General features: G+C 62.6%; 55 protein-coding genes and 1 pseudogene (2 of these 56 running past the window's edge). 41 read left to right on the top strand and 15 right to left on the bottom strand.

What is annotated here, in order from left to right:
• From ACQ4WN_RS14230 to ACQ4WN_RS14155, 16 genes are all read left to right on the top strand, one after another.
• Positions 1-1275: the 3' portion of a sensor histidine kinase gene (locus tag ACQ4WN_RS14230; protein WP_436552123.1), read on the top strand. The gene continues 393 nt to the left of window position 1, outside the view; only the last 1275 of its 1668 coding nucleotides appear in the window; its start codon lies beyond the left edge, outside the window; the stop codon is at positions 1273-1275.
• Positions 1272-1967 (top strand): response regulator, encoded by a 696-nt coding sequence (locus ACQ4WN_RS14225; protein WP_436552122.1) that lies wholly within the window; start codon positions 1272-1274, stop codon positions 1965-1967. Before ACQ4WN_RS14230 ends, ACQ4WN_RS14225 begins: the two co-directional genes overlap by 4 nt.
• Before the next feature lie 252 nt (positions 1968-2219).
• The gene (locus ACQ4WN_RS14220; RefSeq protein ID WP_167468693.1) at positions 2220-2366 is read left to right on the top strand and encodes a hypothetical protein; all 147 of its coding nucleotides are present in this window, start codon (positions 2220-2222) and stop codon (positions 2364-2366) included.
• Between the two features lie 74 nt (positions 2367-2440).
• Complete coding sequence (locus tag ACQ4WN_RS14215; protein ID WP_436552121.1) at positions 2441-2614, top strand: Flp family type IVb pilin; 174 nt, start codon at positions 2441-2443, stop codon at positions 2612-2614.
• A 104-nt stretch (positions 2615-2718) separates the two neighbouring features.
• The gene (locus ACQ4WN_RS14210) at positions 2719-2892 is read left to right on the top strand and encodes a Flp family type IVb pilin (RefSeq protein ID WP_436552120.1); all 174 of its coding nucleotides are present in this window, start codon (positions 2719-2721) and stop codon (positions 2890-2892) included.
• Positions 2889-3968 (top strand): phosphatase PAP2 family protein, encoded by a 1080-nt coding sequence (locus tag ACQ4WN_RS14205; protein WP_436552119.1) that lies wholly within the window; start codon positions 2889-2891, stop codon positions 3966-3968. The genes ACQ4WN_RS14210 and ACQ4WN_RS14205 overlap by 4 nt, the downstream gene beginning before the upstream one ends.
• Positions 3965-4552 (top strand): prepilin peptidase, encoded by a 588-nt coding sequence (locus ACQ4WN_RS14200; protein ID WP_436552118.1) that lies wholly within the window; start codon positions 3965-3967, stop codon positions 4550-4552. The genes ACQ4WN_RS14205 and ACQ4WN_RS14200 overlap by 4 nt, the downstream gene beginning before the upstream one ends.
• A gap of 40 nt (positions 4553-4592) precedes the next feature.
• Complete coding sequence (locus tag ACQ4WN_RS14195; protein WP_436552117.1) at positions 4593-5213, top strand: methyltransferase family protein; 621 nt, start codon at positions 4593-4595, stop codon at positions 5211-5213.
• A 29-nt stretch (positions 5214-5242) separates the two neighbouring features.
• Positions 5243-6589, top strand: a complete 1347-nt coding sequence (locus ACQ4WN_RS14190; protein WP_436552116.1) for an ATP-binding protein — start codon at positions 5243-5245, stop codon at positions 6587-6589.
• Positions 6586-7419 (top strand): Flp pilus assembly protein CpaB, encoded by an 834-nt coding sequence (gene cpaB / locus ACQ4WN_RS14185; protein ID WP_436552115.1) that lies wholly within the window; start codon positions 6586-6588, stop codon positions 7417-7419. Before ACQ4WN_RS14190 ends, cpaB begins: the two co-directional genes overlap by 4 nt.
• A 48-nt stretch (positions 7420-7467) precedes the next feature.
• Positions 7468-9249, top strand: a complete 1782-nt coding sequence (locus ACQ4WN_RS14180; RefSeq protein ID WP_436552114.1) for a type II and III secretion system protein family protein — start codon at positions 7468-7470, stop codon at positions 9247-9249.
• Between the two features lie 10 nt (positions 9250-9259).
• Entirely contained in the window at positions 9260-9550 is a 291-nt protein-coding gene (locus ACQ4WN_RS14175) for a pilus assembly protein (protein WP_436552113.1), read from the top strand.
• A gap of 38 nt (positions 9551-9588) precedes the next feature.
• Complete coding sequence (locus ACQ4WN_RS14170; RefSeq protein ID WP_436552112.1) at positions 9589-10779, top strand: CpaE/TadZ family protein; 1191 nt, start codon at positions 9589-9591, stop codon at positions 10777-10779.
• A complete protein-coding gene (locus tag ACQ4WN_RS14165) occupies positions 10776-12161 on the top strand; it encodes a TadA family conjugal transfer-associated ATPase (RefSeq protein ID WP_436552111.1) in 1386 nt (461 codons plus the stop codon). The genes ACQ4WN_RS14170 and ACQ4WN_RS14165 overlap by 4 nt, the downstream gene beginning before the upstream one ends.
• Before the next feature lie 11 nt (positions 12162-12172).
• Positions 12173-13150 carry a type II secretion system F family protein gene (locus ACQ4WN_RS14160; protein WP_436552110.1) on the top strand — a complete coding sequence of 326 codons (978 nt, stop codon included), beginning with the start codon at positions 12173-12175 and terminating at the stop codon, positions 13148-13150.
• A 21-nt stretch (positions 13151-13171) separates the two neighbouring features.
• Positions 13172-14104, top strand: coding sequence for a type II secretion system F family protein (locus ACQ4WN_RS14155; RefSeq protein ID WP_436552109.1), 933 nt, complete (start codon positions 13172-13174; stop codon positions 14102-14104).
• 65 nt (positions 14105-14169) lie between these two features.
• Here the strand turns inward: ACQ4WN_RS14155 and ACQ4WN_RS14150 are convergent, their stop codons facing one another.
• The 8 genes from ACQ4WN_RS14150 to edd all read right to left on the bottom strand — a co-directional run bounded on the left by ACQ4WN_RS14150 (position 14170) and on the right by edd (position 22057).
• Positions 14170-15840: a hypothetical protein gene (locus ACQ4WN_RS14150; protein ID WP_436552108.1), complete on the bottom strand. Its 1671-nt coding sequence runs from the start codon at positions 15838-15840 to the stop codon at positions 14170-14172.
• Positions 15810-16100: a hypothetical protein gene (locus tag ACQ4WN_RS14145; RefSeq protein ID WP_436552107.1), complete on the bottom strand. Its 291-nt coding sequence runs from the start codon at positions 16098-16100 to the stop codon at positions 15810-15812. Before ACQ4WN_RS14145 ends, ACQ4WN_RS14150 begins: the two co-directional genes overlap by 31 nt.
• A gap of 116 nt (positions 16101-16216) precedes the next feature.
• Positions 16217-17599, bottom strand: a complete 1383-nt coding sequence (locus tag ACQ4WN_RS14140) for a vWA domain-containing protein (RefSeq protein ID WP_436552106.1) — start codon at positions 17597-17599, stop codon at positions 16217-16219.
• A 50-nt stretch (positions 17600-17649) separates the two neighbouring features.
• A complete protein-coding gene (locus ACQ4WN_RS14135) occupies positions 17650-18243 on the bottom strand; it encodes a TadE/TadG family type IV pilus assembly protein (protein WP_436552105.1) in 594 nt (197 codons plus the stop codon).
• Positions 18243-18731 carry a TadE/TadG family type IV pilus assembly protein gene (locus ACQ4WN_RS14130; RefSeq protein WP_436552104.1) on the bottom strand — a complete coding sequence of 163 codons (489 nt, stop codon included), beginning with the start codon at positions 18729-18731 and terminating at the stop codon, positions 18243-18245. The genes ACQ4WN_RS14135 and ACQ4WN_RS14130 overlap by 1 nt, the downstream gene beginning before the upstream one ends.
• A 204-nt stretch (positions 18732-18935) precedes the next feature.
• Positions 18936-19457, bottom strand: coding sequence for a Rhs element Vgr protein (locus tag ACQ4WN_RS14125; protein WP_436552103.1), 522 nt, complete (start codon positions 19455-19457; stop codon positions 18936-18938).
• 53 nt (positions 19458-19510) lie between these two features.
• Positions 19511-20140, bottom strand: a complete 630-nt coding sequence (gene eda, locus ACQ4WN_RS14120; RefSeq protein WP_071075891.1) for a bifunctional 4-hydroxy-2-oxoglutarate aldolase/2-dehydro-3-deoxy-phosphogluconate aldolase — start codon at positions 20138-20140, stop codon at positions 19511-19513.
• A gap of 3 nt (positions 20141-20143) precedes the next feature.
• Positions 20144-22057 (bottom strand): phosphogluconate dehydratase, encoded by a 1914-nt coding sequence (edd, locus tag ACQ4WN_RS14115; RefSeq protein ID WP_436552102.1) that lies wholly within the window; start codon positions 22055-22057, stop codon positions 20144-20146.
• Positions 22058-22393: 336 nt separating this feature from the next.
• Between edd and pgi the strand changes: the two genes are divergently transcribed.
• A complete protein-coding gene (gene pgi / locus ACQ4WN_RS14110) occupies positions 22394-24058 on the top strand; it encodes a glucose-6-phosphate isomerase (protein ID WP_436552101.1) in 1665 nt (554 codons plus the stop codon).
• Positions 24059-24196: 138 nt separating this feature from the next.
• Complete coding sequence (locus ACQ4WN_RS14105; RefSeq protein ID WP_436552100.1) at positions 24197-25093, top strand: SMP-30/gluconolactonase/LRE family protein; 897 nt, start codon at positions 24197-24199, stop codon at positions 25091-25093.
• Between the two features lie 4 nt (positions 25094-25097).
• Here ACQ4WN_RS14105 and ACQ4WN_RS14100 read toward each other — a convergent pair whose 3' ends face one another.
• Positions 25098-26504: a methyl-accepting chemotaxis protein gene (locus tag ACQ4WN_RS14100; RefSeq protein ID WP_436552099.1), complete on the bottom strand. Its 1407-nt coding sequence runs from the start codon at positions 26502-26504 to the stop codon at positions 25098-25100.
• Between the two features lie 321 nt (positions 26505-26825).
• Positions 26826-27779 carry a chemotaxis protein gene (locus tag ACQ4WN_RS14095; RefSeq protein WP_152258717.1) on the bottom strand — a complete coding sequence of 318 codons (954 nt, stop codon included), beginning with the start codon at positions 27777-27779 and terminating at the stop codon, positions 26826-26828.
• Positions 27780-28342: 563 nt separating this feature from the next.
• On the opposite strand from ACQ4WN_RS14095, the gene zwf reads away from it, so the two are divergent.
• From zwf to ACQ4WN_RS14070, 5 genes and pseudogenes are all read left to right on the top strand, one after another.
• A complete protein-coding gene (gene zwf / locus ACQ4WN_RS14090) occupies positions 28343-29815 on the top strand; it encodes a glucose-6-phosphate dehydrogenase (RefSeq protein WP_436552098.1) in 1473 nt (490 codons plus the stop codon).
• Between the two features lie 111 nt (positions 29816-29926).
• The gene (locus ACQ4WN_RS14085; RefSeq protein ID WP_034750862.1) at positions 29927-30781 is read left to right on the top strand and encodes an SIS domain-containing protein; all 855 of its coding nucleotides are present in this window, start codon (positions 29927-29929) and stop codon (positions 30779-30781) included.
• 154 nt (positions 30782-30935) lie between these two features.
• Positions 30936-31871 carry a transaldolase gene (gene tal / locus ACQ4WN_RS14080; RefSeq protein WP_436552097.1) on the top strand — a complete coding sequence of 312 codons (936 nt, stop codon included), beginning with the start codon at positions 30936-30938 and terminating at the stop codon, positions 31869-31871.
• A gap of 138 nt (positions 31872-32009) precedes the next feature.
• Positions 32010-33222: pseudogene (locus tag ACQ4WN_RS14075) on the top strand (methyl-accepting chemotaxis protein); the annotation flags it as partial.
• Between the two features lie 224 nt (positions 33223-33446).
• A complete protein-coding gene (locus tag ACQ4WN_RS14070; RefSeq protein ID WP_436552096.1) occupies positions 33447-34622 on the top strand; it encodes a tetratricopeptide repeat protein in 1176 nt (391 codons plus the stop codon).
• On the opposite strand, the gene hemW is transcribed toward ACQ4WN_RS14070, so the two are convergent.
• From hemW to rph, 3 genes are all read right to left on the bottom strand, one after another.
• A complete protein-coding gene (gene hemW / locus ACQ4WN_RS14065) occupies positions 34619-35893 on the bottom strand; it encodes a radical SAM family heme chaperone HemW (RefSeq protein ID WP_436552095.1) in 1275 nt (424 codons plus the stop codon). The genes ACQ4WN_RS14070 and hemW overlap by 4 nt on opposite strands.
• Entirely contained in the window at positions 35890-36483 is a 594-nt protein-coding gene (rdgB, locus tag ACQ4WN_RS14060; protein WP_436552094.1) for an RdgB/HAM1 family non-canonical purine NTP pyrophosphatase, read from the bottom strand. The genes hemW and rdgB overlap by 4 nt, the downstream gene beginning before the upstream one ends.
• 138 nt (positions 36484-36621) lie before the next feature.
• Complete coding sequence (rph, locus tag ACQ4WN_RS14055) at positions 36622-37350, bottom strand: ribonuclease PH (protein ID WP_152284699.1); 729 nt, start codon at positions 37348-37350, stop codon at positions 36622-36624.
• Between the two features lie 276 nt (positions 37351-37626).
• Between rph and ACQ4WN_RS14050 the strand changes: the two genes are divergently transcribed.
• From ACQ4WN_RS14050 to ACQ4WN_RS14035, 4 genes are all read left to right on the top strand, one after another.
• Entirely contained in the window at positions 37627-38517 is an 891-nt protein-coding gene (locus ACQ4WN_RS14050) for a YicC/YloC family endoribonuclease (RefSeq protein WP_436478266.1), read from the top strand.
• 136 nt (positions 38518-38653) lie between these two features.
• A complete protein-coding gene (gmk, locus tag ACQ4WN_RS14045; protein ID WP_077407781.1) occupies positions 38654-39292 on the top strand; it encodes a guanylate kinase in 639 nt (212 codons plus the stop codon).
• Between the two features lie 59 nt (positions 39293-39351).
• Positions 39352-39555 carry a DNA-directed RNA polymerase subunit omega gene (gene rpoZ / locus ACQ4WN_RS14040; RefSeq protein ID WP_010400723.1) on the top strand — a complete coding sequence of 68 codons (204 nt, stop codon included), beginning with the start codon at positions 39352-39354 and terminating at the stop codon, positions 39553-39555.
• A gap of 82 nt (positions 39556-39637) precedes the next feature.
• A complete protein-coding gene (locus ACQ4WN_RS14035) occupies positions 39638-41911 on the top strand; it encodes a RelA/SpoT family protein (RefSeq protein WP_436552093.1) in 2274 nt (757 codons plus the stop codon).
• Between the two features lie 57 nt (positions 41912-41968).
• On the opposite strand, the gene greB is transcribed toward ACQ4WN_RS14035, so the two are convergent.
• Positions 41969-42535, bottom strand: a complete 567-nt coding sequence (gene greB / locus ACQ4WN_RS14030; RefSeq protein ID WP_133989807.1) for a transcription elongation factor GreB — start codon at positions 42533-42535, stop codon at positions 41969-41971.
• Positions 42536-42650: 115 nt separating this feature from the next.
• Here greB and ACQ4WN_RS14025 point away from each other — a divergent pair, with 115 nt between their 5' ends.
• From ACQ4WN_RS14025 to ACQ4WN_RS13970, 12 genes are all read left to right on the top strand, one after another.
• The gene (locus tag ACQ4WN_RS14025; protein WP_436552092.1) at positions 42651-43238 is read left to right on the top strand and encodes a hypothetical protein; all 588 of its coding nucleotides are present in this window, start codon (positions 42651-42653) and stop codon (positions 43236-43238) included.
• A 17-nt stretch (positions 43239-43255) separates the two neighbouring features.
• A complete protein-coding gene (locus ACQ4WN_RS14020) occupies positions 43256-44758 on the top strand; it encodes a sensor histidine kinase (RefSeq protein WP_436552091.1) in 1503 nt (500 codons plus the stop codon).
• A 30-nt stretch (positions 44759-44788) separates the two neighbouring features.
• On the top strand, positions 44789-45436 hold the full coding sequence (locus ACQ4WN_RS14015; RefSeq protein ID WP_034753998.1) for a response regulator: 648 nt from the start codon (positions 44789-44791) through the stop codon (positions 45434-45436).
• Between the two features lie 201 nt (positions 45437-45637).
• Positions 45638-47209 carry a GGDEF domain-containing protein gene (locus ACQ4WN_RS14010; RefSeq protein ID WP_436552161.1) on the top strand — a complete coding sequence of 524 codons (1572 nt, stop codon included), beginning with the start codon at positions 45638-45640 and terminating at the stop codon, positions 47207-47209.
• Between the two features lie 339 nt (positions 47210-47548).
• Positions 47549-49051: a flagellin N-terminal helical domain-containing protein gene (locus ACQ4WN_RS14005; RefSeq protein WP_436552090.1), complete on the top strand. Its 1503-nt coding sequence runs from the start codon at positions 47549-47551 to the stop codon at positions 49049-49051.
• Between the two features lie 84 nt (positions 49052-49135).
• Complete coding sequence (locus tag ACQ4WN_RS14000) at positions 49136-49507, top strand: flagellar protein FlaG (protein ID WP_436552089.1); 372 nt, start codon at positions 49136-49138, stop codon at positions 49505-49507.
• Positions 49508-49738: 231 nt separating this feature from the next.
• Entirely contained in the window at positions 49739-52420 is a 2682-nt protein-coding gene (fliD, locus tag ACQ4WN_RS13995; protein WP_436552088.1) for a flagellar filament capping protein FliD, read from the top strand.
• A gap of 22 nt (positions 52421-52442) precedes the next feature.
• Positions 52443-52889: a flagellar export chaperone FliS gene (fliS, locus tag ACQ4WN_RS13990; RefSeq protein WP_436552087.1), complete on the top strand. Its 447-nt coding sequence runs from the start codon at positions 52443-52445 to the stop codon at positions 52887-52889.
• A 3-nt stretch (positions 52890-52892) separates the two neighbouring features.
• Positions 52893-53219, top strand: a complete 327-nt coding sequence (locus ACQ4WN_RS13985; RefSeq protein WP_436552086.1) for a flagellar protein FliT — start codon at positions 52893-52895, stop codon at positions 53217-53219.
• A 26-nt stretch (positions 53220-53245) separates the two neighbouring features.
• The gene (fliK, locus tag ACQ4WN_RS13980) at positions 53246-54427 is read left to right on the top strand and encodes a flagellar hook-length control protein FliK (protein WP_436552085.1); all 1182 of its coding nucleotides are present in this window, start codon (positions 53246-53248) and stop codon (positions 54425-54427) included.
• Positions 54420-54746: an EscU/YscU/HrcU family type III secretion system export apparatus switch protein gene (locus ACQ4WN_RS13975; protein WP_436552160.1), complete on the top strand. Its 327-nt coding sequence runs from the start codon at positions 54420-54422 to the stop codon at positions 54744-54746. Before fliK ends, ACQ4WN_RS13975 begins: the two co-directional genes overlap by 8 nt.
• Before the next feature lie 25 nt (positions 54747-54771).
• Positions 54772-55518 (top strand): flagellar brake protein, encoded by a 747-nt coding sequence (locus ACQ4WN_RS13970; protein ID WP_436552084.1) that lies wholly within the window; start codon positions 54772-54774, stop codon positions 55516-55518.
• A 111-nt stretch (positions 55519-55629) separates the two neighbouring features.
• On the opposite strand, the gene fliE is transcribed toward ACQ4WN_RS13970, so the two are convergent.
• Positions 55630-55932, bottom strand: coding sequence for a flagellar hook-basal body complex protein FliE (gene fliE / locus ACQ4WN_RS13965; protein WP_243136536.1), 303 nt, complete (start codon positions 55930-55932; stop codon positions 55630-55632).
• On the opposite strand from fliE, the gene ACQ4WN_RS13960 reads away from it, so the two are divergent.
• Both ACQ4WN_RS13960 and fliF read left to right on the top strand, forming a co-directional pair.
• Positions 55829-56173 carry a hypothetical protein gene (locus tag ACQ4WN_RS13960; RefSeq protein WP_436552163.1) on the top strand — a complete coding sequence of 115 codons (345 nt, stop codon included), beginning with the start codon at positions 55829-55831 and terminating at the stop codon, positions 56171-56173. The two genes, fliE and ACQ4WN_RS13960, sit on opposite strands and share 104 nt — an antisense overlap.
• Positions 56174-56259: 86 nt before the next feature.
• Positions 56260-57671: the 5' portion of a flagellar basal-body MS-ring/collar protein FliF gene (gene fliF, locus ACQ4WN_RS13955; RefSeq protein ID WP_436552083.1), read on the top strand. The gene runs 304 nt beyond the window's last position; only the first 1412 of its 1716 coding nucleotides appear in the window; it begins with the start codon at positions 56260-56262; its stop codon lies off the right edge, out of view.

Raw genomic sequence — 57671 nt, 5'->3', positions numbered from 1 at the left:
CTGTTCGCCGCCACCGCGCTGTTCGGCGAAACGGATGCGGAACTGTCGCGCCTGCTACTGCGCACCACCTTCTTGCTGGCACTCGGCTACATGATCGCTTACTGGGGCGGCTCGGCCATCACGCAGCGCAGCCACCTGGCCCTGCTGCGCGATGTCAGCCAGCTGTCTAACCCCCGCTTCGGCGTCGACCAGACCATCACCTCGGTGCTGGAAAAGACCCGCAGCTATTTCCATGCCCGCAGCTGCCTGCTGGCGATGCAGGACAAGGGGGTGCCGCACTGGTCACTGCGCAGTGCCGTGCATACGGACACGGAGTTGGTCACGACCAGCGCCATCCTCAGCGATGAGGCGGCCAGCCCCTTGCTGGCCTTTCCGCCCGAAAAGATCGTGCTCTACAACCGCCCCCTGTCCAGCTGGCTGCCGTGGACAGGCGGCGTACGTACGCTGGACGCGGACAGCGGGCGCTGGCTGCGGCATGACGAGACGGCCGGCGCCAGCCTGGCCGAGCTGCTCGAAGCGCACTCCTTCATCAGCGCGCCCTTGCCTTTGCGCAATGGAACGGGCCGCCTCTACATCGTTTCCACTTCCAGCCTGAGCAAGACCGACGCCCTTTTCCTCAGCCATATCGGCGCACAGGCGTTTCCCGTCATTGAAAACATCGAGCTGCTCGACCGCCTGGCGTCGCAGGCGGCTTCGCGCGAGCGCGAAAAGATCGCGCGCGACCTGCACGACACGGCCATCCAGCCATATATCGGCCTGCGCCACGGTCTGGCCGCCCTGCGCAACGAGGCCCTGCCCGGCAACCCCCTGCTGCCGGAACTGGAAAAACTGATCCTCATATCGGGCCAGGTGATCACGGACCTGCGCAGCTATGCGCGCACGTTCAAGAACGGCCAGGTGCAAAGCGAGCCGGAACTGCTGGTCGCGCTGCGGCGTCAGGCGGCGCAGATTCACGAATTCTATGGCATAGCCATCACCCTGCATATCAAAGGCGACCTGCATATCAACGACCGCCTGGCGGCCGAGGTGTTCCAGATCGTCAACGAGGGCATGAGCAATATCCGCAAGCATACGTCGGCGCGCCACGGCGCCGTCAAGCTGACCTGCGTGCAGGGCGCGCTGCACATCAGCATCGACAATGAATGCGCGGCCGCGCACGTGCCCGATTTCCTGCCCGACTCACTGGCCGAACGCGCCGCCGCGCTGGGTGGCAGCGCCAGGGTCACGCACCACACTTTGGGCAACACCTCCGTCCAGATCGAGATTCCGATATGAATGACCGCCCCCCCCCATCCAACACCGCCATCCGCGTCATGCTGGTAGATGACCACAAGACCATGCTGTGGGGCCTGGAACGGCTGATCGGCGGTGAACATTCCGGCATGCAGGTGGTCGCCACGGCGTGCGACAGCGCCAGCACGCTGGCGCAGGCGGCCTTCACCTGTCCCGACGTGATCGTGCTGGACCTGGACCTGGGTGGCGTCAGCTCGCTGGCCATCATTCCGCAGTTGCTCCAAAACGGCAGTACGCGCATCCTCGTGCTGACAGGCAGCCACGACCAGGCCGTCATGGAGCAAGCCATGCTCCATGGCGCGCGCGGCATCATCAGCAAGGATGCGCCACCGGAACTGGTGCTCAAAGCCATCGAAAAGGTCAGCCATGGCGAGCTATGGCTGGAGCAAGCCATGCTAGGGCGCATGATGACGCAGCTGACCCAGCCCGGTGGCGGCTCGGCGCAGGCCATCGCCGTCGCCAGCCTGACCCTCAAGGAAAGAAAGATCATTGCCGCCCTGGTGCACGGCAGCGGCACGCCGGCCAAGCTGCTGGCAGACCAATTGTTCATCTCCGAACACACTTTGCGCAACCACCTGACCTCGATCTACCGCAAGCTGGGCGTCTACAACCGCCTGGAACTGTACGCCTACGCGACCAAGCACCGCCTGGGCGAACTGCCTCCCGCCGCCTGACCTCTCCCGCCTGAGCGCCGGCCGCTCGCGCAATTTCCTGCCATTCCCGCGTCTCCCGGGCCCTGCCGCCGGCGGCTGGCCATGCCCTGCGCGTGGCGGCCTCGGGCAGGACAATTGTCACGAAAAAATCGAGCAATTCCTCCTGTCATAAACGGGAGATTCTTCTGATGTAGATCAACGCCTCGACTTCTATAGTGACTGTACCAGTGTCCATTCCGCCACCAGTCGCAGTCCACCCAGACGGAGTACAGCATGCGTTTTGACAAGTACCTCCCCTCGCGCCTGGCCACGTATCTGCAAGGCAAGGAAAAAGCGGCGTTTTACCGCTATGCGCTGACGGCAGCGCTGGTGGTGGTGGTCTGCATCATCGGACTGCTGGCATTGGGGCAAAGTCCATGATGCCGCCGTTCACGGCAACCATGTTGTTCAACTTTTGTCGTTCCCTGCAGTTCTCTTTTACTCTAGGAGTCATCATGAATTCCATCAAAAATTTCATCCGCGAAGAAGATGGCGTGACCGCAATTGAATATGGCCTGATCGCCGCCTTGATCGCCGTTGTCATCATCGCCTCGGTCACCATCGTCGGCACGCAACTGCGCACTACGTTCACGAAGATCGGTACGGCCCTGACCACTGCCAATAAGTAAGCGCGGTACTCCGGGCAAGGCAGCAGCCTTGTCCGGAATGCAGCAGCTGGCACGCCGCCTTGACCGCCCATCCGCATTGCCATCCATCGACTGCGAGGCCCATCGTGAATTCTCTGCTGTCCTGCCTGTACGAGGATACTGCCGTCACGGCGCTGGAATACGCGCTGCTGGCAGGACTGCTGGCCGTGGTCATCGTCGCTGCCGTGAGCCTCGCCGGCGACAGCCTGGCCCTGCTGTTTACCACCATCAAGGACCAGGTCATCCTGGCGCTGTCATGACTATCCCAGCGAGCCTGCGCGCATCCCTGCACAGCCACCGTGCGCTGTTGCTGCTGGTGCTGGCCTACACGGCCGTGGTCCTGCTGCTGGCCGGCAGCAAGCCGACACGCCACGAGATCGCCCCCCTGCTGGCCAGCTTTGCCCTGGCCGCGCTGACCGGCCCCGTCTTCCTGCTGTGCGCCTGGACAGGCTACGTGATGTGCATGCTGCGTCCCGCACGACTGTGCCATTTCCTCTACCAGGCACTGCGCCGCCACCTGCACCGCGAGCGCCTGCTGCATGCGCTGCCTGCGCTGCTGCTCGTGCCGCTGTTCGCTCTCAGCTTTACCACGTTCAAGGCCGCCATTCCCCGCCTGCATCCGTTTGACTGGGACGCCCGCCTGTCGGCCATCGACGTCGCCCTGCATGGCGGCACGGCCCCGTGGGCCTGGCTGCAGCCGCTGCTGGGCCATCCTTTGCTGACAGGCCTGCTCAACGTGGCCTACCATTTCTGGTTCCTGCTGTTTTACGCACTGCTGTACTGGCTCATCCTCGATATCCGCCGGCCCCTGCTGCGCATGCAGTTCTTGCTCAGCTTTACCATCGCCTGGATCGTCCTGGGTAGCGTGCTGGCCGTCCTGTTTTCCTCCGCCGGACCCTGCTATTACGGCCACTTCCATGCCAGCGATCCGTATGCGCCGCTGATGGCTTACCTGCAGGAAAGCAACCACCGCATTCCCGTCTGGGCCCTGAAGGTGCAGGACATGCTGTGGCAGGGCTACCAGAGCGGCGGCACCATTGGCGAACTGGGCATTTCTGCCATGCCCAGCATGCACGTGGCCACCTCCGTACTGATGACCCTGGTCGCCTGGCCCATCCGCCGCACCGCCGGCATCGCCCTGGCCGCCTTTAGCGTGCTGATTATGCTCGGATCGGTCCATCTGGGCTGGCATTACGCGCTGGACGGCTATGCGGGGGCCATCGGTGCCGTCGCCATCTGGCAAGCGGTGGGCGTGGCCCTGCGCAGGAGCGCCGTGCCCGCCAGTCGGCAAAAAGACCTGGTTGTTTGCCTCAACAAGGAAAGGCTGACGCCATGAACGCCCATCCTGTCATGCTGCTGTGCCTGGCCATTCTGGCCACCCTGCTCGCCGCCGCGCTATGGCACGACCTGCGCACGCGCCGCATCCCCAACCTGCTGGTGCTGTGGGGCACGCTGGCGGGGCTGATCCTGAACAGCTTCGTGCCGTCCGGCGCCGGCCTGTTCGACACCGCCTTCGGCGGCCTGGGATTGCTGCAAGCGCTGGCCGGCGCCGCTGCCGGACTGGCACTGCTGCTGCCCATGTACCTGCTGCGCGCCCTGGGCGCCGGCGACGTCAAGCTGATGGCCATGTGCGGCGCCTTCCTCGGTCCCGACGCCGTACTGGAAGCGGCCCTGCTGACCTTCCTGTGCGGCGGCGTACTGGCCCTGGCCGCCGCGCTGGCAGGCCGCCGCCTGCGCCTGGTGCTGCGCAACACCTACCACATGATGCTGGGCGCGCTGCTGCACAGCATTGCCGGCGGCGCCGCCACGCTCGCCGAACCGCCGCCCGCCACGGGCAAGCTGGCCTACGCCTTCGCCATTGCCAGCGGCACCGCGCTGCAGATGCTCCTGCAATACAACCATCTGTGGAGCTTGCGCTGAAACGCGCCGCTCCGACGACCAGCCACCACAGGACCCGACCATGGACACCCTCGCCACCCTCTGCCACTCGCGTCGCGCCAGCCTGCTCACCAGCATCGCCATGGCCGGACTGTGGGTATTCTTTGCCAGTGCGCACGTGGTGGGCTATTTACACAGCGACGACTGGAGCTATTTGCTGTTCTGCGCCGCCGAAACCCTCGCCGCCCTGTTCTTCGTCGTGCGCTCAGCCCCCGTCAGCGTTTCCACCGATGCGAGCGACTGGCTGCTGGCCATCGGGGCCACCTTTGCCCCCTTCCTGCTCTCGCCTGCCGACATGGCCATCTGGCCCGGCGCGCGTTACCTGCTGGCCATCGGCAGCCTGCTGCAGATCGCCGGCCTGCTATCACTGAACCGCAGCTTCGGCCTGGTGGCGGCGCAGCGCGAGATCAAGACGGGCGGCGTCTACCGCGTCATCCGCCATCCCCTGTATGCCAGCTACCTGATTTCCCTGAGCGGCTACCTGCTGGCCAACACCTCGCCCGCCAACACCATCATCTATGTTGCGACCATGAGCATGATGGTGCTGCGCCTGCTGCGCGAGGAGCGCTTCCTGTCCACCGACGTGCGCTACCGCGTCTACATGCGGCAAGTGAAGTACCGGCTGCTGCCGTTCATCTTCTGACCTCACCATCCGGCAAAGGAGCGATCATCATGCCCGATACCTACCCAGAAGCGCCTGCCGACGGCAGCATCATGCCGGCCATGCAGCGCGCACCGCGCAACGTGGCCGAAACGGGCCTGCCCTTCCTGTTCCTGGTGGAACTGCTGGTGAAGGTCATGTTCCTGCGTGGCCAGATCGGCTTGCCGGCCCTGTCGTCGCACGTCAAACTGGGCGCCGGCGTACTCGAACCACTGCTGACCTTCATGCGCGCCGAAAAACTGTGCGAAGTGCAGCGCAACGGCTACAGCGGCACGGATGCCGACCAGCACTATCACCTGGTCGACCAGGGCCGCCTGCGCGCCGCCGACTATTTGCGGCGCAATGCCTACAGCGGCCCGGCCCCCGTCACGCTGGCCCACTACAGCGCGCAGGTGCTGGCGCAAAGCGTGGCGCACATGCACGTTACGCGGGAAAGCATGATGCAACAGTTTCACGACGTGGTGGCCTGCACATCGGTGCTCGAGCAGTTGGGTGCGGCCATGAATTCGGGCCGCGCACTGTTCCTGCACGGCCCCGCCGGCAGCGGCAAGACGTATCTGGCCGAGCGCCTGCATGGTTTGCTCAGCGGCACCATCGCCCTGCCGCACGCGGTGATGGTCGATGGCGAGGTGCTGCCCTTCCTCGACCCCATGCTGCACACGCTGGCCACCGACGTGGCGCCGCCGGCCGACCCGCGCTGGGTGCGTGCCTGGCGCCCCACCGTCCTGACGGGCGGCGAACTGACGCTCGACATGCTCGACCTGCAATTCGATCCCGGTGCCCGCCTGTACCAGGCACCGCCACACCTGAAGGCCAACAACGGCATCTTCATCATCGATGACCTGGGCCGCCAGCGCTGCTCGCCCGTGGAGCTGATGAACCGCTGGATCGTGCCAATGGCGCGCCGCGTCGATTATCTGTCGCTGCACACGGGCTACAAATTTCCCGTTCCCTTCGACGTGATCGTCGTATTTTCCTCGAACCTGGCGCCGCAGCAACTGGCCGACGACTCCTTCCTGCGCCGTATCGGCTACAAGATCCATGTCGGGGAATTGAGCGGTTACCACTACGAAGCCGTGTTCCGCCACGTCTGCGAACAATTCGGCATGACCTTCAATCTTGCTGCCTACCACTACCTGCTGCAGCTGCACGGCCAGCACGCGCGGCCCCTGCTGGCCTGCTATCCACGCGACATATTGGCCCAGCTGTGCGACGTGGCCCGCTATGAGGGCCGCCCGCCACGGCTCGAAGCCGACGCGCTGCACTGGGCCTGGAACAATTATTTCGGCGCCGCCGACGGCTCCGCCGGCATACAGAACGGACCGGCTGCGGTCCTGCATAAAGGAGTATCAAAATGAGAAACGCACGCGCTCTGACAATGATGGCCTTCGCGGTCATCCTGGCGTTCGTGGCGGTCATCGTGGCCGCGCGCTGGATCAATGCCCAGGCCTCGGGCAATACCAACAAGGTCGCTGTCGCCATGGTCGACATCAGCCTGGGCGCGCGCATTGCGCCGGAAATGGTGCGCATGGTCGACTGGCCCAGCAGCGCGCTGCCGCCGGGCGCCATCAACGACCCGAAACTGCTCGATGCGCGCGTCACGCGCACCAGCATCCAGCACGGCGAACCGATCATGGAAAGCAAGCTGGCACCGCCCGGCACCCAGGGCGGCCTGTCGGCCGTGGTGGGCGAAGGCAAGCGCGCCATGACGGTGCGCGTCAATGACGTGGTCGGCGTGGCGGGCTTCGCCCTGCCCGGCAATTACGTCGATATCCTCGTCAACACGCAGGACGACGCGGCCAGGACGGGTACCGGGCGCGACCCCAGCATCTCCAAAATCGTGCTCGAACGCATACTCGTGCTGGCCATCGCGCAGGAATCGAACCGCGACGACACCAAGCCCAAAGTGGTCAATGCCGTGACCCTGGAGCTGACACCCGATCAGACGGAAAAACTCGACCTGGCGCGCAGCGTTGGCACCCTGTCGCTGGTGCTGCGCAACCAGATCGAAGACAAGCCCGTCAACACGGATGGCGCCACCAAGACCAGCCTGCTGGATGCCAAGGTCGCCGCCCAAGTTACCCCCCCCGTACCCCGGCCGGTCATACGCCGCCACGTGGTGCAAGGGCCAGCCGGGCCGCAAGTCGATGTCATCAAGGGGCTGGAACGCAGCTCCCAACAATTCTGAACAACGCCACGCCGATCGTCATCCGATCCGCACCACGAGGAGCACGCCATGAGCACCATGAGCAAACTGAGCACAGCAAACGGGAGCCGCATCCTGCGCATGGCCCTCGCCATCGCCGCCATCGGCGTCCTGACCCCGGCCGCCCATGGCGAAGCGGGCGCACCGGCCACGTCGCCCGGCCTGTCGGCCACGCCGCCCGGCGCCACGGCGGCCCCTGCGGCAGCGGCAACGGTCAGCACGCCGCCACCGAAGGTCGTGCGCCGCGCGCCGCGCGTGAAACCGGTGGCGCAGCAAGCCATGCCGGACCAGATGGGCGGACACGCCGAACTGTCGCGCAACATGGCCCTGGCCGAAGGCAAGTCCACCCTGATGCACCTGCCGTTTCCTGTCGCCCGCGTCTCGGTGGGCGACCCGCGCATCGCCGACGTGATCCTGCTCAATACCACCGATGTCTACCTGCTGGGCAAATCCGTGGGCACGACCAACCTGATCGTGTGGAACCGCAACAATGAAGCGAGCATCATCGACCTGTCCGTCAGCATCGACGCCAGCCTGCTGCAGGCGCGCCTGGCCGAACTGCTGCCGAATGAAAAAGAGCTGCGCGTGACGGTGGCCGGCGACACCCTGATACTGTCGGGCGTCGTCAGCGACACCGTCAAGGCCGACCAGGCGATGTCGCTGGCCAACGCGTATGCGCAACGCGGTTCGCGCCCCGCCGCTGGCACCGCAGCTGCCGGTGCGGCGCCTGCCGCCGCCGGCGCCGCACCCGACCCTTCAGGCGGACCGTCAGCCTCGTCACGCGTGATCAACCTGATGGCGATCGCCGCGCCACAGCAGGTGATGCTGGAAGTCAAAGTGGCGGAAGTGTCGAAAACCCTGGTCGACCAACTTGGCGCCAACCTGGGCCTGAGCAAGACTATCGGCGGCTGGACCTATTCGCTGCTGTCGAACTTGCTCAGCAATAATCCCAGCGGTTTCGGCGCCAGCAACAGCCGCAACGGCAACTTCCTCGGTCTCGATGCGCAAAAGCGCGATGGCTTGATCAAGGTGCTGGCTGAACCGAACATCATGGCCATCAGCGGCCAGGAAGCCAGCTTTCTGGCCGGCGGCAAGATCTTCATCCCCGTCAGCCAGACCAATAATGGTGGCACGCCCACCATCACGCTGGAAGAAAAAGAGTTTGGCGTGGCCGTCAAATTCACCCCCACCGTGCTCGAAGGGGGCCGCATCAACCTGAAAGTGTCGCCGGAAGTATCCGACCTGAACAAGGAAGGCATCGGCATCACGGCTACCGGCATTTCCACTACCGCCATCCTGCCCTCGTTTACCACGCGGCGCGCCACCACCACGGTGCAACTGTTCGATGGCCAGAGCTTTGCCATCGGCGGCTTGATCAAGAACAATGTGACCAGCAACATCAAGGCCTTGCCGGGCCTGGGCGAAGTGCCCGTTCTGGGTGCCCTGTTCCGCAGCACGGACTTCCAGACAGACCGCTCGGAACTGGTCTTCATCATCACGCCACACCTGGTCAAGCCGCTACCGCCCGACTACAAGCTGCCCACCGATCCATATGTGCAACCTACGCGCGGCGACATGTTCATGCAAGGCAAGATGGAAGGCACGGCGCCCGCACCAGCACCAGCGCCGATGCCGCTACCCGCTTCCGCCCCGCCGCCTGCCGCCATGGCCGCGCCCGTGCCGCCAGCCATGCCGGTGGCCATGCCCGTCGCCACGCCGACGGTGACCAGCAATGACCTGCCGCAATACCGCGCCATACCGAAAGCCGATGCGGCCACGTCATCGGCCAGCATTATCGATGATCTCAAATAGGAGCATCTTCATGAAAACCTTCGCAACCACCCTGCCCCGCTGCCTGCTGTGCGCTGCGGTGATCGGCGCACTGGCCGGCTGTGCCGCCACCACCACCCCGGTGCTCGACAGCCATTTCGGCGAGTCGGTGACCTTGCTCAAGCAGCAGCAAATCCTGTATCCGGACGCGGCCAACAATCGCAATCCCGTGCTGGGTCTCGATGGCAAGGCCGCCGTCAGCGGCTACAAGCTGTACCAGAAATCCTTCAGCGCGCCCGATCCGATTCCCGACGTGCTGACGATCGGCGTCAGCAAACGCTGAAGCGTGCCCCATCCACCCAGCCACTGCCGGAGCTTGCCGTGAAAATCTTCATTATTTCCAGTAACGAAAAACAACTGGCCGCGATGACGGCGCTGTTGCGCGAGCGCCACGCGGGCGACGATATCGACAGCGCCGTCGGCAGCCTGGAACGGCTGGCCGGCACGGCTGAAATGGCCGCGCCAGACGCACTGCTGCTGGCGCAGCCCGTCATCGACGATGCCGACCTGGTGCGCATCGAACGCCTGGCCAGCCGCCAGCCCGCCATGGCCATCATCCTGCAGTGCCAGCACCAGGGCAGCGACTTCCTGCTGCAAGCCATGCGCGCGGGCGTGCGCGAAGTGCTGCCGCAAGCCGACAACGGCGCCGCCCTGAATGCGGCGCTGCAGCGCATCGAGGACAAAAGCACGCGCCATGTGCGGCGCGATGGCAAGATCATCGCCTTCGTCTCGTGCAAGGGCGGCAGCGGCGCCACCTTCCTCGCCGCCAACCTGGCATATGCGCTGGCACAGGACAAGCAGCGCGTGGCGCTGTTCGACCTGAACCTGCAGTTTGGCGATGCGGCGCTGTTTGTCTCGGACCAGAAACCGGCCGCCACGCTGTCGCACGTGGCGCAGCAGATCCATCGCCTCGACCCATCCTTCCTCGCCGCCAGCATGGTGCAGGTGACGCCAAACTTCAGCATCCTGGCCGCCCCCGAAGATCCGGGACACGCAAGCGACATCATGCCCGAGCATATCGACCAGCTGCTGCACCTGGCGCGCCACGAATATGACTTCATCGTGCTCGACACGGGCCGCGGCCTCGATGCCATCAGCGTGCGTGCGCTGGACAACGCCGACATGATTTGCCCCGTAGTGCAGGCAACGCTGCCCTACATCCGCGATGGCAAGCGGCTGCTGCAGGTGTTCAAGTCGCTGGAATACCCGACCAGCAAGATTCACCTGATCCTGAACCGCCATGCGGGCGCCGATGAAATCCGAGGGCGCGACCTGGAAGCGGCCTATGGCCAGCAGATCTTCCACTCCATGCCGAATCACTATGCGGTGGCGGCGGCATCGGTCAACCAGGGCGTACCCGTGCTGAAGCTGGCACCCGGCAGCCCGCTGGCCAAATCACTGCAGGAGTGCGCGCGCAAGCTGGGCGGCACGCGCGCGGCCAGCACGCCTGGCCTGTTTTCACGCCTGTTCCAGCGTAACAGGCCCATCCATCTTCGAGGGGAAACAGCATGAGCATCGACATCAATGGCGCCGGACCCAGCCTGCGCGAACGCCTCGGCAGTGCCCCGCCCGCGAACGGCAATACGGCCTTCGGCGCCGTGCGCGGCGGCAGCATCGACAATCCCGCCTACCAGGAACTCAAGCAGCACGTGCACCAGTCCCTGCTCGACCGCATCGACCTGGAAGGCATGCAACGCCTGTCGCAGGAGCAGATACGCGACGACCTGAAGGTCCTGGTGGGGCGCCTGCTGGAAGAAGACAGCGTCGTCATCAATGACCTGGAACGGCGCACCCTGGTGCGCGACATCCAGGACGAAGTGCTGGGCTTCGGCCCGCTCGAACCGCTGCTCAGCGATCCTACCGTCTCGGACATCCTCGTCAACACGCACCGCCAGGTGTATGTCGAACGCCATGGACAGCTCGAGCTGAGCGACATCCGCTTCACCGACGATGCACACCTGATGAAGATCATCGACAAGATCGTCTCGCGCGTGGGGCGGCGCATCGATGAATCAAGCCCCATGGTTGATGCGCGCCTGCCGGACGGTTCGCGCGTGAACGCCATCATCCCGCCGCTGGCGATCGACGGGCCCGTGATGTCGATACGGCGCTTTTCCGCCCAGCCACTGCGGCTTGCCGACCTGGTCGAGCATCACAGCATGACGGCCGAAATGGCACAAATCCTGCAAGGCCTGGGCAAGGCCAAGATCAATATCCTGATCTCGGGCGGCACGGGCAGCGGCAAGACCACCATGCTGAACGCGATATCGGGCTTCATCAGCAGCACGGAACGCATCGTCACCATCGAGGATGCGGCGGAGCTGCAAATGCAGCAGCCGCACGTGATACGCCTGGAAACCCGTCCAGCGAACATCGAAGGCAAGGGCGAAGTGACGCAGCGCGCCCTGGTGCGCAATGCCCTGCGCATGCGGCCAGACCGCATCATCCTGGGCGAGGTGCGCGGTGCCGAGGCGCTCGACATGCTGCAGGCGATGAATACGGGCCATGAGGGTTCGATGGCCACCATCCACGCCAACACGCCGCGCGATGCCCTGACGCGGCTGGAAAACATGATCAGCATGGCCGCCTCCATGTTGCCGGGCAAGGCCATGCGCCAGCAGATCAGCGCAGCCATCGGCGTGGTGGTGCAGGTGGCGCGCCTGACGGACGGCAAGCGCAAGGTGGTGTCGATCCAGGAAATCACGGGCATGGAAGGCGAGATGATCACCATGCAGGAAATCTTCACGTTCCGCCAGACGGGTGTGGCCCAGGACGGTGCCGTCAGCGGCCACTTCCAGGCCAGCGGCGTGCGTCCCCGCTTCCTCGACCGTCTGCGTGCCTTTGGCGTGGTCGTGCCGGAAAGCCTGTTCGATCCCAACCGCCAATACCATTGAGGAGCCACGCCATGGACACCAGTTATTACGTCTTCGGGGCCCTGATCTTCATCGCCGTGCTGCTGCTCGTCATGGGCCTGTACCAGAGCTGGAACAATGTGCGCGGGCCGGAATCGGAACGGGTGGCGCGGCGCCTGCGCGTGATGTCGGCTGGCGCCCACGCGGGCGAGCAGAACACGTCGATGATCAAGCAGCGCCTGCTCAGCGACACACCGGCGCTGCAGAAGCTGCTGCTGGAAGTACCGCGCGTGCATGCACTCGACCGCCTGCTGGAACAGTCAGGGCTGACGTGGAGCGTGGCGCAGTGGTCCATGCTGGTGCTGCTGGCCTTCCTCGTCGGCCTGGTCGGCGCCAGCCTGATCGACCTGCACTGGCTGCTGCGCCTGCTGGTAGCGGCCGCCTGTGCGCTGCTGCCCCTGTACTACATCAAGCGCGCCAAGGCGCACCGCCTGCAGCGCATCGGCCAGCAGTTGCCGGACGCGCTGGAACTCATGAGCCGCGCCCTGCGCGCCGGCCATGCCTTTCCCACGGCCCTGAAAATGGTCGGTGAGGAAATGAACGCGCCGCTGGCCGACGAATTTCGCATCGCCTTCGACGAAGTCAACTTCGGCATCGCCATGCCGGACGCGCTGATGAACCTGGCCACGCGCGTGCCCAGCACGGACGTGCGCTATTTCGTCATCGCCGTGCTGATCCAGCGCGAGACGGGCGGCAACCTGTCGGAATTGCTCGATAGCATCAGTCACATCATCCGCGAACGCATCAAGCTGCTGGGGCAGGTACGCGTGCTGTCGGCCGAGGCGCGGCTGTCGGCGTGGATCCTGGCGCTGCTGCCGTTCGGCGCGGCAGCCATGATCCAGCTGACCAACCCCACCTTCCTGGAGCTGCTGTACCGCGATCCCGGCGGACAGAAGATGCTGGTCGGCGCCCTGCTGCTGATGCTGGCCGGCGTCATCATCATGCGCAAGGTGATCCATATCCGGGTGTGATTTTTTGAGGGGAACGACATCATGACTACCTTGCAAATGGGCTTTCTCGGCTTGCTGTTTGTCGCCGTCTTCGCCGGTGCCATGTTCGTGCTGCTGCTGGCCGTGCCTGACCCGCTGCGCCAGCGCCTCGACAGTGTTGGTGCTGCAGCGCCGGGCGGCGCCCGCCACTGGCTGGCGCATTTCGTCAAGCTGAGCGGACCACTGGCGCGCCTGTCCCTGCCCGAAGACGGCTGGGAGACATCGAAAATACGCTTGCGTTTCATGCACGCGGGACTGCGTCACCCATCGGCGCCGCTGCTGTATTTTGGCGCCAAGACGGCCCTCGCCGTGGGCCTGCCCGTGCTGGTGTTCCTGGGCCTGAGCGTGGCCGGCGTGCATTACAGCAGCACAGCCTTGCTGCTATGGCTGCTGCTAGCGGCCGCTTTCGGCTACTACCTGCCGAACGCCTGGCTGAACCGCCGCATCCGCCTGCGCCAGCGCGACATCTTTGAAAGTTTCCCCGATGCGCTGGACCTGATGACGGTGTGCGTGGAAGCGGGCCTGGCCATGGACGCGGCGCTGGCGCGGGTGGCCTCCGAAATCACGCTGAAAAGCGCCGTGCTGGCCGAAGAACTGCACCTGCTGACACTGGAGCTGCGCGCCGGCAACTCGAAGGAACGGGCCTTGCGCAACCTGGCCCTGCGCACGGGCGTGGAAGATGTCGATGCCCTCGTCGCCATGCTGATCCAGGCCGAACGCTTCGGCACCAGCATCGCCGCCTCGCTGCGCGTGCAATCGGATCAGCTGCGCACCAAGCGGCGCCAGCTGGCAGAAGAGCAGGCCGCGAAAATTGCCCTGAAGCTGCTGTTTCCGCTGATCTTCTTCATCTTCCCTTCCCTGCTGGTGGTGCTCATGGGACCCGCCTTTTTGCAGATCTACCGCGTGCTGCTGCCAGGCATGGCTGGCGGTAACTGATCCAGCCAGCCGCACAGACACTGCAGCGTAGACTACGCTGCAGCCGGGCCCGCCCGCCTGACCGATCAGTCAGGCAGCAGGGCCTCTATCTGGCGCATGCGTTTTAACCAGGCGACATGGATAGGCTCCGCCTGCCTGATCAAGGTCTGGCAAAAGCCGCGAGGCAGCCTGAACGGATCTTCCGCCAGCATGGCCACCAGCAGTTCGTCCTTCGGCTTGTTCAAGGTAATGCCTAGCTCCATGAATTCCGGCTTGCCGAACAGCCCGCCGATCAGGGCGATCATGTCGCCATCCGCATCAATGTCGATCGGGTCGATTTCCCATTCCTTGAGAAGCGTGGACGATTCCTCCAGATACAGCAGGGCAATGCCCAATAGCTGAAAGTAGGTATCTTCACCAAGCATCTCGAACACAGGTCGGGGAATTTTGGACATGCAAGTGACGCACAGCACATACGTCAGCAAACGCAGGCAGGCGATCTTCATATCCGAGCGGCCATGCCGTATCGACTCGGGCAGCTGTCCCATGTGCGCATTCAGCAATTCCATGTGCTGGACCAGCACGAACAGCATCAGCTCTTCGAACCATGCATCATCAGCTTCTTGTTGAGCCGGATCAAATAGCTCGCGCTGAACTTTTTCCAGAAAAGCCTGTTGTACTGCCGGCATGTCCCGCATGCCATCGTCCTTGGCCGCCGCTGGCGGTTCGGCGATCAGGAAGACGACCAGCTTGTCGCGATTCTCCAGCAGGAACTTGCTGAAGCTCTGCTCCGAAAGAACAAATTGCACCACGCGCGGCAGCAAGGCATACAGGATGCCCGACAATTTGAGGATATTCTTGTCGTCGTTCAGCGCCGTCATCGACAGCTCGCCGCCTTTCTCTTTCAAAAGAGGAATGATTTTCGACTTGTTTTGCTCGATGAGGCGGCGGACTGTATCGAGCAACTTGTCCTTGGCACCTGGCGCATCGGCTTCGGCACGCTCGGCGGGCCTCGCCTCGACAGGCGTGACGGGAGCAATGGGAGCGATCGGCGCAACCGGCCTGACGGGAATCACGGCGAGCTGGCTCTCGACAGGCACCTGGAGTGCGGCGACGTGCGCGGGAGCGGGAGCGGCAAGCTGCTGCGCTGCGGCTGGCGCAGCAATGGCGGGTACATCAGGCGGCAGGCTCCTGGAAAGCCTGGCAAAAAAGGGCCCGAGTTCTTTCTCGCCCAGCTGCACCAGCTGCGCGATTTCATTGCCATTGACAAGCAATTTGCGTTTTTGAATGGCAACGCTTTCCGTATGCTTCCAAAAGAACAGACGCGGGGTATCCATCATGACCTTCATCGCAAGCTTGTCCTTGCTGATCATGATGCCTTCCTTGGCGCCGCCGAACAGGGTGTCGTCGATCAGCACGATGACATCCTCGGCGCGCATGCCCTTGCCATAGGAGGCGATGGCGGCGGCTAATTTACTCTCAGGAATATGCGGCGCCACATACAATTTATCCGCATGCAGGAGCGCGGCACTGGCCAGTATCACCTCCGACAAGTCGCCCGCCGCTGGCGCAGGCGACGCTCCGCTGGCAGCGGCGGCAGTGACCCTGGCCGCGGGAAACGGGACAGGTGCCTGCGAACGTGCGTTCAGCCAATCGCCCAGCAGAGAGAACATGCGCTCCAGGACTATCTTGTCGGGCATCGCGAACTTGTACGCTTCACGTCCATTCACATAGGCACGCTGCTTTTCGGCCCGCATCGACTTGATACGGGTGTAGGAAAATTCGACGGGATCGGAAACGCTTCCCTGAAAATAATGCGATCCGCGCAAATCAGGCAGCCATCCTTGCCGCTGCCGAGCATCGTGTCATCGATCACGGCAACGATGTCGATCATCTCCGGATCAAGCTGATACGCATCGAGTGCATTGCTGAGGATTTTCGCCGGAATCGCTGGCGCCACATGAATGCGCTCGGCATTACTGAATTTGTTCGTAGAAAAGAAGTCGCCCAATGTCATACTTTGCCTGCCAAAAAGTTTCCCATAGGATATTTTACTTGGGATCCCCCCGGGCCTGACCTTTTTATTGCAAATAAAATATCTTGTGCGTTAGCATGCATCGCTCATCCGGCGCACTACATGCTGATGCGCAAAATCGCCGAGGCCAGCTTCTCGAAGCACGGTTTCAGTTCATCGGAATTGGCCGCATGGCAGTAAATGCCGACTGGCTGGCTGGCGCCCGCCTTCACGCAGCGCGACAAGGCGTCCGGCGTGTTGGCCATGCACTTGAGGATGTCTTCGCCCTTGTCGCTGGGCGCAGGGCCGTTCGCTTTCGTCAACTCGCTGCCCAGTCCCAGGGTGAACACGTACATTCCCTCGCTGCGAGCCTTGGCGGCGACCGCTTCGAGCAAGTTGCGCGAGGCGCGGTTGACATTGATCCAGGTGGCCGCATTGCTGCTCGTGTCGTTGGTGACGGCACGCGGCGTGGCCGTGATGACGGGGAACTCCTGCAAGGCCGGCAAGTTCGTGGGATTGTGCGCGTTATACCACTGCGGCAAGGCCGCCGCATCGAGGTTCTTGACGATGTTCGTATCCTGGTCGCACTTGCCGGCAGCCGTGGTGCCCTGCTTGTCGATCCGCCACAGGCCGGCCGGCGTGCCTGTGCTGGTGCCATCACCCGTCACCAGCGATCCAGCCGTGGTGCAGTCGGCAGGCTTCTTGAACTTGAAGACGGACGAAATGGTATTGGGCGAACCGTCGGAAAAAAACACGATGACGCGCAGGCTGGAGCGGTTGGCCAGGGCGATGCTGTTGAGCTGGTCGCGACCATTCCACATGCCCTCGGCCGAATTCGTCAAGCCGTCAAACGAATACTTGCCTATGGTGGTCTTCATGCCCGCCTGGTCGAAACCGCGCGCTACCTTGCTGATCGGTGTATCGACTTCGGCGCCGTAAGAAAAATGGATCAGGGCCATGCGGTCCAGCGCCGGATTGAATTTACTGAGAAACAGCTGCGCGCTGCTGATGACGGTGGAGCCGACGGGCGACAGCGAGCCCGAGGTATCCATCACGAAGGCCAGGTCCAGGTCCTTGCGGATGGTCTGCGCCGAGGCGCTGACCGTCAGCAAATTGAAGCCCAGCACGCGCATCAGCGTCACGGGCACGGCGGCCGTGGCCGCCGCATCGATCGTCACCTTGCCAGCGTCAAAGGTCACGCTGGGATCGTTGAAGGTGGGCGTGGCACCCAGGTAGCCGGTGGGGAAATTCGCGGCAAAAAACTTTTGCGCTGCCGCCTGGGCGCTGGCCCGCTGCGCCGCCTCGCCGACACCTTGCGTGACGGCGCGCGCGGCGGCGATGCTGGCCGCATCGACGGCCGCATTGAGCTTGGAGCGGATGATGAAACCCAGGCCGGAATCGATGGCCAGGCCCACCGCGCCGATCAGCACCACCATCGACAGGCCGATGACAATCAGAACTTGCCCCTTTTGTTTTCCAGTCCGCCTGCGTATGCTTTTCATGATGTTCTCCCGGCGCCTGCACAGGCACCTGCGCAATGATGACAGCGTGTCTAAAAAATGGTCTTGGCATACAGATTGCCGCTCAGCTGGGGCGTTTGCGCACCAAAGCCCAGGCTCATGCCGGCAAACAGGATGTTGGCGCGATACAGTCCCTCGACGACATAAATGACTTCGCCATTGGCCAGCTGGTTGCTCATGGCATCGTTGATGGACGAACCCGCGCTGGGGATGCTGGTGCACTTGCCCGTGCCGTCGCTGGCCCAGCTGCTGCAGCTCCACACCTTGCTGGCCTGCTGCGGCCCCTTGGTCCAGCGGTAATGTTCGAGAATGACGTTCTGCTTGCCGGGGCCATTACCCATGATCTTGCTGATGTACATGCTGCCATTGCTGGCCATGTCCAGCGGTGGCGTCGTCATCGCCAGCGCCGTCATGATGGTTTGCGGATCCTGCGACGAGCGCGACGCCAGATTGGCGCCTTCGCGGCTCAGGTTGGTCAATATCATGTCCCCCTGCACGATGCGCGCCAGGTCGAAGACGGGGACGGCCATCATCAGCAGGAAGGGCAGCACCAGGGCGAACTCCACGGCGGCCACGCCCCGCTGGCGGTGCGCGCGCGTCGATGTCCGTTGTTGGATTGGCGTCATCAGAAGGCCTCGTTGCGCATGGTGGCCGCGACGCTGAACGCATACTGGCCGGGCGCACTGGTGGAAGTTTTGGGATTGAGCAAGGCCATCAAGCGCCATGCGGGGGTGATGACGGGCCAGGTACAGTTCACCTGCAAGACGACAATATCGCCGGCCGCGCCGAACATATTGTTGTTGTACGCGGAGGGCGCTTGTGAAACGCCATTGACCACCACCACGGGACTGACCATCGCATACAGGCCCAGCGAGCTGTCGTTGATCTTTCGTAGCACGGCCTCGTAACGCTGCTTGTTGGCGCTGGCCGGGTCAAGGTTGTTTTGCCCCGTGACGGAGTAGCGGGCCCCTTCGCGCACAGCGTACTGCATCGTCAGGTTGACCCAGAACATGATCCCCAGTTCCATGATCATGGCGATGAGGAAAAAGAGGATAGGGGCGATCAAGGCAAATTCCACCAGCGCCGCCCCGCGCCTGGCTTTATTCAGGCGCAACACTCCCCTACAGCTGTTTCTAGTCTGCATGATTTACTCGCTTGGACAGGTTGCTCTCGATCTCGCGTCGAGATTGCAAATAAAACAAATAAATTGTTCTTTGTATAATTTAATTTAGGTAATGCTGAGATGAATGTCAAGGTCTGAATACATGCAAATTAAATACATATGCATGCTTACTTGAAATAACGATAGGAAACGAAATTAGCGCGGCAGCAAGCGGCGGTCGGCGGGGTCGAGCAGGAAGCCTTGCAAGATCTCCTGCAATTGTGGCAGCTTGGCCACGTGGGCGGGGATGCCCAGCTGGCGCGCGCCGAAGTAGTGGGCGATGATGTCGCCCTGCTGCTCCATGTTGAAGTCGGACAGGTTGCCACCGGCCTGCGCGTCGTAGCGGTAGGCGCGCTGCCGGATGTAGCCGCCGCACAGCGCCAGCAGCACGCCATGCAGCAGCACGCCGTAACCGAGCTGGTACTGCCACACGTGCACCATCTCGTGGATGAAGAACAGCTTGCCGCTGTTGCCTTCGCGCGAAAAATCGTCGCGGTACTGGGCCGGCATGAAGTGCAGGCTGCCGCGCGGCGTCATCGCCGTGTTCTGGTCCTGCAAGCCAAATGGTAGAAAGGAGCCGCACACCACGCGCACGCGCGCGTAGTCAATGGCGCCCTGAAAGACGCTGCGCGCCATGGCGGTTTCGCCGATGGTGAGGGGGCGGCGCAGAGCTCGCATGAGGAGTAGGAAAGAAAGCGCGGCAAGCGGGAAGCTTGCCGCGCCGGTGCCGCTTAAGCCAATCGCAGACCACTGGCCGCTTTCGCGATTTCCGTGATGCGGTCCCAGTTGCCGGCCGCGATCGCGTCTTTCGGCGTCAGCCACGAACCGCCCACGCAGGCGACGTTCTTGCACGCCAGGAACTGCGACGCCGTCTCTTGCGAGATGCCGCCCGTCGGGCAGAACGTGATGTCCGGCAGCGGGCCGTAGATGGCGTTGAGCATGCCGATGCCGCCCGCCGGCACGGCCGGGAACAGTTTCAGCTGCTGGAAGCCGTTTTCACGCGCCGCCATCACTTCACCGGGCGTCATCACGCCTGGCAGCAGGGGCAGGCCGCTGCTTTTCGCCGCCGCCACCAGGGCCGACGTCAGGCCTGGCGAGACGCCAAACACGGCGCCCGCGTCGCGCGCCTGGGCGAATTCCTCGGGACGGGTGAGCGTACCGACGCCGACGATGGCGCCCGGCACGGCCGACATGGCGCGAATCGCTTCCAGGCCGTGCTTGGTGCGCAGGGTCACTTCCAGCACGCGGATGCCGCCCGCCACCAGCGCGCGCGCCAGCGGTACGGCGTGTTCAGGATCGTCGATCGCAATCACGGGGATCACGCTCGATGTGCGCATAATTTCCAGTAGTGTCATGGTCATCTCTTATTTCCTAGCCAAAAAGTCTTCATCGGAACCGGGTACGGTATCACCGACATTGTCGGCGTCGTGCAAGGCGACGGTGGTGGGAATCGGCGACGGCAGGCCGAAGGTGGTGGCACCCTCTTCCGCCGCGCTGACGGTGGAACGGAACATGGAAAACAGCTCGCGGCCCATGCCGACGTGATTCGGCGACAGGTCGGCAGTGACCAGCGCACGCGCGTGCCAGACGTCGGCCGGCACCAGCGCCTCAAGCACACCGGTGAAGGCGTCAAGGCGGATGATGTCGCCGTCGCGCACCAGGCCCAGGGGGCCGCCGGCGAGGATTTCAGGCGAGACGTGGATGGCGGCCGGCACCTTGCCCGATGCGCCCGACATGCGGCCATCGGTGACCAGCGCCACGCGGCGGCCCGCATCCTGCAGGTTGGCCAGCGCGGGCGTCAGCGCATGCAGTTCCGGCATGCCGTTGGCGCGCGGGCCCTGGAAGCGCAGCACGGCGACGAAGTCGCGGTCCAGGGTGCCGGCCTTGTAGGCGTTCATGAACTCTTCCTGCGAATTGAACACCAGGGCAGGCGCTTCGACCGTGCGGTGCTGTGGCTTGACGGCCGAGACCTTCATCACGGCGCGGCCCAGGTTACCTGCCACCAGGACCATGCCGCCGTCCGGCGCGAACGGATTCGAGGCGGGACGCAACACGTTTTCGTCGGCGCTGGCGGCCGGTGCATCTTTCCAGAAGACCTTGCCGTCTTCAGCGAGGAACGGTTCCATGCAGTGCGCGCGCAAGCCGTGGCCCAGGATGGTGTTGACGTCTTCGTGCAGCAAGCCCGCGTCCAGCAGTTCGCGGATCAGGTAGCCGGTGCCGCCTGCCGCGTGGAAATGGTTCACGTCGGCGTCGCCGTTCGGATAGATGCGCGTCAGCATCGGCACGATGGCCGACAGTTCATTGAAATCGTTCCAGTCGATGACGATGCCGGCCGCCTTGGCAATCGCTACCAGGTGCAAAGTGTGGTTGGTCGAACCGCCCGTGGCCAGCAAGCCCACGACGGCGTTGACGATACATTTCTCGTCGACGATATGACCGACTGGCAAGTAGCTGGCGCTTTGCGCCGTGATGCCTGCAGCGCGCTGCGCGGCAGCTTTGGTCAGCGCATCGCGCAGCGGCGTGTTCGGCGTGATGAAGGCGGCGCCCGGCAAGTGCAGGCCCATCACTTCCATCAGCATCTGGTTGCTGTTCGCGGTACCGTAGAAGGTACAGGTGCCGGCGCCATGGTAGGCTTTCGACTCGCCTTCGAGCAAGTCTTCGCGCGTGGCCTTGCCTTGTGCATACAACTGGCGCACCTTGGCTTTTTCCTGGTTCGACAGGCCTGACGTCATCGGACCTGCCGGCACGAAGACGGCCGGCAGATGGCCGAAGTGCAGCGCGCCGATCAGCAGGCCCGGCACGATCTTGTCGCACACGCCCAGGTACAGGGCGGCGTCGAACATATTGTGCGACAGCGCCACGGCCGTCGACATGGCGATGGTGTCGCGCGAGAACAGCGACAGTTCCATGCCCGGCTGGCCTTGCGTCACGCCATCGCACATGGCGGGCACGCCGCCGGCGAACTGGGCCACGGCGCCCACTTCGCGCACGGCTTGCTTGATGATTTGCGGAAAGCCTTCGAAGGGCTGGTGCGCCGACAGCATGTCATTATATGACGACACAATCGCCACGGAAGGCTTCTTGTATTCCTTCAGCGACAGCTTGTCGTTGGCGGGAAAGGCGGCAAAGCCGTGCGCCAGGTTGGTACACGACAGGGCGCCGCGCTGCACGCCCTGGATGCGGGCAGCATCCAGATGCGCCAGGTAGGCGCCGCGCGATGGCCGGCTGCGCGCGATGATGCGCGCTGTTACGGATTCGACTACTGGATGCAGCGCCATATGAATTTCCTTAAAAATGAGTATTTCGTGAAATTTTACTACAAAATGGTCGCGCAGAAGCACTCTTGCAGTGGCCAGTGGCAGAAATAATCCATTTTTCCGCGACCTTTCAAGGCAAAACAACAGCGTGCCACGCCCACTCGTCTTACTGGCCTATATATATTGCAGCACGGATAAAACGCTGAAAAAACGCTGAAAATGCTATGCGCCTGCACAAACTGTAGTGAAATTACGTTTTTCTGATGTATTATTCTCATACCAACGCCGGTAGCCCCGTTCGCCACGATGAACGCGCCGCGCTCCTTTCAACCGAGACAAGCACCCAAGCCGACCGCCATGCGCCAGCCAGCACCTACTCCTGCCATCACCGCCACCGCCAGTTTCCAGTCCCTGCAAGCGCATAGCACCAGCCTGCGCGAGGTCCACCTGCGCCAGCTGTTCGCTCTAGATCCCGCGCGTTTTTCCAGCATGACAGTCGATGCGGCCGGCCTGCTGCTCGATTACTCGAAGAACCGCGTCGACGCCACCGCCATGGCCCTGCTGATGGACCTGGCCCGCGAGCGCGGCGTGGAAGCGCAGCGCGAAGCGATGTTTACAGGCGAGAAAATCAATCTTACCGAACATCGGGCCGTTCTGCATACCGCCTTGCGCGCGCCGCGCGGCACCGCCCTGGTAGTTGATGGCCAGGATATCGATGCCGACGTGCAAGATGTGCTGCAGCGCGTGAAGGCGTTTACCGACAAGGTACGCAATGGCAGCTGGCTCGGCTACACGGGCAAGCCGATTTGCGACATCGTCAACATCGGCATCGGCGGCTCGGACCTGGGACCGAAAATGGCTTGCCTGGCGCTGCGCTCCTACGCCAACCCGGGCCTGGAAATGCACTTTGTGTCCAACGTCGACGGCCACGACATGGAAGCGACACTGTCCAGGGTCGATCCGGAAACCACGCTGTTCATCGTTGCCTCGAAAACCTTCGTCACGGCTGAAACCATGCTCAACGCCAACACGGCGCGCGCCTGGTTCCTGCTCGAAGGCGAAGAAAAGGACCTGGCCCAACATTTTGTGGCTGTTTCGACCAACACGCAAGCCATCGTCGACTTCGGCATTTCGCCGGAAAACATGTTCCCGTTCTGGGACTGGGTCGGTGGCCGTTATTCCGTCTGGTCCTCGATCGGCCTGGCCGTGGCGCTGTCCGTGGGCTTTGAATACTTCAGCGATTTCCTCGCCGGCGCGCATGCGATGGATCAGCATTTCCGCCAGGCGCCACTGGAACAGAACATGCCCGTGGTGCTGGCCATGGTGGGCTTCTGGAACCGCCAGTTCCTCGATTGCGGTTCCGTCTCCATCGCACCGTATCACCAGGACTTGAGCCGCTTTGCCGCCTATTTGCAACAGCTGGACATGGAAAGCAATGGCAAGCGCGTCACCAAGGATGGCGCGCCCGTCGACGTGCCGACCGGCCCCGTCATCTGGGGCGATTGCGGCACGAATGCGCAGCATGCGTATTTCCAGCTGCTGCATCAGGGCACCGACATCACGCCCATCGATTTCATCGCCGCCCTGCGCGCCACGCACGATTTACCCGGCCACCACGACGCCCTGCTGGCGAACTGCTTCGCCCAGTCGGAAGCCTTCATGACGGGCAAGACGGGCGAGGAAGTGCGCCTTGACTTGCAGGCGCAGGGCTTGCCGGAAAACGAGATCGAAGCGCTGGTGCCGCACAAGACTTTCCCGGGCAACCGCCCCAGCAATACCATCTTGATGGACCAGCTGACCCCGACCACCCTGGGCGCCCTGATCGCGCTGTACGAACACAAGACCTTCGTGCAGGGCGTCTTGTGGAACGTCAACAGTTTCGACCAGTGGGGCGTAGAACTGGGCAAGGTGCTGGCCAAGAAAATCCAGGCCGAACTGACGGGCGAAGCCCGTCCCGACCACCACGACAGCTCGACCAATGGTTTGATCGCCCTGGCTAAAGCAGCAAAAGCCGCATATTAATAACAACACCGAACAAAACCGTAGCGAGCGGAAGCGAGTTGCGGTCGAGAAGCGCAACTGTACGAAGGTACAGTGAGCACCGCAGACCGTACATCACGACGCGCAGCAGGTTTTGATCGGTGTATTAAAAAGAGATAGATGAATATTTACGAGATCAAGGTAGTCAGCGACAAGCCCATGCAAGTGGGCGAATGTCCGCTATGGCATGGCAAGGAAGCGGCCCTGTACTGGGTCGATATCGATGGCCGCGCCGTGCATCGCTTGCACCCGGCCAGCGGCCAGCATGAACAGTGGAGCATGCCGACAGAACCGTCGGCGCTGGCCATCAATGCGGGCGGCGGCCTGATCGTAGCCTTGCGCAGCGGTTTTGCCCACCTCGACACGAAGACGGGTAGCCTGGCGGAAATCGCCCCGGCACCGTTCGACATGGCCACCACGCGTTTCAACGATGGCAAGGTCGACCCTGCCGGCCGCTTCTGGGTCGGCACGATTTTCGAGCCGCGCAGCGCCGATGCGGCGGAAATGTTCGTGCTGGAAAAGGGACAAGTGCGCAAGGTCTGGTCCGGCGGCATGACGGTATCGAACGGCCTGGGCTTTTCCCCCGACAAGCGCACCATGTACCACGCGGATACCACTACGCACCGCATCGACCGCTTCGACTTCGATGCGGCCACGGGAGCCATTTCCGCGCCGCAACCATTCCAGCGCTTTTCCACCGATAAAAAAGCGGCCGATTACGGCGGACGCCCCGATGGCGCGGCCGTCGACAGCGAAGGCAATTACTGGTCGGCCATGTTTGAAGGCGGCAAGATTGTACGCTTCGCCCCCGATGGCCATGTGCTGGGTGAAATTACCGTGCCCGTGCGCTGCCCCACCATGGTGACGTTTGGCGGTCCCGACCTGCGCACCCTGTACATCACCAGCGCCAGCCACAACAGGTCAAACGCCGAGATCGCCAACTACCCGCTCACGGGCCACGTGCTGTCCGTGCGCGTGGACGTGGCGGGCCAGCCGGAAACGCCTTACCAGGCTTGAGCATTTACAGTCGGAAGGCCAGTACCAGCGCGGCAAGCTGCTGCGCCTGACGCTGCATGGCGGCCGACGCGGCCGCATTTTCCTGCACCAACTGGGCATTTTCTTGCGTGTTGGCATCAAACGCAGCCAGCACTTCATTGATGCCGTGAATGTCGCGCGCCTGTTCGTCCGATGCCGTGCGCAGCTGCCCCATGATGGTCGTCACTTGTTGCACGCTGTCGACCACTTGCAAAATGGTGGCGCCAGCACGCTCCACCATGCAGCTACCCAACTCCACCGTCTCCACCGTATTGCCGATCAATGCCTTGATTTCATGCGCTGCGCTGGCCGAGCGCTGCGCAAGCACGCGCACCTCGGCTGCCACGACGGCGAAGCCTCGCCCCTGCTCGCCCGCGCGCGCAGCTTCCACTGCCGCGTTCAAGGCCAGGATATTCGTCTGAAAGGCAATCGCATCAATCACGCCGATGATGTCGACTATTTTCTTCGACGACGCCTCGATGCGGCCCATGCTGGCCTGCACCTCGCGCATGGCGCCACCGCCCTGCCCCGCCTCGAGCGACATACGTGCCGCCAGCGCATCGGCCTGTCCTACATGGCCTGCGCCGCGCCGCACCGCGTCCGTCAGCGCCTGCATCGCGCGCACCGTACGCTCGACATCGCTGGCCTGGCGTTCCGTACGGCGCGCCAGCGCAGCGTTGTGCATGGCGATCCCGGCGCTCGCTGCAGCGATGCTATCGGTGCCATCGCGCACGCCCGCAAGCGTGCCGCGCATGGTCGCCAGCATGGCCGCCAGCGATTGTCCCAGCGCATTACGGGGTGCCCGCTGCAGCGGCCGCAAATCCACCTGCCCCACATGCGCGCCCAGGGCCAACACCATTTGTTCCAGTTCCTGACCCTGGCGTGTGCTGGCGCGCAAGGTCACGGCCACATAGCACAGCGCCGCCGACTCGACCACAACGAACATGGCGTGCAGGAAAACGATGCCCAGGCCAGGCGTACTAAAACACATCACGCCATAACTGGCTTGCTGCAAATAATAAAACAGCAGGTGGTGCGCGGCGATCGTCGCTGCGGCCACGATCACGGGGCGCCAGTCGCGATACAGCACCAGCAGCGCCAGATAAACGAAAATACCGAAATGCAACTCTGTCAAGCCTGCACCTTGTTCGATATGCAAGGCGGCCATGAGCATGATGGCGACGGCATTGACGCAGCGGGTTGCCAGGCTGCCGGGCCACGCGAGAAAAAGCAGGGTCGGCAGCAAGGCGACCGGCAAAGCCACCTTGGCAACGAGATGCCAGGTGCCGTACAAGTTTGCCATGCCAGCAGACACCAAGGCCAGCAGCCATAGGACGACCAGCATGGAGCGGTCCGCGCGCACGGCCACGGCCCGCAAGGGAGATAGATACATAATTAACTCTTCATCAATATCTGTCGACGCGTGAAAAACGCCAAGCAAGCGCCATTCCGGTACGAACAGGATTTATCAGGACAAGCGGCAAGTGCTGGGCCGCAACGACAGGGGCGGCCCGAGAGCCAGCGGTGCGCCAGGCGGCGTGAAAGACGCGGCCTGTGCAAGAGGATGGAGGTGGCACAGGACAGTACGCGCGTGCGGCCCCACAGAACCAGGGGTGACATTATACGTGAATTGTGGCAATACATTGCCGCGAAGAAAAACTTGAAATTCACCAGGAGCCGCACGCCAGGCGGCGTGCGGCGGTGTCAGCGCGCTTTAGCGCGCCAGCACCTTACGTATGGTCTCGGCCAGTTCCGCCGCTACAAACTTGGCCACATAACCATCGGCGCCCACGCCCTTTACGTGGTCTTCGTTGGTCGAGCCTGTCAGCGACGAGTGGATCACCACGGGGATGCTGGAGAAGCGGCCATCGTTCTTGATGTTGCGCGTCAGGGTGAAGCCATCCATTTCCGGCATTTCCAGGTCGGTCAGCACCAGCGCGACCTTGTCTTTCGCCGTCTTGCCTTCGGTTGCCGCCTGGGCCGAGATCGCCTGCAGGCGTTCCCATGCTTCCTTGCCCGTCTTGGTCATGATGAAAGGCACGCCCATCGCTTCGAGGCCCTTCTCGATCAGCGAGCGGGCCAGCGAGGAATCGTCGGCCGCGAGGATCACGGCGCCGGCCGGCAAACGCACTTGCGGGCCGATGCTGTTCTCGTCCACATCGGGATCACCCGACGGCAGCACGTTGCGCAGGATTTGCTCCACGTCCAGCACTTGCGCCAGGCGCGTCTTGTCGGTGTCGCCATCGAGGCGTGCGATACTCGTGACGAGACCGCCACCGACGCTCGATTCGGCCGACAGCACCTGATTCCATTCCAGGCGCACGATTTCATCGACCTCTTCCACGGCAAACGCCTGGGTCGAGCGGGCAAATTCCGTCACCATCAAAATCTTCAAGCCATTACTCTTGCACCCGACCGCCATCGGCAAGTCGATCACGGGCACGATCTGGCCACGGATATTGACCACACCAAGCATGTGCGGGTGCGAACCGGCCACCGCCGTGATGGCCGGCATTTCCATGATTTCACGGACTTTGAACACATTGATGCCGAATAGTTCGCGGCTGGTCGAGTGATCACTGGTGCCCAGCTTGAACAGGAACAGTTCGAATTTATTATTGCCTGTCAGGCTCGTGCGTTCATCGACATCTTGCTGCATTGAATTCATTGTGTCCCCTTGAGCCGTCTTGTAAAGTTAAGTCGCCTGCCCATGATGCTGCGGGCAGTGCGGACTGCACGTCGCATGGACGTCGGATGGCGGGTTCGGGGCATGGCCGGCGCTAGCGGTGCAGTGTGTATCGTACAATTTTGTACAACCAATAGTTGCTATTGATTTCAGCTTGAATTATACGGTTTTTTACTTTCTTCAAAGCTACTTTACGCTGCCAACGGCGATCCTGACAGCATTTCTTGATTTGCTTGTTGCTACAGCGCAAATGATGAAGGGGAGAGTCGAAAATTTCCCTGGCAACCATGGTTGCTTTGAAAAGCCCCGTGCAAAGCGTGACGGCGTCCCCGCGCCAGCGAAGAGCATATAATGGCCATGCCGTCGCCGCTGGCAGGCATACGGGGCAAAATGGCGACGCCAGGGACTGGAATGTAGTAAAATTTCTTGCAATTGCCCGTTCTGCGTAGTAAATTTACAGCACCGAATATAGTAACGACAGACTGGCACTTCCGGTCGGCCTTCTCCCCGCTCCGGCTCTTTTACTTTTGCGACGACACTCACTTATGGCACTTACCGATTTTGACCTGGTCCTGTTTGGCGGCAGCGGCGATTTAGCAATGCGCAAGTTGTTGCCTGCAATGTATGCGCGCGACGTCGCGAACGATTTGCCGCCGACGGCGCGCATCATCTGTGTGGGCCGCCAGGACAGCGGCCAGGAAGCGTTCCTGAAGATGGTGGAGACCAACTCGCGCCCCCACATCAAGGCCAGCACCCTGAACGCCGCCACCTGGAGCAAATTCTGCGCGCGCATCGTGTATGTGTCGCTCAACGCCAGCGATGCGGCCACGTACGCGCCGCTGGTCGAAGCGCTGCGCGGCGATGCCGACCTGACGCGCGTGTACTACCTGGCCACGCCACCGCATCTGTTCGCGCTGATCTGCGACAACCTGGAAGACAACGGCCTGGTGACGCCGAGTTCGCGCGTGGTACTGGAAAAACCGCTGGGCCGCGACCTGGCCAGCGCCAAGCAGATCAACGCCGAAGTGGGCAAGGTCTTCCAGGAATCGCAGATCTACCGTATCGACCATTACCTGGGCAAGGAAACCGTGCAGAACTTGCTGGCCCTGCGTTTCGGCAACATTCTGTTCGAGCCGCTGTGGCGCCGCGAATGGATTTCCGACGTGCAGATCACCATCGCCGAGAAACTGGGCGTGGGTAACCGCATGGGTTACTACGACACCTCGGGCGCGCTGCGCGACATGCTGCAAAACCACTTGCTGCAACTGCTGTGCATCGTTGCCATGGAACCGCCGACCTCGATCGCGCCGGACGCCGTACGCGATGAAAAGCTGCAGGTATTGCGCTCGCTGAAAAAATTCACGCCCACCACCCTGGCGCAAAACATCGTGCGCGGCCAGTACCGCGCCGGCCACGTCGACGGCGTCACCGTGCCGAGCTACCGCGACGAGCCGGACGCGCCCGAGCATTCGCGCACCGAGACCTTCGTCGCGCTGAAGGCGGAAATCGATACCTGGCGCTGGGCCGGCGTGCCGTTCTACCTGCGCACGGGCAAGCGCATGGCCGACAGCCTGGCCGAGATCGTCGTGCGCTTCAAGCAGATTCCGCACTCGATCTTCAACCAGCCCACGTCCAGCTTCCAGCCGAACTGCCTGGTGATCCGTTTGCAGCCCGACGAAGGCTTGCGCATGAATTTGATGGCGAAAACCCCGGGCGACGGCATGCGCTTGAAACCGGCGGAACTGGAACTCGATTTCCGCGAATCGTTCAAGACCCCACGCATGGATGCCTACGAGCGATTGCTGCTCGACGTCCTGCGCGGCCAGCTGACCCTGTTCATGCGCGGCGACGAACTGGAAGCGGCCTGGGAATGGGTCGAACCGATACTCGACAACTGGGAACAGAACGACAGCGCGCCAATCCCCTACACGGCCGGCACCTGGGGCCCGGCCGCGGCCAGCGCCCTGATCGGCCGCGATGGCTTGCAGTGGCGTGAAGAAGCGCTTCCTGAAGACTAGTTTGGAAGCGCAAGGAGTCTGGCCTTGCAAGGCCAGACCGTTACGCAGGCGTGGAGCGGTGCTCCACGAATTCCCTGCTTCACCTTTACCCGAAGATAGAAGACTAATTTGATGCTGCTTGACTCCATCCGCACCCAGCTCGATTCGCTCTCCAAGTCGGAGAAGAAGGTCGCGCTGGCCGTGCTCGACCAGCCTAACCAGACGGTTAGCCAGAACATCACGGCGCTGGCGAAAAGCGCGCAGGTGTCGGAACCGACCGTGGTGCGCTTTTGCCGCACCCTGGGCTATGACGGCTGGCATGAATTCAAGCTGAAACTGGCGCAGGGTTTGGCCCTGGCCATGCCGGGCGCGAACGAGCAGCCGGCGCAGGACGACCTGGCGGCCGACCTGGTGAATAAAATCTGCAGCCGCTCGATCAATACCCTGCTCGACCTGCGCAACAACCTGAACCCGGAAGCGATCCAGCGCGCGCTCGACATCCTGTCGCGCGCCAGCAAGATCGAATTCTATGGCCAGGGCACCTCCGGTATCGTGGCGGCCGATGCGCAGCACAAGTTCTTCCGCTCGGGCGTGCCGACGGTGGCCTACAGCGATCCGAACATCCACAGCATCGCCGCGGCCCTGCTGCGCGGCGGCGACTGCCTGGTGGCCATCTCGCAGCGCGGCAACAGCCCTGCCCTGGTGCGCTCCGTGAAACTGGCGCGCCGCGGCGGCGCCGACGTCGTCGTGCTGGCCCCATCGGGCACGCCGCTGGCCGACCTGGCGACGGTCCTGATCCCGATCGACCTGGTCTTCAACACCGACCCCTACACGCCGATTTCCGCCCGCCTGGCCTACCTGGTGGTGATCGACGTACTGGCCGTGGGCCTGGCCCTCCAGCGTGGACCTGAATTCCGCAAGAAAATGCAGAATGCACAGAAGGCCTTGCAGGAATTCGACATGCAGTTCGATTCTTTTATTGGCTAGGTGGCATAAATCCGGGGTCTGCCCCGGCGGGTCTGACCCCAGCTCTCACTTTTGGGTTCCTGCCACTGCATTTCTTCCGCACCAAAAGGACTGAACCACGCCCCGGATTATGTACAATAGCCTGGCAAGCCCTTTCCCTCTTTCCCGTGCAGCCATGAACCAACTCGAACAACTGAAGCAATTTACTACCGTGGTGGCCGACACCGGCGACTTCCAATCGATTCAGGCCTACACGCCGCGCGACGCGACGACGAATCCTTCGCTGATCCTGAAAGCCGTGCAGAAGGATGAATACAAGCCGCTGCTGGAAAAGGCCGTACGCGACCATCCGAACGCCTCCACTGCGGAAATCATCGACCGCCTGCTGATCGCGTTTGGCGTGGAAATCCTGCAAACCATTCCCGGCCGCGTCTCCACCGAAGTCGATGCGCGCCTGTCGTTCGACACGGAAGGCACGGTGGCCAAGGGCCGCGACCTGATCGCCCTGTATTCGAACGCCGGCATTGCCCGCGAGCGCGTGCTGATCAAGATCGCCTCGACCTGGGAAGGCATCCGCGCCGCCGCCATCCTGGAAAAGGAAGGCATCCGCTGCAACATGACCCTGCTGTTCTCGCTGGCGCAGGCCATCGCCTGCGCCGAAGCGGGCGCCCAGCTCATTTCGCCGTTCGTCGGCCGCATCTACGACTGGTACAAGAAATCGACGGGCATCGATTACATGGGCGCGGAAGACCCGGGCGTGCAATCGGTACGCCGCATCTACAATTACTACCGCAAGTTCGGCTACAAGACCGAGGTGATGGGCGCGAGCTTCCGCAACACCTCGCAAATCCTTGAACTGGCCGGCTGCGACCTGCTCACCATCAGTCCCGACCTGCTGCAAAAGCTGGCCGACAGCGATGCGCCGGTGGAGCGCAAGCTGAGCGCCGAAGCGGCGCCATCGACCAACATCGTGCACATGTCGCTGAACGAAGAAGCCTTCCGCTTCATGATGAATGAAGACGCGATGGCGACGGAAAAACTGGCCGAAGGCATCCGCGCCTTCTGCGTCGATTCCGGCAAGCTGAAACAGATGATCGCAGCGTTGCGTTAGTCACTGCCCCCCCCTGCAAAAAGCGGCGTCCGTGCATTGCACGGCGCCGCTTTTTGCATGGCATCGCGGTCAGGCGCGGCCGGGGAAATGGCGCGACCGGCGCGACTCCCCCATGATGGTCAGGATCACGCGGCCCGCATGCGCGACTGGGGCCGCGCCATCGCGGAAAGCGAGCGCCTGGCAGCAGGCTTCGCGCTGGTGCTGCGGCTGTCCGTGATCGCCACCTCATACGCACTGTACAGTGCCCGCGTGAATGCGGAAGTGACCCGGGAAATGATGCAAAAACCGCTGGCCATGGAACGCCTGGTATCGGACTGGCATGTGCTGATTCGGCCATCGCGCGCGCCTCGATGATCGCCAGGAACACGCATGAAACCCTGTCGGGCGTGTTTGCCGAGACCATCGCCGACAGCACCAAGCAAGGCAGCGAACTGCTGAAGAAAATCGAAACCCTGCTCGTCAGCGAGGAAGAAAAGGCCATCTTCAAGGCCTCCGTCGAGGAGCGCGTCAAATACCAGGATGCCAAGACCTTGGTGATGAACGCGCGCAAGGGCGGCAACGCGGCCCAGGCGGAAAGTACTTACCGCGACAGCTTTGCCCCGGCGGCGGCCAGGTACCAGAACAACGTCAAGGCCCTGCTGGCGCAGCTTCACCCTGCTGCTGATCCTGTGCGCGCTGGTGGTGGCACTGGGCAGCAGCTGCGCCTGGCTGATCACGCGCTCGATCAACGCGCCCGTGCAGGCGGCCGTAAAGGTGGCCGAGACGGTCGCTGCGGGCGACTTGCGCACGCATTTCGACGGCAGCCAGCGATGAAATCAGCGACCTGATGCGCGCGCTGCACGGCATGAACGAGGCACTGCGCGAGGTGGTGTCGGAAGTGCAGACGGGCACCAACGCCATCGCCACGGCATCGGGCGAAATCGCCGCCGGCAATCAGGATTTGTCGGCGCGCACCGAACAGCAAGCCAGTTCGCTGGAAGAGACGGCGTCGTCGATGGAAGAATTGACCAGCACCGTGAAGCAGAATGCGGACAATGCGCGCCAGGCCAACCAGATGGCGCCCGCCGCTGCGGGTGTGGCCGAACGGGGCGGCAGCATCGTCAGCCAGGTGGTCGACACCATCGGCGTCATCGGCGTCATCGACGGCATCGCCTTCCAGACGAATATCCTGGCATTGAACGCGGCCGTCGAAGCGGCGCGCGAAATCAAGATCCTGATCGGCGACTCGGTGGCACAGGTCAACAACGTCACGCGGCTGGCACAACAGGCTGGCAGCACCATGAGCGAGGTGGTCGACAGCGTGCGCCGCGTCACCGACATCATGGCCGAGATCACGGCCGGCAGCGCCCAAGGCGGCCAGTGCCGCGGCGCGCAAAACACCATCGCACATCGCCGGCGACCAGGATTGGGAAGCGTTTTAAGCCCGCAGGTTTAAGCCCCGCTTCAAGCGCCGTGCCGGCGGCGGCAAGGCACTTGAAACTATTTGACAGCGGCGCCAGGCGCGCCGATACTGGTTTCAGGTGGGACTGGCGCGCCACCGCGACATGAGACAGCCGGCGCCTCCAGGGAGAGACCATGCGCCCCTATCTTGTTTTCGCCTCTTGCTTCAAGCGCCTGGGCGCCGCCCTGCTGTGCGGCGCTTTGGTGGCCTGCAGCGTAGCACCGCCCGCCAGCCTGCCCCCCATCTTCAACGACAGCGATTTTGCGCCGGCCGCCGCCATCGACGCCAGCCAGGTCTTTGCCATCGACGAGACCATGCGCCAGTATGTGCGCACGCAAGTGCGGCGCGAAGCGCGCAACAAGAATGACCGCGCGGCCCTGTATGACGCCCTGTACGACAAGAGCAGACTGAAACTCGAGTACGATGCGGCCATGACGCGCAATGCGCGCGAAACGTTCTCCGCGCGCCAGGGCAACTGCCTGTCGCTGGTGATCATGACGGCGGCGCTGGCACATGAAATGGGCTTGCAGGTGCGCTACCAGGAGGTACTCGGTGAAGAAAGCTGGAGCCGCAGCGGCGACATGTATTTCGTCGCCGGTCACGTCAATCTGGTGCTGGGCCAGCGGCTGGACGACACATCCGGCAGGTACGATGCCAAGGGCATGATGGTGATTGATTTCCTGCCGTCCGCGGAGATCGGCGGCTACCGCACGCGAGAACTCGACGAAGCGACCATGCTCGCCATGTACATGAACAACCGCGCGGCGGAAACCATGAGTGAAGGCCAGCTGGACCAGGCGTATTGGTGGGCCCGGGCGGCGCTGCTGCAGGACCCCTCGTACAGCGGCGCTTACAACACCCTGGGCGTAATCCAGTTCCGCCATGGCGACCTGGCGCAAGCACGGCGCACTTTCGCCCATGCGCTGACGCGCACGCCGGACAACACGGTGCTGCTGTCGAACCTGGCGCAAGCGCTGGAAGCGGCTGGCCTGCCGGATGAAGCGCTGCCGCTGCGCCGGCGCCTGCTGGCGCTGCAGCCGCAGCCGCCTTTCCATTACTTCAACCTGGGCAAGGCGGCCATGCAGAAAAACGATTACGTGCAGGCAATACAGCTGTTTTCACGTGAAATCGCGCGCGACCCGTACTACCACGAATTCCACTTCTGGCTGGCGCAAGCCTATGCGCGCCTGGGCCAGCTGGAGCAGGCCGGCAAGCAGCTGGAACTGGCGATGAGCAACAGCATCACACGCAGCGACCACACTCTCTATGCGGCCAAGCTGCAGCGCCTGCGCGCCATCCCCACGCATTAATCTTCCAAAAACATCTGCTGCAGGTCATTCAGGAAGCACAATCCCAGTTCTGTCGGGCGGATGACCTGGTGGTCGCGGTACAGCAAGCCTTTCGCTTCGGCCGCATCGAGGGGCTTGTCGATGGCGTTGATGGTCAGGCCTGTGCGCTCGGCGAACAGGTTGGGCGAGAACCCCTGCGTCAGGCGCAAAGTGTTGAGCATGAACTCAAAACCCATCTCCTCGCGCGCCAGTTCGCGCTCTTCCTGCACCGGCGCGCCGGCCAGGACCGCGTCCATGTAGGCGCGCGGCTGCTTGTAGCGGGCCTGGCGCAGCACGCGGTGCGGAAACGATATCTTCGAATGCGCGCCAGCGCCGATGCCCAGGTAGTCGCCAAACTCCCAATAATTGCGGTTGTGGCGGGCCTGGCGGCCCGGCTGCGCATAGGCCGACACCTCGTAGCGGCCATAGCCAGCCTGCGCCGCGCGCGCGGCCACCATGTCGGCGATGTCCGCGCTTTCATCGTCGTCCGGCAGCACCGGCGGATACTTGGCGAACAGGGTGTTCGGTTCCAGGGTCAGGTGGTACAGCGACAGGTGCGGCGGCGCGAACGACAGCGCCGTTTCCAGGTCCTGCTGCGCCTCGGCCAGGGTTTGCGTGGGCAGCGCGTACATCAGGTCGAGATTGAAATTATCGAAGTTGGCGTGCGCGATGTCCACCGCGCGGCGCGCTTCATTGTCGTCATGGATGCGCCCCAGCGCCTGCAAATGGCGGCCATTGAAGCTCTGGATGCCGATCGACAGGCGGTTGATGCCGCTGGCCCGGTAGGACTTGAATTTTTCCGCTTCAAAGGTGCCCGGATTGGCTTCCATGGTGATTTCGCAATCGCCGTCGAGCGGTAGCAAAGTGCGCACGTCCGACATCAGGCGGTCCAGCCCCGCCGCCGACATCAGGCTGGGCGTGCCGCCGCCGATGAAGATGGTGTGGATCTTGCGGCCCCAGATCAGCGGCAGCGCCATTTCCAGGTCCAGGCGCAGCGCGGCCAGGTACTCCGCTTCCGGCAAGTCGCCGCGCACCTCGTGCGAATTGAAATCGCAATACGGGCATTTTTTCACGCACCACGGGAAATGGATGTACAGCGACAGCGGCGGCAGGGCCGCCAGGTTCAGCGCGCCCGGCTGCAGGTATTTCAGCGCCGCTCCCGCCGCGCCGGAAATGCCGTCCTGCGGAGCGGGCGAGGCTCCTGGCTTCGCTGCAGATTTGGCAACGGCACCCACCAGTTTGATCGGGATCATCGCAGGGTCCGCAGCTTGTCGACCAGCGCGCGCAGGGCCTGGCCACGGTGCGACAGCGCGTTCTTTTCATCGGACGTCAGTTCGGCCGCGCACTTGCCCAGCGCGGGAATAAAGAAATGCGGATCGTAGCCAAAGCCCCCGTTGCCGCGCGGCGTGGCGATCATTTCGCCATTCCAGCGGCCATCGGCGATCACCGGTTGCGGGTCGTCCGCATGGCGCACGTACACCAGCACGCAGTAGTAATACGCGGACTTGTCGGCATGCGCCTCCAGGTCGGCGATCAGTCTGGCGCTGTTGGCGGCATCCGATTTTGGCTCGCCCGCATAGCGGGCCGAGTACACGCCGGGCGCGCCGCCGAGCGCATTGACACACACGCCCGAATCGTCGGCCAGCGCCGGCAAGCCTGTCAGGCGTGACGCGTGGCGCGCCTTTTGCAGGGCGTTTTCCACGAAGGTGTGAAACGGTTCGTCGCTTTCCGGCACGGCGTATTCGCCCTGGGCGTGGACAGAAAAACCGATGCTCGAGAGCAGCTCGTTGAATTCCTTGAGCTTGCCGGCGTTGTTGGAGGCGAGGATGAGGCGTTGGGTCATGTCAGTAGTCCGGTTGAAGTGCCGACATTGTAAACCCTTTGCGCTGCCCCCACCTTGGCCCACTGCCACGCTCAACGGCGGCAGGTGTGGGCTTTTTGCCCGGCGCGGCGGGCGACAGGACGTAAATCTACGTAAAGATTACAGACCGAGCGCCTGCTTCTGCATGACGATCAGGTCGGCGATGCCACCCTGCGCCAGGTCCAGCAAACGGTTCATGCCGGCGCGGTCGAAGGCGGCGCCTTCGGCTGTGCCCTGCACTTCGATGAAGTGGCCCGCTTCCGTCATCACGACGTTCATGTCCGTGTCGCAGCCCGAATCTTCCACATAGTCCAGGTCCAGCACCGGCATGCCCTGGTAGACACCCACCGAGATGGCGGCGACAAAGCTTTTCACGGGGATGGCGGCGATGGCGCCGCGCGCCTGCAACTGGGAAAACGCGTCATACGCGGCCACCATGGCGCCCGTGATCGAGGCCGTGCGCGTGCCGCCATCGGCCTGGATCACGTCGCAATCGAGGTGCAGGGTGCGTTCGCCGAAGGCTTGCAGATCAAAGGCGGCACGCAGCGAGCGCCCGATCAGGCGCTGGATTTCCTGCGTGCGGCCGGACTGCTTGCCGCGCGCCGCTTCGCGGTCCATGCGCGTGTGCGTCGAGCGGGGCAGCATGCCGTACTCGGCCGTCAACCAGCCCTGGCCCTTGCCCTTCAGGAAACCAGGCACCTTGTCTTCGATGCTGGCGGTGCAGATGACCTTGGTGTCGCCGCATTCGATCAGCACCGAGCCTTCGGCATGCTTGGTGTACTGGCGGGTGATGCGGATGGCGCGCAGCGCGTCGACGGCGCGGCCGCTCGGGCGGGATTCAAATGTCATGGGGTGTCCTGTGTGATTGGGGTTGCGGCCGCGATTTTACCACTGCGGCACCACGGCCCGACGCAGGGTGGCCCGCGCACAAGATCCATACAATCCTGCCCCGCCAAACACAATTTTCTTTACAATGCCGTAAACGCACATTATTCAGCAATTTTCAGGCCATCGCCCTCTTCGGTCCTGTTTTGCGGCGCGGGCGGTATTGCCTGCGCTGGCTGATTAAGTGTATAAGTGACTATATACAAGATCAAATCGGGGAATCCTTTGAGCATTTCAAGCATGACAGGCTACGCGGTTGCCACCAGCGAAGGTGCTGCAGGCACACTGACAATTGAAATCAAGAGCGTCAACTCGCGCTTTCTCGACCTGCAATTCCGTATCAACGACGATCTGCGGGCGCTGGAGCCTGACTTGCGCGCCGCCGTCATGTCTGCCATCACGCGCGGCAAAGTCGAGGTACGCCTGAGCTTTGGCCGCAAGGCCGCCACAAACGGCACGCAGGCGCTGAACCTGCCCCTGCTGGCCGAACTGGCGCGCCTGCAAAACGAAGTGGGCCAGCATTTTGTCTCCGCCCCCGTCATGACGGTGGCCGAACTGCTGCGCTGGCCGGGCATCATCGAAGAAGCGCAAGTGGGGCAAGAATCCTTGCAGGCGGACGTGGGCGCGCTGACCAAACGCACGGTGGCGGCCTTCGTCGACAGCCGCAAGCGCGAAGGCGCGGCACTCGAAGCGGTGCTGGTGTCGCGCATCGAAGCGATGGAAGCCATCGTCAAGCGCATCACGCCATTGATTCCGCAAGTAGTGGCGGCCTTCCAGCAAAAAGCCATCGAGCGCATGCAGGATGCGCTGGGCCTGGCCAGCCAGGGCTCGAATTCGGCCCTGTCGCGCCAGGACGCCATGGAGCGCATCCGCCAGGAAGTCATTTTGTATGGCATCCGCATCGATGTGTCGGAAGAACTGGCGCGCCTGTCGGCCCACCTGGGCGAGACGCGCCACATCCTCACCAAGGGCGGGCAAGTGGGCAAGCGCCTCGACTTCATGATGCAGGAACTCAATCGCGAAGCCAACACGCTGGGCGCCAAGGCGTCCGTCAAGGAACTGGCCGACGCCTCGATGGACTTGAAGCTGCTGATCGAGCAGATGCGCGAACAGGTGCAGAACCTGGAGTAAGCCGCCAGCCACGCCAGGCGCCGGCCATGCCGGCCTCATTGGGACTGGCTCACAGCCTTGCCTCTTGGTAAAATAGCGGATTGGGCGCCGCCTGCGCGAGCATCGGCGCCAACAACACGATTATTGAAAGATCCGCATGAGCCACCCTACCGCCTTCTCCGGCAGCCTGTTCGTGGTCGCCGCACCATCGGGCGCCGGCAAATCGACACTGGTCAATGCATTGCTGGCGCAAGAGCCCGGCATCAAACTGTCGATTTCGACCACCACGCGCGCGCCCCGTCCGGGCGAGCAGCATGGCCGCGAGTACTATTTCACGACGGCGGAAGACTTTGTCGCGCGCGCCGACCAGGGCGAATTCCTGGAATGGGCGGAAGTGCATGGCAATTACTATGGCACCTCACGCATCATGGTGGAACAGCAAATGCTGGCCGGCACCGACATCCTGCTGGAAATCGACTGGCAGGGCGCGCGCCAGGTGCGCAAGCAATTCCCCCGCGCCGCCGGTATTTTCATCCTGCCGCCATCGATCGATGCGCTGGAAGAGCGCCTGAACAAGCGCGGCCAGGACGAGCCGCATGTGATCACGCGCCGCCTGCTGGCGGCTGGCGGCGAAATCGCACACGCTCCCGAGTTCGAGTATGTTATTATCAATGAAGAGTTTACGGTCGCTTTGTCCGAACTGAGCGCGATCGTGAGAGCGGCCCGTTGCCGGTTTGCGCAACAAGCGGCCCGCAACGCATCGCTATTCGCCCAGTTGGGCCTGCACGCAGAGTAACCAGTCTGCACGCCAGTTCACACAGCGCCACGCACCACGCATACAATTTAGGAGTTACTATGGCCCGTATCACAATCGAAGATTGCCTGAAGCAGATCCCTAACCGTTTCCAGCTGACCCTGGCTGCGACTTATCGCGCACGTCAGTTGTTGCAAGGACACACCCCAAAGGTGGAAGCCAAGGACAAGCCTACCGTTGTCGCGCTGCGTGAAATCGCTGCCGGTAAAGTCGGCATCGAAATGCTGAAAAAGGTCCCGATGTAATTCGGAACCCGCGTGCCGGAACAGTGCTGACCCCTGGTTCTACCGTATCCTTTATTCACACTGTAAAGCAACGCGACGTTTTATGAGTCTGACCCCAGCCGACACGACTTCTGCAGCACTGCCGCCCCTGGCCCCGCGCCAGGCGGCAAAACCACAGGGTGCTTCTGCGCCCGGCACCGGCACGTCCGGCAGCGGCACCTCCGCAGCGCCTGCACCGGGCGTCGCCTCCGTCAGCCACCTGGCCGACAAGCTGGCCGAATACCTGTCCCCCGCCGACCTGAAAAAAGTCAAGGAAGCCTACCGCTTCTCCGACGAAATGCACCTGGGCCAGATGCGCCGCTCGGGCGAGCCGTATATCTCGCATCCGATCGCTGTCGCCGAAATCTGCGCCGACTGGAAGCTCGACGCGCAAGCCATCATGGCCGCCCTGCTGCATGACGTCATGGAAGACCAGGACGTCAAGAAGGAAGAGTTGATCGAGCGCTTCGGCGCGCCCGTGGCGCACCTGGTCGACGGCCTGTCGAAGCTGGAAAAGATCGAATTCCAGAGCCAGATCGAAGCGCAGGCGGAAAACTTCCGCAAGATGCTGCTGGCCATGGCGTCCGATGTGCGCGTGATCCTGATCAAGCTGGCCGACCGCCTGCACAATATGCGCACGCTGGACTTCATGACGGCGGCAAAAAAACGCCGCATCGCCAGTGAAACCATGGAAGTGTATGTGCCGATCGCGCACCGCCTTGGCCTGAACAACATTTACCACGAGCTGCAGGATCTGTCATTCTCGCACCTGTACCCGATGCGCTACCGCACCCTGGCGAAAGCCGTCAAGGCGGCGCGCGGCAACCGGCGCGAAGTGGTCAACAAGATCATGGAAGCGGTAAAAAGCACCCTCTCCATGGCCGAACTCGAGGCCGACGTCACGGGCCGCGAAAAGACCCTGTACGACATCTATAAAAAGATGCGCAGCAAGCATTTGTCTTTCTCGCAAGTGCTGGATGTGTACGGCTTCCGCGTGGTGGTAGGCAGCTTTGCCGACTGTTACGTGACCCTGGGCACCCTGCACAGCCTGTACAAGCCCATGCCGGGCAAGTTCAAGGATTACATCGCGATCCGCAAGCTGAACGGCTACCAGTCGTTGCACACGACCGTCATCGGCCCCTACGGCACCCCCGTCGAATTCCAGATCCGCACCCAGGAAATGCACCGTACGGCCGAATCCGGCGTGGCGGCGCACTGGCTGTACAAGAGTGGCGAATCGAACCCGTCCGACTTGCAGCAGCGCACCCATGCATGGCTGCAATCCTTGCTCGACATCCAGCAGCAGACGGGCGACTCGGCCGAATTCCTCGAACACGTCAAGGTCGACCTGTTCCCCGATTCCGTCTACGTGTTTACGCCGAAGTCGAAGATCATTGCCCTGCCGCGCGGCGCCACGGCCATCGACTTCGCCTATTCGATCCATACGGGCATCGGCGACCAGACCGTAGCCGTGAAGATCAACAACGAAACCTCGCCGCTGCGCACCGAGCTGCACAATGGCGATATCGTCGAGATCATCACCGATTCCTCGTCGCGCCCCAGCCCCACCTGGCTGTCGTTCGTGCGCACCGGCAAGGCCCGTTCGGCCATCCGCCACCATTTGCGCACGATCAACCTGCCCGAATCGATCGCCCTGGGCCAGCAATTGCTGTCGCAGGCGCTGCAGACGCTGAATATCGACGCCGACCTGCCGGCGCCACTGGTCGAACGCCTGCTCAACGAATCGAGCGCCAATTCCATGGATGAGCTGTATGCGGACATCGGCATCGGCAAGCGCATGGCCACCCTGGTGGCACGCCACATTTTTGGTCTGATCGGCGGCGAAGCGGCCAGCATGCCCGTGGAGCACAACAGCGGCAACGAACTCGACCCCGTCACCATCTGCGGCAGCGAAGGCGTCTCCGTGCAGCTGGCGCCATGCTGTTTGCCGATTCCAGGCGACCAGATCATCGGCCAGCTGCGCCGCGACCAGGGCTTGCTCGTGCACACCAGCGACTGCTCGCAAGCCAAGCGCCAGCGCGCCAAGGAACCGGACCGCTGGATCGCCGTACGCTGGGGAACCGAACTGAACCGCCGCTTCGACTGCCGCATCAAGGTGCTGATCAACAGCGAACGGGGCATCCTGGCCAGAGTCGCCGCCGAAATCGGCGAATCGGACGCCAACATCATCTATGTGGGCATGGACGAAGACAAGGACAACGTCCTCGACCAGCTGCGCTTCACCGTGCAGGTCAAGGATCGCGTCCACCTGGCCGCCCTGCTGCGCAATGTGCGCCGGGTCGCTGGTGTCAATAGGATATTACGCGAACGCAATTAAAAAAACGGCTGGCCAGATTTCTCTGCCCAGCCGTTTTTTCATGCGCCGAACATCAGCTCAAGTCTCCCCCGGCGCCGGATACGTCACTTCCAGCAATTCCAGTTCCTGCTCGCCCAGCGGCGTGTTGAGGGTGATCACGTCGCCTTCACGCGCCTTGGTGATGGTGCGGGCCATCGGCGAGACCCAGCTGATCTTGCCGTTCAGGGGGTCGAATTCATCGATGCCGACGATGGTGATGGTGTGCGTTTCGCCGTCGCTGGTGCGGTAGGTTACCGTGGCGCCGAAAAACACCTGGTCGTTGCCATGGTGTACGCTGGGGTCGACGATGGCGGCCAGGTCCATGCGTTTGGTCAGGAAGCGGATGCGGCGGTCGATTTCGCGCAGGCGCCGCTTGCCATAGATATAGTCGCCATTTTCCGAACGGTCGCCATTCGACGCCGCCCAATGCACGATACGCACCACTTCCGGACGATCGACGTCGATCAGCTGCAGCAACTCTTCCTTGATGCGCTGGTAGCCGGCCGGCGTGATGTAGTTCTTGGCGCCGGCGGGAATGGCCAGCGCCAGCGCGGCCGCTTCTTCATCGTCGTCGTTGTCGGATTCTTTTACAAAGGCTTTATTCATCTGCCTATTGTAGCCCTGCCAGGCAGCCACCGGCACACCGGATGCACGGGCAGGCAGGCTTTTTTGACGTATCATCGGGGCAATCGCGGCAAACCTGCGCCGCACACGGAGACGGATGAAAAAATTCTACAGAGTCAGGCGCTGGCTGTTCGCGCCGCTGGTCTACCTGGCCGCCATCTTCCTGCTGATCGAGGAATGGCTGTGGGCGACGGGCGCGCGCATCATGCAGGTGGTGGCACAATTTCCGCCCCTGCATGCGCTGGAAGCGTGGATCAAGCGACTGCCGCCGTACTGGGCGCTGGCCGTCTTCGTGCTACCGGCCGTGCTGCTGTTTCCCGTCAAGCTGCTGGCCCTGCTGGCGATCGCGCGCGGCCATGCGTTTTCCGGCATCGGCGTGATCGTCATCGCCAAGCTGGGCGGCGCGGCCGCCGTGGCCTGCCTGTACAGCCTGACGCGCCCTACCCTGCTCAGTTTGCCGTGGTTTGCGCGCTGGCATGGCCTGTTCATGGAAACCAAGGACCGCTGGATCGCCCGCCTGCGCGCCACGCGTCCTTGGCGCCGCGTCAGCCGCCTGTCGGCCGCGCTGGGCCGCGCCCGCCGCGCCTGGTGGCAGCGCTTGCGCAAGGGCACGCCAAGCCGTCATAATTCCCGCCCCGCCAGGGTGCTGCGCCGCTTTGCCGCCTTCTGGCGCGCCCGCCGCTGATGAAGAAAGGCAACGCCATGCACGACACTCCCTGGCTGGCGCCCGCCATGCGCGCGGCGGCAGCGGAAATCTACCTGTACGACGCGGCCAGCTGGCAATTGCTGGACGCCAACGATGCCGCCTGCGACAACTTGCAGTTTGCACACCAGCAATTGCTGGCGATGACGCCCTTCACCCTGGCGCCACAGCTCGACGCGCAGCAGCTGGCCGGTGTGCTGGCCGCCCTGGACGACAGCATCGGCGCGCAAGCCCTGCTGCACGTGCAGCAGCGCCGCCGCGATGGCAGCCTGTATTCGCTCAGCCTGCACCTGTCGCGCGCCAGTCACCAGGGCCGCGCCCTGATCCTGGCCGAAGGCGAAGACTTGCGCACGCCGCAGGCGACGGCCGCCGCCCTGGCACAGGTGCAGTCGCGCTTCAACGCCATCGTCTCGAATACGCCGGGCCTGGTGTACCAGTTCTGCCTGCATGCGGATGGACGGGCATCCTTTGCCTACCTGAGCGACGGCTGCCAGGCCCTGCTGGGCTTGGCGCCGGCACAGCTGCACGCGCGCCCGGAACTGTTCTACCAGCTGATCCTGGCCGACGACCGCGCCTCGTATCTCGAATCGATGCAGGCCTCGAAGACGGCTCTGTGGAGCTGGAACTGGGAAGGCCGCATCTGGATCGATGCGTGGAAGGACGTCAAATGGATCAACCTGCGCTCCACGCCGCGCGCGCTGGCCGACGGCACGGTGCAGTGGGAAGGCATCATGACGAATATCACCGAGAGCCGGCTCGAACAGATCGAAGTGCGCCAGTCGCGCGCCCGCCTGGCCGAGCTGACGGCGCATATCGACAAGGTCAAGGAACACGAACGCACGCGCCTGGCGCGCGAACTGCACGATGACCTGGGCGGCAATTTGACGGCGATCAAGATGGCGCTGGCCATGCTGACGCGCCGCTTGCCGCCGGACGACCCGTTGCTGCAGGAAAAGGCCGACTATGTCGATGCCCTGGTCGACCGCAGCATCGACGCCGTGCACCGCATTTCGCTGGACTTGCGCCCTTCCATGCTGGACCTGGGCCTGGTTGCCGCGCTGGACTGGCAGGTGAAGGAATTCGCGCGCCAGGCCGGCATCGAATGCCAGTTCATTTCGAACCGCCAGCATATCGAACTGGATCTGGACCTGGCGACCAGCCTGTTCCGCATCGCCCAGGAGGCGCTGACGAATATCGCCAAACATGCGCAGGCAAGCAAGGTCAGCGTGCGCCTGGCAAGGCAGCGCCAGCATATCAGCCTGTCGATTGCCGACAATGGCGTCGGCATGCGCCTGTCCGACCGTGCCAAGCCGCAATCGTTCGGCATCCGCGGCATGGCCGAACGCGCCAGCGCGCTGGGCGGCACCCTGAGCCTGGTGGATGGGCCGGATGGCGGCACCATCCTGAGCATAAAAATCCGGCTAACCACAGCGCGAGAGGCGATAATAGCGGCTGCAGCCAGTGCGCCCGCGCACAGCGGGTCGCCGCCAGACACGGCCTAGTGGGTGAATTAGATAGGAAACAACGCAGTCATGAAAGAAAAAGCCACCATCCGGGTATTCATCGCCGACGATCATGCGATTGTGCGCGAGGGCTTGAAACAAATCCTCGCCGATACGAAGGACATCATCGTGGCCGGCGAGGCTGAAAATGGCCACGACGCCATCAAACTGTTCCGCGGCTCGAAATGCCAGGTGTTGCTGCTCGACATCTCCCTGCCCGACCGCAGCGGCATCGAGGTGCTCAAGCAGATCAAGAAGGAAAAGCCGGAACTGGCCGTGCTGATGCTCTCCATGCACCGCGAGGACCAGTACGCCATTCGTTCGCTCAAGGCGGGCGCGGCCGGCTACCTGACGAAACAGAGTGCGCCGCGCGAACTGGTCACGGCCATCCGCCAGGTGGCGCAGGGATTAAAATACATCAGCGCCTCGCTGGCGCAGGAACTGGCCAACACGGTGGGCGAAGACCACGAAACGGCCTTGCACGACACCTTGTCGGACCGCGAATACCAGACGCTGGTCATGATCGCCTCGGGCAAGGCGGTGGGCGCCATCGCCGAAGAGCTCAAATTGTCCGTAAAAACCGTCAGCGAATACCGCGCCCGCTTGCTGGTCAAGATGAAACTCAAGAACAGCGCCGAACTGACGCATTACGCGATCCGCAACCAGTTGGTGGATTGACGGCAAAGCGGCATGCCCGCTGGCATCGAGCGAATTGACAGGACTTCTCCTTGCTTCTCGCACAATAAGTTCTTTGCCAACTCGCATATCATGAGGATAATGAGAAATATCTGAAAAGGCTGTGTCTACATGTCCAGTAAATTGCCATCTCCACCAGCAAGCGCGCCCGCTGGCACCACGAATACCGCCGCCGGTGCGGCGATGAATCCGGCCGAGATCGCGCGCGAAGCGTTTCGCCGCCTGGCCACGCGCCGCATCGCCCCGACGCCGAGCGCCTACCGCGATATCTACAATGAAATCGCCGGCATCAGCGAACCAGCGGACAACCCCGCCGCACCGGGAGCCGTGCTGGCCGCCAGCGCACCGCTGGACGGCGGCGCGGAAAACGTCCTGACGCAATTTGCCGCCAAGATGAGCGAATCGGCGGGCGAACTGGGCGACTTTGGCCGGCGCTTCCAGCGCGCCCTGAAAGCGCGCGACTGGGATAGCTATGCGCGCACGCTGGCGCAACTGGCGGAAAAACAAGTCAAGAAAGGCGGCGGCATCGAATTGCCGCCCCTGCCGGACGGCGAACAGACGCGCACCTTGCGTGAATTACTGAGCCGCACCCTGGGCTTTGCCGTCGCCACCTTGCTGACAGGCACGCCCGCGCTGGTGGAAGAAGCCGAATCGCTGGGCGCGGCCATCAAGCTGGCGCACACGGAAGAGGCGCTGAACGAAGCGGCCCTGCGTCTGAAGCAGCTGTGCTACCAGATCGAACTCAAAAGCGGCGACACGGCCGAGCAGCAGGAATTGCTGCTGCGCCTGTTCAAGTTGCTGCTGGACAACGTCAGCCAATTGCTCGACGACGACAGCTGGCTGCGCGGCCAGGTCGATGCCGTGCAAAATCTGATCGCCGGTCCGCTCGACCAGCGCGCGCTGGAAGACGCCACGCGCAGCCTGAAGGAAGTCATCTACAAGCAGAGCCAGCTCAAGCACAGCCTGTCCGACGTCAAGCTGACGGTGAAGAACATGATGATGACCTTCATCGACCGCCTGGGACAAGTGGCGGCCAGCACGGGCGACTTCCATGAAAAGATCGGCGGCTATTCGGAAAAGATCAGCCAGGCGGAAAATATCAGCGAACTGAACAGCGTTCTCGACGAAGTCTTGCGCGAAACGCGCATGGTGCAGAACGAAGCCTTGCGCGCACGCGACAAGATGGTGCTGGCGCGCCAGGAAGTGCAGGATGCGGAACAGCGCATCCACACCCTGGAAGCCAAGCTCCAGCATATGAGCGAACTGGTGCGGGAAGACCAGCTGACAGGCAGCCTGAACCGCCGAGGCCTGGACGATGTGTTCGAGCGCGAGACGGCCCGCTCCGACCGCCGCGGCACGCCGCTGTGCATCGCCATGCTGGACCTGGACGATTTCAAGCGCCTGAACGACACGTACGGCCACCTGGCCGGCGATGCCGCCCTGAAACACCTGGTAAAAATCGTCAAGGAAACCCTGCGCTCGATGGACGTCATCGCCCGTTTCGGCGGCGAAGAATTCCTCATCCTGCTGCCGGAAACCACGGTCGATGCGGCCGCCTCGACGATGACGCGCTTGCAGCGCGAGCTGACCCGGCATTTCTTCCTGCACGACAACGAAAAAGTGCTGATCACCTTTTCTGCCGGCGTGGCCCTGCGCCTGCCCAACGAAGACCAGGCCGAGCTGGTCAAGCGCGCCGACCGCGCCATGTACCAGGCCAAGCAGACGGGCAAGAACCGCGTGGTGGTGGCGGACTGAGCCCTGCCCGCTTCGCCAATGCCGTCCCGCCACCCGGCCGGACGGCATTTTTCATAGCAAAAACGATAACACCCTACTCCGTCCAGCGTTCCGATAGCGTACGGGCGATATAAAAATAAAACTATTTTTACCCTCAAGTTTCCCAAAATCATGCCGCCTAGCGCGCGGCCAGCTACAAACTGAAGGGCTAAAAAATAAAATTTAAAGCACTTTTCGCCATCAATTTTCCCGCAGAGCAACCGTTACCCTAAACAACAGCGGCTTGATTGTCCCGGAACAGCGGGGCAGGCCAAAGTGACTAGCACATAGCGCAATGTAGTACCTGTCTGGAGAAACATCATGGCTGCAGTAATTAATACCAACATCTCGTCCCTGAATTCGCAACGCAACCTGTCGACTTCGCAATCGTCCCTGTCCACCTCCCTGCAACGCCTGTCCTCAGGCATGCGCATCAACAGCGCCAAGGATGATGCTGCTGGCCTGGCGATTTCCGACCGCATGCAGTCGCAAATCCGCGGCATGACGCAAGCCACCCGCAATGCCAACGACGGCGTCTCACTGGCCCAAACGGCTGAGGGCGCACTGTCGAGCTCGGGCGACATCCTGCAACGCATCCGCGAACTGGCCGTGCAATCGTCGAACTCGACGAACTCGTCGAGCGACCGCCAGGCGCTGCAAACCGAGGTAGGCCAACTGGGTTCGGAATTGAACCGTATCGCCCAAACCACTTCGTTCAACGGCCAGGCGCTGTTGGACGGCACCATGGGCACGGCCAACTTCCAGGTCGGCGCTGACGCCAACCAGCTGATTTCGGCCAATGGCGCCAACTTCCTGACCAACACCTACGGCAATAACCGCGTGCAAAGCGACGCAGTGACCGCCAAGGCAGGCACGGTTGCCGCACCAGCCAGCAACGTTACCGCAAACACTGCAGCGATCACGATCAACGGCAAGCTGGGTTCGGCTAAGTTCGACACCGTCGCAACCGACACGGCAAAATCGATCGCCGCAGGCATCAACCAGAAAACTGCGGATACGGGCGTTACCGCCACAGCAAAAACGGAAGCCAATCTTGAATTAGTTGGTGGCAAATCGTACTCGTTCACCATCGCCTCGGACAACAATGCCACGACCAACCCGGTCACCGTCTCGTTCGCCGTCGGCGGCACCGCTAGCAGCGCCACCGACTTCGCCGCAGGCATCAACGCCATCAATGCCCAATCGGCAAAGACCGGCGTGACGGCACAGTACGACGCCAAGAACGGCGGTATCAAGATGACCAACGCCGCCGGTTCGGACATCGTGATTGGCGACGCCATCACCGTGGCTGCCGACCAGAACACCCTGAAGGTCAGCACCTACGATACCAAGGGCGTGAAAAATGCGGCTGTTGATGCCAAGGGCGCTTCGGCCACGGCCAACGGCACCATCACCTACGATTCGGACAGCAGCTTCTCCGTCGTCGATGCCGGCGCCGCCGGCTCCGGCCTGGCAACGGCAGCCGCTGGCTCCTCTTCGGTCCTGAAATCGGTTGCTTCGCTGGACGTCACCACCTTTGATGGCGCGCAACTGGCACTGAAAATCGCCGATGCCGCCCTGTCGACCGTCAACAGCCAACGCGCACAGTACGGCGCCTTGCAATCGCGCTTCTCGTCGGCAATTTCCAACCTGCAATCGACCACGGAAAACCTGTCCGCATCGCGCAGCCGCATCGTTGATACCGACTATGCCTCGGAAACGGCCAGCCTGACCCGTGGCCAGATCCTGCAACAAGCTGGTACGGCCATGCTGGCGCAAGCGAACTCGCTGCCAAACGGCGTCCTGAGCCTGCTGCGCGGCTAATCTCCGATTAGCCAGGCAACAGCGCAGGACTCTGATTCCCCTGCCGGATTTTTTCGGCAGGGGAATTTTCACTAGGAGAGCACCATGACTATCGACACGATAGCGGCCGCCTCCGCGGCCAGGATGGACAAGAGTTACGCAGCGACGGACACAGCGCCGGCGCGCCCGGCAGCGCCACGGGCTGCCACGGAAAACGGCACGGTTGCACCACAGCAAGCCAGCAAGGAATCCAACCGGGAACAGCTGGACAAGGCGGTATCGGCGCTGAACCAATCGTCGCAGATGAAGACGCAAGGCATTGAATTTTCCATCGACGAAGACAGCCAGCGCACGGTGGTGAAGGTCATCGACCAGGAAACCAAGGAAGTGTTGCGCCAGATACCCACCAGGGAAGCGCTGGAACTGGCCAAGACCTTTGATTCAGCCAAAGGCTCGCTGATCAGTCAAAGCGCATAACGATGGCGTTGCACATGGACTTGCAGCATCGTGGCAGCACGCATCGGCATGACCACGGGACCCGATAGCCTGGCTATCCGGCCCCGTCTTTTTGTTAAAAATTCAGCAATACTTTCCCCTCACTCCCCCGTTTTTCTGCTCCCGCTGAAAACAGCGCGGTAAATCCCCCTCTCAAGTCCTGATTGATTCTGCCGATAACAGCTTATATTAGTGTTTTCCTAGGAGCATTCCGTGGCCATTACCCCTACATTATCATCCGTTGGCATCGGTGCCGGCGCCACCGGCCTGGACGTGGGCGGCCTCATCGACAAGCTGATGACGGCGGAAGCGGCTCCGTTGGGCACCTATGACAAGAAAACGGCCTCTTACCAGGCCAAGCTCAGCGCCATGGGCACCCTGAGCGGCGCCGTCGGCGCCTTCCAGAACTCGCTATCGGCACTAAGCAATTCGAACAACTTCCGTGCCGTCAGCGCCACGCCATCCGATCCGCTGGTGCTGTCGGCAAGTGCCGGCGCCAAGGCCGTGGCCGGCAACTACAACATCAACGTTTCCCAGCTGGCCCAGGCACAGACGCTGACATCGGGCGGCATGGCCAGCAAGCTGTCGACCATCGGCAGTGGCGCCAAGACCACGGTTTCCTTCCAGCTGGGCTCGCTCGCTGGTGGCACCTTCGGTGTAACGGGCTCGGCACTGAGCGGCAGCGCCCTGCTCACGGGCGTGAGCAACGGCTCGCTGAACATCAACGGCACGGCCATTCCGACGGATGCCAGCACCAAGAGCGCACGCGCGCTGGCGGACGCGATCAACGCCAAGAGCAGCACCACGGGCGTGACCGCCACGGCACAGCCAACGGCCAGCAAAGCCAGCATGTTCAGCGGTTTCGGCAATATCGCCACCGGTGCAGACGGCACCTATTCGCTATCGGTGGGCGGTATCGAGATCGTTACCCAGGGGAACGGCGTCGCCGCAGGCGGCGGCATCACTGCTGCCTCGCTCGACACGACACTTAGCGGTCCGAATGCCGTCTCGAATGCGCTGGCGGCAGCCAATATCACCGTCACCGGCAAGGCGGCAGACGGCACCTTGCAATTTACGCGTGCCGATGGTTCCAACCTCAATATTGAAGAAGTGGTCACAGGCAGCGTCATGGGCGGCATCGGCCACGCCGCCAATGCCACCAATAATGGCTCGAATGTCACGCTTGCCAGTTCGATCACCCTGGCCTCGGGCAATGCCAGCCCCATCGTTGTCGCCGGCAGCAACCCTGCGGCAGCGGGGCTGACAGCAGGCACGGGCGGCAGCTACATGAACACGAACTTCACCCAGGATGGCACACAGGCAACGGGTTCGGTGGTGATCGATTCCACCAACAACAGCTTGCAAGGCATACGCGACGCCATCAATAACGCCGGCCTGGGTGTTACCGCAAGTATTGTGTCCGACGGTAGCGACAAGCCGTATCACCTGGTGCTCAGCGCGACCAAGACTGGCGCCAATTCGGCCATGAAGATTTCGCTCAGCGGCAGCGATGGCCAGCCGGCCGACAGCGCCCTGAGCAATCTGCTGTCCTACGACGCTTCCGGCACGCAAAACCTGAAGCAGAACAGCGCGGCGCAAAACACCAATTTCAGCGTCAATGGCATCGCTATCACCAGCAGTTCGAACAGCGTCGATACGGCCATCGAAGGCGTTACCCTGGGCATTAGCAAGATAGGTACCTCCAGCCTGTCGGTGGCCAAGGATACCTCGACGGTGAAGACCAGCATCAGCGCCTTCGTCAAGGCGTACAACGACCTTAACACCTCGATCGGCAAGATGACAGCCTACAATCCAGACACCAAGACGGGTGGCGTCTTGCTGGGCGACTCGACCGTCCAATCGATCCAGAGCCAGCTGCGCAGGCAGCTGGGCGCGCCGATTACTGGATTGAGCAGTGGTATGAGTACTCTGAGCCAGGTGGGCATTTCCTTCCAAAAAGATGGTAGCCTGACACTGGATACCAGCAAACTCGACAAGGCGATCAGCGCCAACTTCGGCGATATCGCCGGCCTGTTTTCGGCCATCGGCAAGGCCTCCGACAGCAACGTCGCCTTCACCAGTTCGACGGCCGCCACCAAGCCAGGCACCTATGACCTGAGCATCACCACCATGGCCAGCCAGGGTTCGCTCACGTCCGATGGCGTACTGCCCGCCAGCACCACGATTGCCAGCGACACCACATGGAATGTCACCCTCAATGATACGGAGCCGTCGGCGGCCAAGAATACGGCCCAGGTGACGATACCTGCTGGTACTTATACGCCGGCGCAGATGGCATCGCTGATGCAATCGTCGATCAACGGCGTGAAGGCGTTCTCTGACAATGGCGCCACTGTCTCCGCGTCGATCGACGGCAGCGGCAAACTGGTCCTGGTGTCGAGCCGCTATGGCTCAGTATCGAATCTGGCCTTGAGCAACGGCACCGGGAGCGGTGTAGAGACCCTGTTTGGCGCCGCCAAGCCCGTCAAGGGCGCCGACGTGGCCGGCACCCTGGGAGGACAACCCGTTATCGGCTCCGGACAGACCCTGACGGGCGCACCCGGTTCACCGGCCGACGGCTTGAAGATCGAAGTGACCGGCGGTGTCACCGGGCCGCGCGGCACGGTCAGTTTCTCGCAAGGTTATGCCTATCAGTTGAACAACCTGGCCACGTCCTTCCTGGGTACGGACGGCATGCTCACCAACAAGTCCAAAGGCATCAACGAGAGCATCAAGTCGGTGGCGGCACAGCGCGACAAATTCAGCGCGAAGCTCACCGACATCGAAGCGCGCTACCGCGCCCAGTACTCGCGCCTCGACGTAACGCTGAGCAAATTGACGTCCACGCAAAGTTATTTGACCCAGCAGTTGGCCTCCATCGCCGCCAACCGTTAAGCCCAATCATCAGGAGAATTACATGTTTGGAACCCAACAACGCGGCGTCAACGCCTACGCCAAGGTCGGCCTGGAAACGGGCATAGGCTCGGCCTCGCCGCACAAGCTGATCGTGATGCTGTACGACGGCGCCCTGGTGGCCGTGCTCAGCGCGCAAGTGCACATGAAATCGGGCAATATCCCGGAAAAAGGCAAGTCCATCTCGAAAGCCATCCAGATCATCGACAATGGCTTGCGCGCCAGCCTGAACAAGGATGCGGGCGGCCAGATTGCCGAAGGCCTCGACTCTCTGTATGAATACATGGGCGCGCGCCTGCTGGCCGCTAATATCCGCAACGACCTCGGCATGCTGGAAGAAGTACAGCGCCTGCTGACCGACTTGCGTGAAACCTGGAATGCCATAGGCACCACGCCCGCCGCCATCCCCGGCGCCGATTTGAAACGTATGCCCAGCCTTGCGAGTGCCTGACCCATGATGACGAATCAAGAAGTCCTGACCACCTATGAAACCATGCAATCCCTGACGGGCCGGATGGTGACCGCCGCCAGCAACGCCGACTGGGATGAGCTCGAAGCGCTGGAGCAGCAAGTGAGCGCGCATGTGGAAGCGCTGAAGGCAAATGAAGAAAAAGTCGTGCTGGAAAGCGCCGGCCGCCAGCGCAAGGTCGCCATGATCAAGCAGATCCTGGAAGATGACCGCAAGATCCGCGACCTGACCATGCCGTGGATGGCGCAATTGTCCAAGCTGATCAACAGCACAGGCACCGAAAGGCGCCTGGCCAACGCCTACGGCGCCTAAGCGCACAAGGGGCAAGGTCACCTATCATGTTGCCGAAGATGGATGCCATCGGCATGACGCCCCTGACCCCGGTCAAGGGCACGCGCCAGGCCGACGCCGTCGCCGACCCGCGCCAGGCCGAGTTCCAGCGCTCGCTGCAGGGACTGATCGGCAAATCCATGCAGGGTCAGGTGCTGGCGCGCATGGGCGATGGCAGCTACCTGGTGCGCGTGGCAGGTACGCCGGCCCGCATGCAGCTGCCCGCCGGCGCCCAGTTGGGCACCGAGATTCCCCTGACCTTGATCGGCATCAATCCCCGTCCCTCTTTTCAAATCGGCACTACTCGCGATCAGGCCGCCAGTCCCCTGCTGACCTACGCCGACGCCGATGCAGAACCCGACGCAGCCGAAGCGCGCGCCCCCCAGGCCGGTGCGGCCCAGGCGGGCACACGCGCCAGCAGCACGGCCGCCACCCTGCTCAGCCGCGCACCCCTGACGCCAGCCAATTTGCTGCCCGCCCTGGCAGGCGATACACCGGCGCCGGAACTGAGCACCACCGCGCGCGCCCTCAGCAGCGTACTCAGCCAGGCTGAAAGCGTGCCCGGCGCGCCCCTGGCGCTGGTCGGCAAGACGCCGCTGATGGCCACGCCGGGAGCCGATCCCGCCCAGGTAGCGCAAAAGCTGCGCGACACGGTCGGCAGCAGCGGCCTGTTCTATGAATCGCACGTGGCCGAATGGGCCGAAGGCAAGCGCCCGCTGGCCTCGCTGCTGCTGGAGCCGCAAATGCAAAAAGCCGCGCCGGGCGAGACGCCCAGGACGGGCACCGACCTGGCCTCGGCGCAACTGATCAATTTGCAGCTGCATACGCACGAACAGGCGCGCGTGCAGTGGCAGGGCGAAGCCTGGCCTGGCCAGAAGATGCAGTGGGATATCAGCCAGGATGCGCCGGAAGGCGGGCAGCACGAAGCGCGCGACGGCGACGGGGAAGCGACGGCCTGGCGCAGCAATGTGCGCTTCCAGTTTCCCCTGCTGGGCGACCTGGCCGCGCACGTGGTCTTGCAGGGCGGCAGAGTATCCATCCAGATGCAGGCCGGCAGCGAAGGCAGCGCCGCCACCTTGCGCCAGCACGCGGCGGCGCTGGAAGCGTCTCTCGACGCAGCCGGCTGGCCCCTGTCATCGCTGAGCATCGCCGGCAAGCCGGAAGCGAAGGCAGGAGAAGATGATGCTTGAGGACGCCAAGCGCAAGGTGCCGCAGACGGCCGTCGCCCTGGCCTACCAGAGCGGCACGCCGGCACCCAAGGTGGTGGCCAAGGGCAGCGGTCTGATCGCGGACCAGATCATCAGTACGGCGCGCGAACACGGCGTCTTCGTGCATGAATCGAAGGAATTGGTGGCGCTGCTGATGGATGTCGACCTGGACCGCCAGATTCCGCCCGGCCTGTATCGGGCGATTGCGGAACTGCTGGCCTGGTTATATCATATTGAATCTGCGAATGGCGGCCCCATTCCGCCGCCGCCCGACACCAGCGTCAACCTCACCGATACATAGACAGGCATCAATGCAAGCACATATTATGGATTCCGGCCTCGAAAACTGGCATGACTTTGAAGTGGAATCGCGACGGGAAATCATCGCTTTGCTGCGCAGCATCAGCGAAAAGAACCAGCTGATCCGCATGCTGATCCACGGAGAATCCGATGTGTGCGTCACCTCCATCCTGGAAGTCGATGCCGAACGCAATACCGTCATCCTCGACCGTTCCGTGAACGCCGACCAGAACCGGCGCATGGTGGCAGCCACCGGCATCTCGTTTGAAACCTCGCTCGACAAGATCCGCATCCTGTTTGCCAGTGCCCTGGTGCAAGAGTGCGATTACAACGGCACGCCTGCCTTGAAAATTGCCATTCCAGAAACATTGATCCGCTTGCAGCGGCGCGAGTACTACCGCATGACCACGCCCGTGAGCAATCCCGTGCGCGTCTCGATTCCCCTGCCGCCCTCGCTGGGCGGCACCGACACACTGTTTCCGCTGGCCGACATCAGTTGCGGCGGCATCGCCATCCTGGACAATAAACTGATATTGGGCGAGACCATCGGCAGGGACTATCCCGGCTGTCGCATCGACTTGCCCGACGTCGGAATCGTCACTGCAACTTTGCAAATTCGCAATTCGCTGGACATGACCTTGCTGAACAATAAGCTGAACCGCCGCCTGGGCTGCCAATTCGTCGACCTGCCGCGCAGCATGCTGGCGCACGTGCAGCGCTATATCACGCGTCTTGAACGCGAGCGTAATGCACGGATGGCTGGACTCAGCTGATAACCTAGCCGAAAGCTGGGGTCAGACCCGCCGGGGGAATGCATCCCAATGGGATGCATTCCGATTCCTTGGGAACTGCCCCCCGGAATCTGCCGTTGGGGTAGCTAAAACTTACACCTGCATATTCATGATCTCGTGATACGCGGAAACCAGTTTATTTCGCACCTGCACCGTTGCCTGGAATTCGATGCTCGATTTTTGCATCGACACCATCACGTCCGACAGGCTGACCTTTTCGTCGCCCATGGTAAAGCGCTGGCCCATCGCCGACGAGGCCTGTTGCGAACTGCTCACGGAGTCGAGCGCGCTTTTGAAGGCATCGGCAAAATTCACTTTCGCCGCCGGCATCTCGGTCTGGATCGCCGGTATTTTCGCCTCCGGCCGCGTGGCCGCCGACTTCAGTTGCGCGATCATCGCCTCGATCCTGCTGCTATCGATACCGCCTGTTTTCACTTTGCCTCCCGATTCTCGTCAATTCCTGCCTGTTGCTTCCGGAGAACAAAACTCCAGTCAGCAAGGCAACGACGGGTACAATAACTTCCGTCACATGTTGCCAAGGTTCCACAATACCAGTGCCAACGCCAGCCGCTCGGCCGAGCAGGCGGCAAAAGCGCCTTCTGTTTGGACGATTGAAGCGCGTGACAGTGGCGGATAATTCTGCATATCGCCCCCTCCTCCTGAGGAAGCGGCCCCCACGCACCACCCAATACCCGTCAATAACACGCGCCCCGGAAGGCAATCATGGCTGTAGCCGAAGAAATCGATGTGAACCGCATACCGCCGGAACCGGCGCCTGCCCGCTCGCCCGTGGAGTCCGTGCAAGCGTTCGCCAAGACGCCGATGGGCAAGAATTTCCTGCGCGGCCTGGGCGTGGCGGCACTCGTCGCTATCGGCGTGGCCCTGTACATGTGGAACCAGCCGCCCGAGTACAAGGTCCTGTTTTCCAACTATACGGACCGCGACGGCGGCGCCATCACCGCGTCGCTGGACCAGCTGGGCATCAAGCACAAGTTCTCCGAAGGGGGCGGCGCCATTCTCGTGCCCACCGAGCAAGTCCACGATGCGCGCCTGAAACTGGCCGCGCAAGGCTTGCCGAAGGGCGGCAACGTGGGCTTCGAGCTGATGGAAAACCAGAAGCTGGGCGTCTCGCAATTCCTGGAACAGGTCAATTTCCAGCGCGCGCTCGAAGGCGAACTGGCCAAATCGATCGAATCGGTATCCGCCGTCGATACGGCGCGCGTCCACCTGGCCCTGCCTAAACCGTCCGTCTTCGTGCGCGAACAGCAAAAACCGACGGCCTCCGTGCTGCTGAACCTGCATCCAGGCCGCGGCCTCGACCAGTTGCAGGTCAGCGCCATCGTGCATCTGGTGGCGTCCAGCGTGCCGGAATTGCTGCCGATCAATGTCACCGTGGTCGACCAGGCCGGCACCTTGCTGTCAAACCAGGAAAAGGACAAGGACCGCGCCAACGGCATCAAGAGCCTGGACCCGAACCAATTGAAGTATGTGCAACAGTTGCAGCAAAGCGTGATCAAGCAAGTCGAATCGATCCTGCTGCCCATCGTCGGCGAAGGCAATGTGCGCGCCGAAGCGACGGCCGACGTGGATTTCTCGCAAAGCGAACAGGCGGCAGAAACCTACAAGCCGAATTCGCCACCGGAAGCGTCCACCATCCGCAGCCAGCAAACGAGTGAATCGACGGGCGCCGGCAATGCCAACCCGTCCGGCGTGCCGGGCGCCCTGTCGAACCAGCCGCCTGGCGTGGCGACGGCACCATTGACGGCCGAGGCACCGGGCGCCGCAACTGGCGCACCGACGGCACCGAGCCAGAAAGAATCGACGACAAATTACGAAGTTGATAAGACCGTACGCTACGAACAGAAATCCATGGGCGGCTTGCGCCGCCTGTCGGTAGCCGTCGTCGTCAACTACCGCCGCAGCTTCGACAAGGATGGCAAGGTCACGGTCAAGCCGATTTCCCCTGCTGAAATGGTGCAGATCAATAACCTGGTCAAGGAAGCGATGGGCTACAACAAGGAGCGCGGCGACAGCTTCAGCGTGGCCAACTCGCCCTTCGACGGCATCGACCGCGCACCGGAAGGCAAGCTGGAGTGGTGGCGCGACCCGGCCAACTTGCCGCTAGCCAAGGAACT

It is taken from the genome of Janthinobacterium pasteuri (assembly GCF_051380775.1).
Taxonomy (GTDB): Bacteria; Pseudomonadota; Gammaproteobacteria; order Burkholderiales; family Burkholderiaceae_D; genus Janthinobacterium.
This window is presented reverse-complemented; position numbering and strand designations above follow the sequence as displayed.

Coding starts and splice junctions, on each gene's coding strand:
- greB (WP_133989807.1), bottom strand. CDS start 42,535: ATGAATAAAGCCTTTGTAAAAGAATCCGACAACGACGACGATGAAGAA.
- fliS (WP_436552087.1), top strand. CDS start 52,443: ATGTTTGGAACCCAACAACGCGGCGTCAACGCCTACGCCAAGGTCGGC.
- ACQ4WN_RS14155 (WP_436552109.1), top strand. CDS start 13,172: ATGACTACCTTGCAAATGGGCTTTCTCGGCTTGCTGTTTGTCGCCGTC.
- ACQ4WN_RS14215 (WP_436552121.1), top strand. CDS start 2,441: ATGAATTCCATCAAAAATTTCATCCGCGAAGAAGATGGCGTGACCGCA.
- ACQ4WN_RS14050 (WP_436478266.1), top strand. CDS start 37,627: ATGACAGGCTACGCGGTTGCCACCAGCGAAGGTGCTGCAGGCACACTG.
- ACQ4WN_RS14010 (WP_436552161.1), top strand. CDS start 45,638: ATGAATCCGGCCGAGATCGCGCGCGAAGCGTTTCGCCGCCTGGCCACG.
- ACQ4WN_RS14160 (WP_436552110.1), top strand. CDS start 12,173: ATGGACACCAGTTATTACGTCTTCGGGGCCCTGATCTTCATCGCCGTG.
- ACQ4WN_RS14150 (WP_436552108.1), bottom strand. CDS start 15,840: ATGCGGGCCGAAAAGCAGCGTGCCTATGTGAATGGACGTGAAGCGTAC.
- ACQ4WN_RS14145 (WP_436552107.1), bottom strand. CDS start 16,100: ATGACATTGGGCGACTTCTTTTCTACGAACAAATTCAGTAATGCCGAG.
- gmk (WP_077407781.1), top strand. CDS start 38,654: ATGAGCCACCCTACCGCCTTCTCCGGCAGCCTGTTCGTGGTCGCCGCA.
- tal (WP_436552097.1), top strand. CDS start 30,936: ATGAACCAACTCGAACAACTGAAGCAATTTACTACCGTGGTGGCCGAC.
- rpoZ (WP_010400723.1), top strand. CDS start 39,352: ATGGCCCGTATCACAATCGAAGATTGCCTGAAGCAGATCCCTAACCGT.
- ACQ4WN_RS13985 (WP_436552086.1), top strand. CDS start 52,893: ATGATGACGAATCAAGAAGTCCTGACCACCTATGAAACCATGCAATCC.
- ACQ4WN_RS14200 (WP_436552118.1), top strand. CDS start 3,965: ATGAACGCCCATCCTGTCATGCTGCTGTGCCTGGCCATTCTGGCCACC.
- ACQ4WN_RS14195 (WP_436552117.1), top strand. CDS start 4,593: ATGGACACCCTCGCCACCCTCTGCCACTCGCGTCGCGCCAGCCTGCTC.
- cpaB (WP_436552115.1), top strand. CDS start 6,586: ATGAGAAACGCACGCGCTCTGACAATGATGGCCTTCGCGGTCATCCTG.
- ACQ4WN_RS14015 (WP_034753998.1), top strand. CDS start 44,789: ATGAAAGAAAAAGCCACCATCCGGGTATTCATCGCCGACGATCATGCG.
- ACQ4WN_RS14000 (WP_436552089.1), top strand. CDS start 49,136: ATGACTATCGACACGATAGCGGCCGCCTCCGCGGCCAGGATGGACAAG.
- ACQ4WN_RS14220 (WP_167468693.1), top strand. CDS start 2,220: ATGCGTTTTGACAAGTACCTCCCCTCGCGCCTGGCCACGTATCTGCAA.
- ACQ4WN_RS14125 (WP_436552103.1), bottom strand. CDS start 19,457: ATGCGAGCTCTGCGCCGCCCCCTCACCATCGGCGAAACCGCCATGGCG.
- eda (WP_071075891.1), bottom strand. CDS start 20,140: ATGACCATGACACTACTGGAAATTATGCGCACATCGAGCGTGATCCCC.
- ACQ4WN_RS13975 (WP_436552160.1), top strand. CDS start 54,420: ATGCTTGAGGACGCCAAGCGCAAGGTGCCGCAGACGGCCGTCGCCCTG.
- ACQ4WN_RS14175 (WP_436552113.1), top strand. CDS start 9,260: ATGAAAACCTTCGCAACCACCCTGCCCCGCTGCCTGCTGTGCGCTGCG.
- zwf (WP_436552098.1), top strand. CDS start 28,343: ATGGCACTTACCGATTTTGACCTGGTCCTGTTTGGCGGCAGCGGCGAT.
- ACQ4WN_RS14020 (WP_436552091.1), top strand. CDS start 43,256: ATGCACGACACTCCCTGGCTGGCGCCCGCCATGCGCGCGGCGGCAGCG.
- ACQ4WN_RS14205 (WP_436552119.1), top strand. CDS start 2,889: ATGACTATCCCAGCGAGCCTGCGCGCATCCCTGCACAGCCACCGTGCG.
- ACQ4WN_RS14070 (WP_436552096.1), top strand. CDS start 33,447: ATGCGCCCCTATCTTGTTTTCGCCTCTTGCTTCAAGCGCCTGGGCGCC.
- ACQ4WN_RS14085 (WP_034750862.1), top strand. CDS start 29,927: ATGCTGCTTGACTCCATCCGCACCCAGCTCGATTCGCTCTCCAAGTCG.
- ACQ4WN_RS14095 (WP_152258717.1), bottom strand. CDS start 27,779: ATGAATTCAATGCAGCAAGATGTCGATGAACGCACGAGCCTGACAGGC.
- ACQ4WN_RS14165 (WP_436552111.1), top strand. CDS start 10,776: ATGAGCATCGACATCAATGGCGCCGGACCCAGCCTGCGCGAACGCCTC.
- fliK (WP_436552085.1), top strand. CDS start 53,246: ATGTTGCCGAAGATGGATGCCATCGGCATGACGCCCCTGACCCCGGTC.
- ACQ4WN_RS14140 (WP_436552106.1), bottom strand. CDS start 17,599: ATGAAAAGCATACGCAGGCGGACTGGAAAACAAAAGGGGCAAGTTCTG.
- fliE (WP_243136536.1), bottom strand. CDS start 55,932: ATGATCGCGCAACTGAAGTCGGCGGCCACGCGGCCGGAGGCGAAAATA.
- rph (WP_152284699.1), bottom strand. CDS start 37,350: ATGACATTTGAATCCCGCCCGAGCGGCCGCGCCGTCGACGCGCTGCGC.
- ACQ4WN_RS14100 (WP_436552099.1), bottom strand. CDS start 26,504: ATGTATCTATCTCCCTTGCGGGCCGTGGCCGTGCGCGCGGACCGCTCC.
- ACQ4WN_RS14225 (WP_436552122.1), top strand. CDS start 1,272: ATGAATGACCGCCCCCCCCCATCCAACACCGCCATCCGCGTCATGCTG.
- edd (WP_436552102.1), bottom strand. CDS start 22,057: ATGGCGCTGCATCCAGTAGTCGAATCCGTAACAGCGCGCATCATCGCG.
- ACQ4WN_RS14025 (WP_436552092.1), top strand. CDS start 42,651: ATGAAAAAATTCTACAGAGTCAGGCGCTGGCTGTTCGCGCCGCTGGTC.
- ACQ4WN_RS14180 (WP_436552114.1), top strand. CDS start 7,468: ATGAGCACCATGAGCAAACTGAGCACAGCAAACGGGAGCCGCATCCTG.
- ACQ4WN_RS14135 (WP_436552105.1), bottom strand. CDS start 18,243: ATGACGCCAATCCAACAACGGACATCGACGCGCGCGCACCGCCAGCGG.
- pgi (WP_436552101.1), top strand. CDS start 22,394: ATGCGCCAGCCAGCACCTACTCCTGCCATCACCGCCACCGCCAGTTTC.
- ACQ4WN_RS14035 (WP_436552093.1), top strand. CDS start 39,638: ATGAGTCTGACCCCAGCCGACACGACTTCTGCAGCACTGCCGCCCCTG.
- ACQ4WN_RS14105 (WP_436552100.1), top strand. CDS start 24,197: ATGAATATTTACGAGATCAAGGTAGTCAGCGACAAGCCCATGCAAGTG.
- ACQ4WN_RS13970 (WP_436552084.1), top strand. CDS start 54,772: ATGGATTCCGGCCTCGAAAACTGGCATGACTTTGAAGTGGAATCGCGA.
- rdgB (WP_436552094.1), bottom strand. CDS start 36,483: ATGACCCAACGCCTCATCCTCGCCTCCAACAACGCCGGCAAGCTCAAG.
- ACQ4WN_RS14005 (WP_436552090.1), top strand. CDS start 47,549: ATGGCTGCAGTAATTAATACCAACATCTCGTCCCTGAATTCGCAACGC.
- hemW (WP_436552095.1), bottom strand. CDS start 35,893: ATGATCCCGATCAAACTGGTGGGTGCCGTTGCCAAATCTGCAGCGAAG.
- ACQ4WN_RS14190 (WP_436552116.1), top strand. CDS start 5,243: ATGCCCGATACCTACCCAGAAGCGCCTGCCGACGGCAGCATCATGCCG.